Origin of the sequence: Pararhizobium mangrovi, from assembly GCF_006516965.1 — a bacterium.
GTDB lineage: Bacteria > Pseudomonadota > Alphaproteobacteria > Rhizobiales > Rhizobiaceae > Pararhizobium_B > Pararhizobium_B mangrovi.
Window position 1 is genome coordinate 1 of record NZ_VHLH01000008.1, and the last position, 55,910, is coordinate 55,910.

At 65.6% G+C, this 55,910-nt stretch carries 55 protein-coding genes (1 of these 55 running past the window's edge); 24 read left to right on the top strand and 31 right to left on the bottom strand.

What is annotated here, in order from left to right; all coding sequences use genetic code 11:
- Positions 1-190 precede the first annotated feature (190 nt).
- Complete coding sequence (locus FJU11_RS06170) at positions 191-970, bottom strand: sulfate transporter family protein (protein ID WP_141166165.1); 780 nt, start codon at positions 968-970, stop codon at positions 191-193.
- Positions 971-1,078: 108 nt separating this feature from the next.
- On the opposite strand from FJU11_RS06170, the gene FJU11_RS06175 reads away from it, so the two are divergent.
- The gene (locus tag FJU11_RS06175) at positions 1,079-2,071 is read left to right on the top strand and encodes an adenosine kinase (protein ID WP_141166166.1); all 993 of its coding nucleotides are present in this window, start codon (positions 1,079-1,081) and stop codon (positions 2,069-2,071) included.
- A 339-nt stretch (positions 2,072-2,410) separates the two neighbouring features.
- Here FJU11_RS06175 and pepN read toward each other — a convergent pair whose 3' ends face one another.
- A complete protein-coding gene (pepN, locus tag FJU11_RS06180) occupies positions 2,411-5,059 on the bottom strand; it encodes an aminopeptidase N (protein ID WP_141166167.1) in 2,649 nt (882 codons plus the stop codon).
- A 92-nt stretch (positions 5,060-5,151) separates the two neighbouring features.
- A complete protein-coding gene (locus tag FJU11_RS06185) occupies positions 5,152-6,066 on the bottom strand; it encodes a DMT family transporter (protein ID WP_141166168.1) in 915 nt (304 codons plus the stop codon).
- 88 nt (positions 6,067-6,154) lie between these two features.
- Between FJU11_RS06185 and FJU11_RS06190 the strand changes: the two genes are divergently transcribed.
- The gene (locus FJU11_RS06190) at positions 6,155-8,452 is read left to right on the top strand and encodes a xanthine dehydrogenase family protein molybdopterin-binding subunit (RefSeq protein WP_141166169.1); all 2,298 of its coding nucleotides are present in this window, start codon (positions 6,155-6,157) and stop codon (positions 8,450-8,452) included.
- 160 nt (positions 8,453-8,612) lie between these two features.
- Positions 8,613-9,518, top strand: coding sequence for a DMT family transporter (locus FJU11_RS06195; protein WP_268935189.1), 906 nt, complete (start codon positions 8,613-8,615; stop codon positions 9,516-9,518).
- An 80-nt stretch (positions 9,519-9,598) separates the two neighbouring features.
- Here the strand turns inward: FJU11_RS06195 and FJU11_RS06200 are convergent, their stop codons facing one another.
- Entirely contained in the window at positions 9,599-10,861 is a 1,263-nt protein-coding gene (locus tag FJU11_RS06200; RefSeq protein WP_141166170.1) for an MFS transporter, read from the bottom strand.
- 237 nt (positions 10,862-11,098) lie between these two features.
- Entirely contained in the window at positions 11,099-12,007 is a 909-nt protein-coding gene (locus tag FJU11_RS06205; protein WP_141166171.1) for a uracil-DNA glycosylase, read from the bottom strand.
- A 168-nt stretch (positions 12,008-12,175) separates the two neighbouring features.
- Between FJU11_RS06205 and FJU11_RS06210 the strand changes: the two genes are divergently transcribed.
- A complete protein-coding gene (locus FJU11_RS06210) occupies positions 12,176-13,843 on the top strand; it encodes an electron transfer flavoprotein-ubiquinone oxidoreductase (protein ID WP_141166172.1) in 1,668 nt (555 codons plus the stop codon).
- 112 nt (positions 13,844-13,955) lie between these two features.
- Positions 13,956-14,939, top strand: a complete 984-nt coding sequence (locus FJU11_RS06215) for a diacylglycerol/lipid kinase family protein (protein WP_141166173.1) — start codon at positions 13,956-13,958, stop codon at positions 14,937-14,939.
- Here the strand turns inward: FJU11_RS06215 and FJU11_RS06220 are convergent.
- The 3 genes from FJU11_RS06220 to FJU11_RS18730 all read right to left on the bottom strand — a co-directional run bounded on the left by FJU11_RS06220 (position 14,908) and on the right by FJU11_RS18730 (position 19,105).
- Positions 14,908-16,407 (bottom strand): AMP nucleosidase, encoded by a 1,500-nt coding sequence (locus FJU11_RS06220; RefSeq protein ID WP_141166174.1) that lies wholly within the window; start codon positions 16,405-16,407, stop codon positions 14,908-14,910. The genes FJU11_RS06215 and FJU11_RS06220 overlap by 32 nt on opposite strands.
- Positions 16,408-16,515: 108 nt before the next feature.
- Positions 16,516-18,837, bottom strand: a complete 2,322-nt coding sequence (locus FJU11_RS06225; RefSeq protein WP_141166175.1) for an FdhF/YdeP family oxidoreductase — start codon at positions 18,835-18,837, stop codon at positions 16,516-16,518.
- 136 nt (positions 18,838-18,973) lie between these two features.
- Entirely contained in the window at positions 18,974-19,105 is a 132-nt protein-coding gene (locus tag FJU11_RS18730) for a hypothetical protein (protein ID WP_268935188.1), read from the bottom strand.
- Between the two features lie 209 nt (positions 19,106-19,314).
- On the opposite strand from FJU11_RS18730, the gene FJU11_RS06230 reads away from it, so the two are divergent.
- The gene (locus tag FJU11_RS06230) at positions 19,315-20,010 is read left to right on the top strand and encodes a glutathione S-transferase N-terminal domain-containing protein (RefSeq protein WP_407946667.1); all 696 of its coding nucleotides are present in this window, start codon (positions 19,315-19,317) and stop codon (positions 20,008-20,010) included.
- A gap of 440 nt (positions 20,011-20,450) precedes the next feature.
- Complete coding sequence (locus FJU11_RS06235; protein WP_141166177.1) at positions 20,451-20,717, top strand: sel1 repeat family protein; 267 nt, start codon at positions 20,451-20,453, stop codon at positions 20,715-20,717.
- A gap of 19 nt (positions 20,718-20,736) precedes the next feature.
- Here FJU11_RS06235 and FJU11_RS06240 read toward each other — a convergent pair whose 3' ends face one another.
- Positions 20,737-21,867, bottom strand: coding sequence for a pyridoxal phosphate-dependent aminotransferase (locus FJU11_RS06240; RefSeq protein WP_141166178.1), 1,131 nt, complete (start codon positions 21,865-21,867; stop codon positions 20,737-20,739).
- 140 nt (positions 21,868-22,007) lie between these two features.
- Here FJU11_RS06240 and FJU11_RS06245 point away from each other — a divergent pair, with 140 nt between their 5' ends.
- Complete coding sequence (locus FJU11_RS06245; RefSeq protein WP_235890846.1) at positions 22,008-22,994, top strand: AEC family transporter; 987 nt, start codon at positions 22,008-22,010, stop codon at positions 22,992-22,994.
- A gap of 90 nt (positions 22,995-23,084) precedes the next feature.
- Positions 23,085-24,251 (top strand): Mrp/NBP35 family ATP-binding protein, encoded by a 1,167-nt coding sequence (locus FJU11_RS06250; RefSeq protein ID WP_141166179.1) that lies wholly within the window; start codon positions 23,085-23,087, stop codon positions 24,249-24,251.
- A 15-nt stretch (positions 24,252-24,266) separates the two neighbouring features.
- Here the strand turns inward: FJU11_RS06250 and FJU11_RS06255 are convergent, their stop codons facing one another.
- A complete protein-coding gene (locus FJU11_RS06255; RefSeq protein ID WP_181408067.1) occupies positions 24,267-25,124 on the bottom strand; it encodes a fumarylacetoacetate hydrolase family protein in 858 nt (285 codons plus the stop codon).
- Between the two features lie 205 nt (positions 25,125-25,329).
- Between FJU11_RS06255 and xylB the strand changes: the two genes are divergently transcribed.
- Positions 25,330-26,784, top strand: a complete 1,455-nt coding sequence (gene xylB / locus FJU11_RS06260) for a xylulokinase (RefSeq protein ID WP_141166181.1) — start codon at positions 25,330-25,332, stop codon at positions 26,782-26,784.
- Between the two features lie 56 nt (positions 26,785-26,840).
- On the opposite strand, the gene FJU11_RS06265 is transcribed toward xylB, so the two are convergent.
- The 8 genes from FJU11_RS06265 to FJU11_RS06300 form a co-directional block, all read right to left on the bottom strand.
- Positions 26,841-27,506, bottom strand: a complete 666-nt coding sequence (locus FJU11_RS06265) for a hypothetical protein (RefSeq protein WP_141166182.1) — start codon at positions 27,504-27,506, stop codon at positions 26,841-26,843.
- A gap of 506 nt (positions 27,507-28,012) precedes the next feature.
- Positions 28,013-29,686, bottom strand: coding sequence for an ArnT family glycosyltransferase (locus FJU11_RS06270; RefSeq protein ID WP_141166183.1), 1,674 nt, complete (start codon positions 29,684-29,686; stop codon positions 28,013-28,015).
- Positions 29,687-29,710: 24 nt separating this feature from the next.
- Positions 29,711-30,040, bottom strand: coding sequence for a lipid-A-disaccharide synthase N-terminal domain-containing protein (locus FJU11_RS06275; protein WP_141166184.1), 330 nt, complete (start codon positions 30,038-30,040; stop codon positions 29,711-29,713).
- Complete coding sequence (locus tag FJU11_RS06280) at positions 30,033-30,752, bottom strand: glycosyltransferase (RefSeq protein ID WP_141166185.1); 720 nt, start codon at positions 30,750-30,752, stop codon at positions 30,033-30,035. Before FJU11_RS06280 ends, FJU11_RS06275 begins: the two co-directional genes overlap by 8 nt.
- Positions 30,753-30,879: 127 nt before the next feature.
- Entirely contained in the window at positions 30,880-31,683 is an 804-nt protein-coding gene (locus FJU11_RS06285; protein ID WP_141166186.1) for an NAD-dependent epimerase/dehydratase family protein, read from the bottom strand.
- A 9-nt stretch (positions 31,684-31,692) separates the two neighbouring features.
- Complete coding sequence (locus tag FJU11_RS06290; RefSeq protein ID WP_141166187.1) at positions 31,693-32,973, bottom strand: TRAP transporter large permease; 1,281 nt, start codon at positions 32,971-32,973, stop codon at positions 31,693-31,695.
- 15 nt (positions 32,974-32,988) lie between these two features.
- Positions 32,989-33,510 carry a TRAP transporter small permease gene (locus FJU11_RS06295; protein ID WP_235890847.1) on the bottom strand — a complete coding sequence of 174 codons (522 nt, stop codon included), beginning with the start codon at positions 33,508-33,510 and terminating at the stop codon, positions 32,989-32,991.
- 70 nt (positions 33,511-33,580) lie between these two features.
- Complete coding sequence (locus FJU11_RS06300; RefSeq protein WP_141166188.1) at positions 33,581-34,573, bottom strand: TRAP transporter substrate-binding protein; 993 nt, start codon at positions 34,571-34,573, stop codon at positions 33,581-33,583.
- 201 nt (positions 34,574-34,774) lie between these two features.
- Between FJU11_RS06300 and FJU11_RS06305 the strand changes: the two genes are divergently transcribed.
- The 4 genes from FJU11_RS06305 (at position 34,775) to FJU11_RS06320 (ending at position 38,517) form a co-directional block, all read left to right on the top strand.
- Positions 34,775-35,521 carry a FadR/GntR family transcriptional regulator gene (locus FJU11_RS06305; protein WP_235890858.1) on the top strand — a complete coding sequence of 249 codons (747 nt, stop codon included), beginning with the start codon at positions 34,775-34,777 and terminating at the stop codon, positions 35,519-35,521.
- 90 nt (positions 35,522-35,611) lie between these two features.
- Positions 35,612-36,514 (top strand): 5-dehydro-4-deoxyglucarate dehydratase, encoded by a 903-nt coding sequence (kdgD, locus tag FJU11_RS06310; protein ID WP_141166189.1) that lies wholly within the window; start codon positions 35,612-35,614, stop codon positions 36,512-36,514.
- Positions 36,514-37,650 carry a mandelate racemase/muconate lactonizing enzyme family protein gene (locus FJU11_RS06315; RefSeq protein WP_141166190.1) on the top strand — a complete coding sequence of 379 codons (1,137 nt, stop codon included), beginning with the start codon at positions 36,514-36,516 and terminating at the stop codon, positions 37,648-37,650. The genes kdgD and FJU11_RS06315 overlap by 1 nt, the downstream gene beginning before the upstream one ends.
- A 3-nt stretch (positions 37,651-37,653) precedes the next feature.
- The gene (locus tag FJU11_RS06320; RefSeq protein WP_141166191.1) at positions 37,654-38,517 is read left to right on the top strand and encodes an amidohydrolase family protein; all 864 of its coding nucleotides are present in this window, start codon (positions 37,654-37,656) and stop codon (positions 38,515-38,517) included.
- A gap of 38 nt (positions 38,518-38,555) precedes the next feature.
- On the opposite strand, the gene rbsK is transcribed toward FJU11_RS06320, so the two are convergent.
- From rbsK to FJU11_RS06340, 4 genes are all read right to left on the bottom strand, one after another.
- Positions 38,556-39,482, bottom strand: a complete 927-nt coding sequence (rbsK, locus tag FJU11_RS06325; protein ID WP_141166192.1) for a ribokinase — start codon at positions 39,480-39,482, stop codon at positions 38,556-38,558.
- Positions 39,479-39,943, bottom strand: coding sequence for an RbsD/FucU family protein (locus tag FJU11_RS06330; protein ID WP_141166193.1), 465 nt, complete (start codon positions 39,941-39,943; stop codon positions 39,479-39,481). Before FJU11_RS06330 ends, rbsK begins: the two co-directional genes overlap by 4 nt.
- A gap of 83 nt (positions 39,944-40,026) precedes the next feature.
- Positions 40,027-40,218 carry a hypothetical protein gene (locus FJU11_RS06335; RefSeq protein WP_141166194.1) on the bottom strand — a complete coding sequence of 64 codons (192 nt, stop codon included), beginning with the start codon at positions 40,216-40,218 and terminating at the stop codon, positions 40,027-40,029.
- Between the two features lie 153 nt (positions 40,219-40,371).
- On the bottom strand, positions 40,372-41,151 hold the full coding sequence (locus tag FJU11_RS06340) for an SDR family NAD(P)-dependent oxidoreductase (protein WP_141166195.1): 780 nt from the start codon (positions 41,149-41,151) through the stop codon (positions 40,372-40,374).
- A 233-nt stretch (positions 41,152-41,384) separates the two neighbouring features.
- On the opposite strand from FJU11_RS06340, the gene minC reads away from it, so the two are divergent.
- The 4 genes from minC to FJU11_RS18250 all read left to right on the top strand — a co-directional run bounded on the left by minC (position 41,385) and on the right by FJU11_RS18250 (position 43,494).
- Positions 41,385-42,140, top strand: a complete 756-nt coding sequence (minC, locus tag FJU11_RS06345) for a septum site-determining protein MinC (protein WP_141166196.1) — start codon at positions 41,385-41,387, stop codon at positions 42,138-42,140.
- 32 nt (positions 42,141-42,172) lie between these two features.
- On the top strand, positions 42,173-42,988 hold the full coding sequence (gene minD, locus FJU11_RS06350) for a septum site-determining protein MinD (protein ID WP_141166197.1): 816 nt from the start codon (positions 42,173-42,175) through the stop codon (positions 42,986-42,988).
- Positions 42,985-43,248, top strand: coding sequence for a cell division topological specificity factor MinE (minE, locus tag FJU11_RS06355; RefSeq protein WP_141166198.1), 264 nt, complete (start codon positions 42,985-42,987; stop codon positions 43,246-43,248). Before minD ends, minE begins: the two co-directional genes overlap by 4 nt.
- A gap of 75 nt (positions 43,249-43,323) precedes the next feature.
- Positions 43,324-43,494 (top strand): hypothetical protein, encoded by a 171-nt coding sequence (locus tag FJU11_RS18250; protein WP_181408068.1) that lies wholly within the window; start codon positions 43,324-43,326, stop codon positions 43,492-43,494.
- A 52-nt stretch (positions 43,495-43,546) separates the two neighbouring features.
- Here FJU11_RS18250 and FJU11_RS06360 read toward each other — a convergent pair whose 3' ends face one another.
- Both FJU11_RS06360 and FJU11_RS06365 read right to left on the bottom strand, forming a co-directional pair.
- On the bottom strand, positions 43,547-43,984 hold the full coding sequence (locus FJU11_RS06360; RefSeq protein WP_141166199.1) for a MucR family transcriptional regulator: 438 nt from the start codon (positions 43,982-43,984) through the stop codon (positions 43,547-43,549).
- 300 nt (positions 43,985-44,284) lie between these two features.
- A complete protein-coding gene (locus FJU11_RS06365) occupies positions 44,285-44,872 on the bottom strand; it encodes a TetR/AcrR family transcriptional regulator (protein ID WP_328591719.1) in 588 nt (195 codons plus the stop codon).
- 156 nt (positions 44,873-45,028) lie between these two features.
- Here FJU11_RS06365 and FJU11_RS06370 point away from each other — a divergent pair, with 156 nt between their 5' ends.
- Genes FJU11_RS06370 through FJU11_RS06380 form a run of 3 tightly spaced genes read left to right on the top strand, consistent with a single transcriptional unit; the run spans position 45,029 to position 48,826 of the window.
- Positions 45,029-45,526, top strand: coding sequence for a (2Fe-2S)-binding protein (locus tag FJU11_RS06370; RefSeq protein ID WP_141166201.1), 498 nt, complete (start codon positions 45,029-45,031; stop codon positions 45,524-45,526).
- On the top strand, positions 45,523-46,578 hold the full coding sequence (locus tag FJU11_RS06375; protein WP_141166202.1) for an FAD binding domain-containing protein: 1,056 nt from the start codon (positions 45,523-45,525) through the stop codon (positions 46,576-46,578). The genes FJU11_RS06370 and FJU11_RS06375 overlap by 4 nt, the downstream gene beginning before the upstream one ends.
- The gene (locus FJU11_RS06380) at positions 46,571-48,826 is read left to right on the top strand and encodes a xanthine dehydrogenase family protein molybdopterin-binding subunit (RefSeq protein WP_141166203.1); all 2,256 of its coding nucleotides are present in this window, start codon (positions 46,571-46,573) and stop codon (positions 48,824-48,826) included. The genes FJU11_RS06375 and FJU11_RS06380 overlap by 8 nt, the downstream gene beginning before the upstream one ends.
- A 63-nt stretch (positions 48,827-48,889) precedes the next feature.
- On the opposite strand, the gene FJU11_RS06385 is transcribed toward FJU11_RS06380, so the two are convergent.
- From FJU11_RS06385 to FJU11_RS06405, 5 genes are read right to left on the bottom strand one after another with little or no spacing between them, the layout of a single operon-like run.
- Entirely contained in the window at positions 48,890-49,915 is a 1,026-nt protein-coding gene (locus FJU11_RS06385) for a TonB family protein (RefSeq protein ID WP_141166204.1), read from the bottom strand.
- The gene (locus tag FJU11_RS06390) at positions 49,915-50,319 is read right to left on the bottom strand and encodes an ExbD/TolR family protein (protein ID WP_141166205.1); all 405 of its coding nucleotides are present in this window, start codon (positions 50,317-50,319) and stop codon (positions 49,915-49,917) included. The genes FJU11_RS06385 and FJU11_RS06390 overlap by 1 nt, the downstream gene beginning before the upstream one ends.
- Positions 50,316-50,723 (bottom strand): biopolymer transporter ExbD, encoded by a 408-nt coding sequence (locus FJU11_RS06395; RefSeq protein ID WP_141166206.1) that lies wholly within the window; start codon positions 50,721-50,723, stop codon positions 50,316-50,318. Before FJU11_RS06395 ends, FJU11_RS06390 begins: the two co-directional genes overlap by 4 nt.
- Positions 50,713-51,450 carry a MotA/TolQ/ExbB proton channel family protein gene (locus tag FJU11_RS06400; protein WP_235890848.1) on the bottom strand — a complete coding sequence of 246 codons (738 nt, stop codon included), beginning with the start codon at positions 51,448-51,450 and terminating at the stop codon, positions 50,713-50,715. Before FJU11_RS06400 ends, FJU11_RS06395 begins: the two co-directional genes overlap by 11 nt.
- Positions 51,447-51,887, bottom strand: a complete 441-nt coding sequence (locus FJU11_RS06405; RefSeq protein WP_141166207.1) for a hypothetical protein — start codon at positions 51,885-51,887, stop codon at positions 51,447-51,449. Before FJU11_RS06405 ends, FJU11_RS06400 begins: the two co-directional genes overlap by 4 nt.
- A 276-nt stretch (positions 51,888-52,163) precedes the next feature.
- Here FJU11_RS06405 and hemP point away from each other — a divergent pair, with 276 nt between their 5' ends.
- The 3 genes from hemP to FJU11_RS06420 all read left to right on the top strand — a co-directional run bounded on the left by hemP (position 52,164) and on the right by FJU11_RS06420 (position 54,207).
- Positions 52,164-52,361, top strand: coding sequence for a hemin uptake protein HemP (gene hemP, locus FJU11_RS18830; protein ID WP_407946669.1), 198 nt, complete (start codon positions 52,164-52,166; stop codon positions 52,359-52,361).
- A 58-nt stretch (positions 52,362-52,419) separates the two neighbouring features.
- Positions 52,420-52,938, top strand: a complete 519-nt coding sequence (locus tag FJU11_RS06415; RefSeq protein ID WP_141166208.1) for a hypothetical protein — start codon at positions 52,420-52,422, stop codon at positions 52,936-52,938.
- Between the two features lie 105 nt (positions 52,939-53,043).
- Positions 53,044-54,207, top strand: a complete 1,164-nt coding sequence (locus FJU11_RS06420) for a fumarylacetoacetate hydrolase family protein (protein WP_141166209.1) — start codon at positions 53,044-53,046, stop codon at positions 54,205-54,207.
- Between the two features lie 15 nt (positions 54,208-54,222).
- Here the strand turns inward: FJU11_RS06420 and FJU11_RS06425 are convergent, their stop codons facing one another.
- On the bottom strand, positions 54,223-55,485 hold the full coding sequence (locus tag FJU11_RS06425) for a glycerate kinase type-2 family protein (protein WP_141166210.1): 1,263 nt from the start codon (positions 55,483-55,485) through the stop codon (positions 54,223-54,225).
- A gap of 43 nt (positions 55,486-55,528) precedes the next feature.
- Positions 55,529-55,910, bottom strand: partial view of a ribonuclease activity regulator RraA gene (locus tag FJU11_RS06430; RefSeq protein WP_141166211.1) — the 3' portion only. It continues 320 nt past the right edge of the window; only the last 382 of its 702 coding nucleotides appear in the window; its start codon lies beyond the right edge, outside the window; the stop codon is at positions 55,529-55,531.

A 55,910-nucleotide genomic window follows, 5' to 3' on the forward strand; every position in this document is an offset into this window, starting at 1 on the left:
TCCGGTCCCTCCCTGGACTCTGAAGTCTCACAACCTCAGCATCCCCGGTCCGGACCGGATGGACAACCTAATGAAAGCTCACACCTAGAGCGCGTTCGTACGGGCCGGAAACGCTGCTGTTGAAGCTTCGGCGCTCTTTGCGAGCCATGGGTATGTCACGCGGCGCCTTGCCGACCGGCTCCGCAAATCGTTAGCCCGTGCGGGAAGGAGGCGCCTCGACGGAAATCTCTCTGTCCCCTGGTGAAGCCATCCGGTTCGGCAAGGCGAACGTCCCATCGCGGGCGGAAAGTTTCTGATGGAGGTGGACCATCAGGCTCGCCGCGAAGAGAGGCGTCAATAGGTTGAGGATCGGCACGGCAAGGAAACCCGCGATGACGAGGCCGGCGAGGAAGATCGTCGCCGAATGGGTGCGCCGCATCGCCTTCACCTCGTCCTCGGGACGGTAGCGCATGGCGGCGAATTCGAAGAATGCGCGGCCGAGCAGATAGCCGTTGACGAGGAAGAAGGCGAGGACGTTGATGCCTGGTACGAGAAGCAGGAGCAGCGCGACGAGGTTGCCGGCGACGACGACGCCGAAGAACCGGATCGTGTAGCCGATGGCGGCGACGATCGGCAGCGCCTTGCCGACCGGCCCTTCGGGATAGTCCTCGCGCTCGATCACCTCCGCGACATCGTCGAGGAAGAGCCCGGCGACGATCGAGGTTATCGGCGCGATCAGCAGCGCGAGCCCGAGCGCCAGGCCGATGCTCGCCACGATGCCGACGATCAGCCCGATCCAGCCGGTCCAGTCCGGAAGGTCCGGCAGCAGCGAGCGGAGCGGCGGCAGCGCGAAATGGGTGAAGGCCGCCTCGAGGCCGAACCAGGCGCCGATCAACAGCAAGATCGTCAGGCCGAGCGTCTTCCACAGGGCCGCGCGGGTTTCTTCGGCGAACAGATCGCGGCCGGCGAGCCGGATGGCGTCGAGGATCATTCGACCTTCCCGAACGTTGACAGATCGATCCTATCTGGTGAGGAAGAGCAGGGTCCGCAAGCCGCGACCTTCCCATCCGCCGCGTGTTCCACCAATACGGAATCCCTCATGAAGACATACGACGTCCTTTGCATCGGCAACGCCATCGTCGACGTCATCGCGAGCTGCGACGACGCCTTCCTTTCCGACAACGACATCATCAAGGGCGCGATGAACCTCGTCGATGCCGAGCGGGCCGAAGAACTCTACGGTCGCATGGGTCAGGCGGTCGAAAGTTCCGGCGGCTCGGCCGGCAACACCGCGGCCGGCCTTGCGAGCTTCGGCGCCAGGACCGCCTATTTCGGCAAGATCGCCAAGGACCAGCTCGGCGACATCTACGCCCACGACATCCAGAGCCTCGGCGTCACCTTCAATTCCGCCCGGCTCGACGGTCCGCCGCCGACAGCGCGCTCGATGATCTTCGTCACGCCGGACGGCGAGCGTTCGATGAACACCTATCTCGGCGCCTGCGCGGAATTCGGCATGGAAGACATCGACGAGACCATCGCCGCCGACAGCAAGGTCACGTATTTCGAAGGCTATCTCTGGGATCCGCCGCGCGCCAAGGACGCCATCCGCGCATGCGCGCGCATGACCCACGAGGCCAAGGGCGAAATGGCGATGACGCTTTCCGATCCCTTCTGCGTGGGGCGCTACCGTGAGGAGTTCCTCGAACTCATGCGCTCGGGCACGGTCGATATCGTCTTCGCCAACGAGGAAGAAGTCTGCTCGCTCTACGAGACCGGCGATTTCGACGACGCCGTCGCTCGGATCTCCGAGGATACGCGCGTCGCGGCCATCACCCGAAGCGAAAAGGGTTCGGTGATCGTCGGCGAGGGGCGCAAGGTCGAGGTTGCGGCGCACCCGATCGAAAAGCTCGTCGACACGACGGGAGCGGGCGACCTCTACGCCGCGGGCTTCCTCTACGGCTACACGCACGGCAAGGATTTCGAGACCTGCGGCAAGCTCGGCAGCCTGGCGGCCGGCCTCGTCATCCAGAAGATCGGCCCGCGCCTCGACAAGGCACTCTCGGACTCCGCCCGGGAGGCGGGAATTCTCTAGCGCGGTTTATTGTTTTCCCGGAAACGCCTTCGATGTCGCGCCCGCGCTGCATCGAAGGCGAGATCCTCCAAAGAAAGCCTCTCTTTCTCGGGCTCGACCCGAGGATCACGCGGGAGAGGGCGGCCGGTCTTTCGACAGGCTTTGCCTTCGATGCCGTGCGGCAGCGACATCGCCGACATTTCCATTCAAGAATGAACCGCCCGCGAACCGGTTCGCATGCCGAACTCCGACTGCGTTGGCGATATCGGCGCACTTCGCTGCTGTAGGGCTGCTGTAGGTACGCGAATGAAGAAAGACCCGACGCCGGAAAGGCGGCGGGTCAAACGACTGCCGGCGGCGCTATCCGGCAAGCGTGCGATCGACGATGTCGCGCACGTCGCTCGAAAGCTTGTCGGCCGCGGCGATGCGTTCGAGAGCCGCGCGGGCATGCCGGCGCCGGCCTTCCTCGAGCGAGCGCCAGGAGCGCATGGTCGTCAGGAGCCGTGCCGCGACCTGCGGGTTGCGACCGTCGATCGCCAGCACCTCGTCCGCGAGGAAGGCGAAGCCTGCTCCGTCCGCCCGGTTGAAGCCGGTCGGATTGCCGGCGGCAAAGGCGCCGATCAGCGCACGCACGCGGTTGGGATTGGACCGCGAGAAGTGCTCGCCTTCCATCAGCATGCGCACCCGCTCGAGCGTCGCCGCACCCGGCGCCGTCGCCTGCGCGGAAAGCCACTTGTCGATGACGAGCGGGGTATCGTGGAAGCGCTCCTCGAAGGTCGCCAGTGCCGCATTCGCCCCTTCGCTCTCCGGGAAGAAATGGGCAAGAAGCAGAAGCGGCTGGCTGAGGTCCGTCATGTTGTCGGCCGCCGCGAAAGCTTCGTTCGCGCGTGCCGGCGAAGCGTCCGCGAGCGAAAGATAGGTCATCAGCGCGTGCCGGAACGCGCGCTTGCCCGCACTCGCGGCATCGGGGCTGTAGGCGCCGGGCGTCTCCATGGTGTCGGCAAGGCGTGCGAAGATTTCCGCGCCCGTCTTGCCGATCACCGTCTGGACTGCCCGTCGCGCGGCGAAGATCGCATCGGGGTCGATGTCGTTGCCGATCTCGCGGGCGATGTCGTTTTCGCCGGGCAGCGCCAGTGCTTGCGCGCGGAACGCGGGTTCGAGCGTCTCGTCCTCGGCCGTCGCGATCATCGTCTCGGCGAGCGCCGGATCGACGTCGACCGTGCCGCCCGCGCGTTCCTTCGCCACGGCCTCGACGAGGACGCGCATGGCGTAGGCGTTAAGCGCCTGCCAGCGGGCGAAGGGGTCGCTCTCGTGGCGGGCAAGATGGGCAAGGTCGGCCGGCGCCTGTTCGAAATGCACGTTGATCGGCGCGCAGAAGCCGCGGTTGAGCGAAAGCACCGGCCGTGCGGAAACGCCGTCGAACTGGACGGTCTGGCTGCGCTGGGTGAGATGCAGGACGTCGTCGGTGACGCGGGCGCCGGTGACGGACGTCGGCTCGGCTTCGCTGCCGTCGGGCAGCACGAGGCCGAAGCGCAGCGGAATGTGCATCACGTCCTTCTTCGCCTGGCCGGGCGTTGCAGGCACGCTCTGCTCGAAGCTTGCGGTGAAGCGACGGCTGCCCGGATCCCAGACGGTCGAGACGCTGACGACGGGTGTGCCGGCCTGGTCGTACCAGAGGCGGAACTGTCCGAGATCGAACCCGGTCGCGTCCTCGAAGCAGGCGAGGAAGTCCTCGATGGTCGCCGCCTCGCCGTCGTGGCGGTCGAAATAAAGGTCCATGCCCTTGCGGAAACCGTCTTCGCCGAGGAGCGTCGCGATCATGCGCACGACCTCCGAACCCTTCTCGTAGACCGTGGCCGTGTAGAAGTTCGAAATTTCGCGGTAGCGGTCGGGCCGCACTGGATGGGCGAGCGGGCCGGCGTCCTCGGGAAACTGATGGGCCTTGAGAAGCCGCACCTCGGCAATGCGCTTGACGGGCCGGGAACGCTGGTCCGCGGAGAATTCGTGGTCGCGATAGACCGTCAGCCCTTCCTTGAGGCAGAGCTGGAACCAGTCCCGGCAGGTGATGCGGTTGCCCGTCCAGTTGTGGAAGTATTCGTGGGCGATGATCGCCTCGATGTTGGCGTAGTCCGCATCGGTCGCGATCTCGGGATCGGCGAGCACGTACTTGTCGTTGAAGACGTTGAGTCCCTTGTTCTCCATCGCGCCCATGTTGAAGTCCGAGACGGCGACGATCATGAAGATGTCGAGGTCGTATTCGCGTCCGAAGCGCTCCTCGTCCCAGCGCATGGAGCGCTTGAGCGAATCCATCGCGTAGGCCGCGCGTGCCTCCTTGCCGTGCTCGACATAGATCTTCAGCGCCACTTCGCGGCCCGAAGCCGTGGTGAAATCGTCTTCGAGAACGCCGAGATCGCCGGCGACAAGGGCGAAGAGGTAGCTCGGCTTGGGGTGCGGGTCGTGCCACACCGCATAGTGGCGACCTTCGCCGAGATCGCCCGTCTCGATGCAGTTGCCGTTGGCAAGCAACAGCGGCGCGCTTTCGCGATCGGCCTCGATGCGCGTCGTATAGACGGCGAGCACGTCCGGCCGGTCGGGAAAGAAGGTGATCCGCCGGAAGCCTTCCGCCTCGCATTGGGTCGTATAGACGCCGGACGAGCGGTAGAGACCCATCAACTGCGTATTGCGTTCCGGTGCGATCTCGCTCGTGATGGTGAGCGAGAAGGCCGCCTGGCCCGGAAGGTTGGAAAGGCGCAGCCCGTTCCCGGTCTCCGCGACGTCTTCCTCCGCCATCGTCTGGCCGTCGACGGATACGCTCTTCAGCTCCACCTCGTCCCCGTCGAGGACGAAGGGCGCGTCCGGCGAGACGCCGGGGCGACGGCGCACGGTCAGCGTCGAAACCACCTCGGTGCGTTCGGGATCGAGGCGGAAGGTGAGGTCCACCGCGTCGACGATGAAATCGCTCTCGCGATAGTCGGAGAGTTGGAACGTCGTGCCGGTTTCGGTGCGCATGGTACCTCGTTTTCTAAGGCGGTTGTTGTCGTTTCGGTCCGCTTCAGGCCGGTCGTGGTGTAAACTCCCTGACAGGCGATGCAACCCGGCCTTCAGGCTTTCGCTTCGCCGGCGATGGCCGCCTTGCGTCGCGTATCGCGATGGACGGTGTATAGCGCCGAACCCACGACGATGACCGCGCCGATACCGGTAAAGAGATCTGGAACCTCGCCGAAGGCATAGAAGCCGAGAAGGACGGCGAAAATCAGTCTGAGATAGTCGAAGATCGCCATCACCGATGCTTCGCCTTCCTTGTACGCCATGATGTTGGCCATCTGGCTGACATAGCCGACCGCGCCGACGCCGACGAGGGCGAACCATTCGGATGGCGTCGGCGGCTGCCAGTAATAGATCGCGGGTCCGGCGACCGCGAGACCGAGAAAGATCGCCTGATAGGTCAGGATCGTCAGCGGCGTATCCGTGCGCGCCATATACCGGATGATGACCATGACGAAGCCGGCCGCGAGCGCTCCGACGACGGCGAGAACGCTGTAGACCGAAAACTCGCCGGTGCCGGGATGGGCCATGACGATGACGCCGGCGAAGCCGACGACGACCGCCATCCAGCGACGCCAGCCGACGACTTCGCCGAGCAGCACGATAGCGAAGATCGTCGTGAAGAAGCTCTTCGAAAAGGCGATCGCCGTCGCGTTGGCGAGCGGCAGGTGAACCAGCGCGCCGAAGCCGCAGACCATCGCGACGATGGCTGCGACGACGCGCAGGAACTGCAGTCCGGGATTGCGCGTGGCGAGCGAGCCGGGAAAGCTGCGCACGACGGCGGGCGCGACGATGATGGTCATGACGACCTGGCGCACGAGAAGGATCTGGATGACCGGCAGTCCCTGGCCGGCGAACTTGATGAGCGCCGCCATGACCGAATAGAGGCTCGCTGCCACGACCATGAAAAGCGCGCCGCGCGCATTGCCGGAAAGGCTGCGAAACCAGACTTGCGTACTCGCTCTCGACATTTCGCCCCGCGGGTTTAAGCTCGGGTATCGAACCATGGCCGCTTGCTGCGGCCACGACCTCATCCGACGACAACCTACAGGCTTGGGAATGAATATCGCTACACCGAAGTTCGGCGTTGGTGCCTCCGCACTGCGCAAGGAGGATATGCCGCTCGTCACCGGTCGTGGCCGATACACCGACGATGTCCATCCCGAAGGCACGCTTTCGGCCTACGTGGTGCGTTCGCCGTATTCCGCCGCCCGTTTCACGATCACCTCGACCGAGGCAGCGAAGGCGGCCGACGGTGTGCATCTGGTGCTGACGGCGGCTGACATTCCCCATATCGGCCCGATGAAGTGCCAGGGTGTCGCCACGCAGCCGGACGGCAGCAAGCATGCCGTGCGCGAGATGCCCGTTCTTTGCGAAAGCGCGGTGCGCCTCGTCGGAGACGCCGTCGCCTTCGTCGTCGCCGATACGCAGGCGCTGGCGCGCGACGCCTCCGAACTGATCGAGATCGAATGGGAAATGGGCGAGGGCATCGCCGAAACCGCGGGCGCCCTGGCCGAGGACGCACCGCTCGTCTGGCCGGAGCTCGGCACCAACCGTGCCTATACCTACAAGATCGGCGACGAACGCGCGACCGAGCAGGCCTTCGCCGACGCCGCGCATGTGAGCCGGATCGCCTTTACCAACCAGCGGCTGATCTCGAACTACATGGAAACGCGCGCCTCGCTCGGCGAGTACGACGCCGAGCGCGACCGCTTCACGCTGACGACCGGGACGCAAGGGGTGCACGGCGTGCGCGATACGCTCGCCAAGGACAATTTCTCCATCGACGCGGAAAAGGTACGCGTCGTCACCAACGACGTCGGCGGCGGCTTCGGCACGAAGGCCTTCAACTACCGCGAAAATCCGCTGGTCCTCGAAGCGGCCAAGCGTCTCGGCCGGCCGGTGAAGTGGGTCGGCGACCGTACGGAGCACTTCCTCGTCGACGCGCATGGGCGCGACAACGTCGTCGTCGCGGAAATGGCGATGGACGCCGAAGGGCGCTTTCTCGGCCTGAAGATCGACCTCAAGGCCAATCTCGGCGCCTATTGCGGCCAGTTCGGCCCGATGATCCCGGTTATCGGCACCTCGATGACGACGGGCCTCTACGATATCGCCAACATCGACGTGACGGTGACCGGCGTCTATACGAACACGACACCGGTGGACGCCTATCGCGGCGCCGGACGCCCGGAAGCCGCCTTCCTGATCGAACGCCTCGCCGACACCTGCGCGCGCGATCTCGGCTTGCCGGTGGAGGAAATCCGCCGCAAGAACTTCATCCGGCCGGACCAGTTTCCCTACAAGACGGCGACGGGTCGCACCTACGACGTCGGCGAGTTCGACGGCCACATGACGCGCGCCATGGAATGTGCCGATTGGGCGGGCTTCGAAGAGCGCGCCGAGGAAGCGAAGGGCCGAGGCAGGCTGCGCGGCATCGGCATGGCGACCTATATCGAGGCCTGCGCCTTCGCCGGCTCCGAGGCCGCCAATCTCGAGCTCAACGAGGACGGCACGGTCACGCTCTATATCGGCACGCAGACGAACGGGCAGGGCCATTCCACCGCCTACAGCCAGTTCATCGCCGACAAGATCGGCATCGATTTCGACCGGATCATCGTCCACCAGGGCGACACCGACCGCCTCGCGAAGGGCGGCGGCACGGGCGGCTCGCGCTCGATCCCGCTTGGCGGCGTCTCCGTCGCCAAGGCCAGCGACAGCCTGGCGGAAAAGATGCGCAAGGTCGCAGCCGACGAACTGGAGGCTTCCGCGGCCGATATCGAACTGGTCGACGGCGAGGCCCGCATCGTCGGCACCGACCGCACCATGACCTATGCCGACCTCGCGAAGGCAGCCTCCATGGAGGACCGCAAGGCCGATGCCGAGATCGTACAAGACGAGGCGACCTATCCGAACGGCACGCATATCTGCGAGATCGAGATCGATCCGGAGACCGGCACCAGCGAGATCGTCGCCTACACGATCGTCGACGATTTCGGCGTGACCGTGAACCCGACCCTTCTCCTCGGCCAGGTTCACGGCGGCGCGGTTCAAGGAATCGGCCAGGCGCTGAGCGAGGAGGCCGTACACGCCGAGGACGGCCAGCTCGTGACCGCGTCCTTCCAGGACTACACGATGCCGCGTGCGGAAGGTCTGCCGAACTTTACCTTCGAGACCCGCAACGTGCCGTCAACGACGAACGCGCTCGGCATCAAGGGCGCAGGCGAGGCGGCAACGATCGGATCGACGCCGGCGACGCTGAACGCCGTCGTCGACGCTCTCTATCGCGCACGCGGACTGACCGACATCGCCATGCCGGCCACGCCGCAGCGCATCTGGAACGCGCTCAACGCCGTTTGAGCGGTCTTTTTCGTACCGGTTTCAACCGGCAGGGCGCTTGCGTCTAACCCCCGAAAGGCTCTGCCGGTTCTTCGTGCCCGCTTCCTTCGATAGTCCCGCTCGATCGGCCGACCGCGAACCGGACGCCGTTCCGGCGGCAGCGCCGAACCCCGTCACCGCGATCACGCTCAAGGTGTGTTCGGTCATGGCGTTCGTCGTGATGGCGACCTGCATCAAGGCGGGCGGCATCGGCGTTCCCCCCGGCCAGATCGTCTTCTTCCGCTCGGCCTTCGCCATTCTGCCGATCCTGATCTGGCTCGCCGTCCACCACGAACTCGGCGGTGTGCTTCGCACCCGCCGGTTCGGCCTGCATCTCGTGCGTGGCATCGTCGGCATGGCCTCGATGGGCTTCAACTTCTACGGCATCACGCTGCTGCCGCTGCCGGATGCGATCGCGATCGGTTATGCCAAGCCGCTGATCGCCGTGATCCTCGCCGTCGTTTTCCTGAGCGAGCGGGTGCGCATCCATCGCTGGACGGCGGTCGTGGCGGGGCTCACCGGCGTCATGATCATCTGCTGGCCGCGTCTGACGCTCTTCGACGAGGGCGGCCTCGGCAAAATGGAAGCGATCGGCGTCGTCTTCGTGCTCGCATCGGCGTCGTCGGCCGCCGTCACGATCATGCTCGTTCGCCGATTGATCGCGACGGAGCGCACACCGACCGTCGTGCTTTACCTATCCATCATCGCGATGATCGGCGGCTTGGCGACCATGCCGTTCGGATGGGCGGCGCTTGATGCGCGCGATGTCGCGCTGCTCGTCGCTGCGGGCCTCTTCGGCGGCGTCGGACAGATGCTGCTTACCCAGAGCTATCGCTTCGCCGACGTCTCGACGGTCGCGCCCTTCGAGTACGCCTCGATCCTATTCGCCGTCGCCATAGGCTACGGCATCTTCGGAACGGTGCCGCAGCCGACGATGCTCGTCGGCACGGGCATCGTCGTGTCGGCCGGCATCTATCTCATCTTCCGCGAGCGCAAGCTGAACGCGGCGCGCCTCGAGGCGCGCCGGGCGATCGGCCCGAGCGGATAGCGCTTCGGCATGATGCTGACGGACCCTTTATCGCGTTATCCTCGCAACGCCGGACCGGACCAGACCGGTTGCAGGATACGCTAGGCCGCTTCGCTTTCCTCGTCCGTTTCGGCCTCGCTTCGTGGATCGATTTCGTAGAACTGAGGCGTCTGCGAGCGGGCGAACGGGATCGCCAGAAAGTCCGATCGTTCGGCCTCCGCACCGAGCGGCCTTCTCCGGCTTCGATACAGCGCGTAGCCGGCGTAGGCCGTAAAGAAGACGGCAAGCGTCGCGAAGAGCCCGGAAGGGCCCATGCGATCCATCACGTAACCGGCAACGAGCGGACCGAGCATCGTCCCGCCGCCATAGATGATGAGCAGTCCGCTCGATACCTCCACGAAGTCGTCCGGTTCGGCATGGTCGTTCGCGTGCGCGACGTTCAGCGAATAGATCGGGAAGAGCACCGAACCGAGCAGGAAGACGGCCACGAAGAAGACGAGGACATGATGCGAATCCCACATGGTCGCGATGGTCGAGAGAACCAACCCGACGATGCCGGCGCCCGCCATGACATGGCGGCGATCGAGGCGATCGGAGATGCGTCCGAGCGGGATCTGGAAGATCGCGCCCCCGAGCATGGCGATGGCGAGCATGAACGCGCCTTCGACCGTGGTGAGCCCGGTGTTCTGGCTGTAGACGGGGCCGAGATTGCTCCACGCACCGGCAATCGCGCCGGCGAGGAACGAGCCGACGACAGCCGCCGGCGAATGCGTGAAGAGCCGGCCGAGGCGAAAGCGCGATTGGGTCAGCGGACGGGGCGACTGCGCTCCCGAAAGTGCCGTCGGGATCAGCGCCAGCGAATAAAGCACGGCGCAGACCATGAAGAGCGTCAGCGTCAGCGGATCGCCGAGCGGCACGATGAACTGGCCGGCCATGAGCGCCGTCATCGACACGACCATGTAGATCGAAAAGACCGCGCCGCGCGTCGCGTTCGTCACCTTTTCGTTCAGCCAGCTCTCGATCACCATGTAGCCGCCGGCGACGCAGAAACCGGCGATCGAACGAAAGACGATCCAGGCGACCGGTTCGAAGACCAGCGCATGCATCAGAAGCGAGATCGACATCAGCGCCGTCAACGCGCCGAAGACGCGCACATGGCCGACGCGCATGACGAGGCGCGGCGTGATCAGGCAACTTGCCGTGAAGGCGAGCGCATAGCCCGTCGCCATCATCGAGATGGTCAGCGTCGTCCAGCCTTCGGCGGCAGCGCGAAGCGGCAGCAGATAGCCCGAGAGGCCGCCCGCCACGAGCATGAAGAAGGTCGATACGAGCAGGCTCGCGACGGGAAGGATCGCAGCGAACATGAAGGCCTCCTGCTGGCGTGACGCGACGAAGGATTGGGACGACTGAAACTGAAGAGAGCGATCCGGCATCCGCAACCGGTGCGAGCCGGCGGATGCGCTGGATCATGGGCATTTTCAAGGCAATCGGGAACGGCAGTGAAAAGTGACGGATCGACTTTTCTGCCGTGCCTGCGCTCTATGCGTTCGCGCTCGCCGCGTCGCGCCTGATTGCGACACGCGATGCTGTTTTCAAGCCATTTACGGTAAGTCGGAAAGCTTCAGGCGGATTGCCAGCAGATCCTGCCAGGCAAGGCGCTTGTGGGCGGGATTGCGCAGCAGATACGCCGGATGCAGCGTCGGCATCGCGGGGATCGTCCGATCGCCGAGGTCGTATTCGCCCCACGTGCCGCGCATCGAAAGGATGCCCTTGTTCGTGTTCATCAGCGCCTTGTTGGCGATGTTGCCGAGAAAGACGATCATCCGCGGCGCCGCCAGCACGATGTGACGCTCGACGAAGGGGCGGCACAACTCGATCTCGTGGGCGGTCGGGTTGCGGTTGCCGGGCGGGCGCCAGGGCAGCATGTTGGTGATGTAGACGTTCGTCCGGTCGAGGTCGATCGCCGCCAGCATGCGGTCGAACAACTGTCCGGCGCGCCCGACGAAGGGCAGGCCCTGGATGTCCTCCTCGCGTCCCGGCGCCTCTCCGACGAACATGATGTCGGCCTTCGGGTTGCCATCGGCGAAGACCACGGATTTCGCGCTGTGGCGCAAATTGCAGCCCTCGAAGGCGGCGATCGCGCCACGCAGGTCCTCGAGCGTTTGAGCCTCGGCGGCGGCCGCGCGCGCATCGAGAACCGCGTTCTCGTCGGGGATGGCCGTAATGTCCATCCGGTCCGCGGTCGGTGTCGTCGCGCCCGCACGATCGATCTGGGTGCCGGGTTGGCGGGCGGCGGCCTGCGAAGGCCGGGCTTCGGTGCGAACTGGCTGTGCGCTCGCCGTGTCCGGCCCGCTCGCAGCCGAGATTCCGGGCCGGACCTCGCGCCGCGCCAAATGTTCGGCGAAGCGGTCGACCGGCGCATCGTCGAGCATGCAGTCGACGCCCGCATCGGCGTAGAAGCGCAGTACCGCTTCGAGCTCTGCGGCGGCAAGTTCGCGGACATCGGTCATGGGAGCGATCCTAGAATGTTTCCCGGCCGCGCGAAAGCAGTCTCGCCGGTCGCGATCCGCTCCTGTCCACTCGCGCAAAACCAGCTTGCACCTCGACATTGTGCGGACGGTTTGCCAAACAGGAGACCGGACTCCGACCGGCCGAACGATTGCGAAAGGACGATTTGCATGAACGATCACGATTCGCTGCCCGAACGCGAAAGCATGGACGTCGACGTCGTCATCGTGGGCGCAGGTCCGGCCGGCCTTTCGGCTGCGATCCGGCTGAAGCAGATCGACGAGAACCTTTCCGTCGTCGTCCTCGAAAAGGCCGGCGAGGTGGGTGCGCACATCCTTTCCGGCGCCGTCGTCGATCCCTTCGCCGTCGACCGTCTGCTGCCCGGCTGGCGTGACGAGGAGGACCATCCCTTCCGCACGCCGGTAACGCAGGACCGCTTCCACTTCCTGAGCGAAGGCGGCGGGGCGACGCTGCCGAACGCGCTGATGCCGAAGCTGATGAGCAACCACGGCAACTTCATCGTCTCGCTCGGCAATGTCTGCCGCTGGCTCGGCGAGAAGGCGGAAGCGCTCGGCGTCGAGATCTATCCGGGTTTCGCCGCAAGCGAGATCCTCTACGACGAAAGCGGTGCCGTCGCCGGCGTCGCGACGGGCGACATGGGTCTCGACGCGGCGGGCAAGCCCGGTCCGAACTTCCAGCGCGGCATGGCGCTCATGGCGAAATACGTCTTCCTCGGCGAGGGCGCACGCGGTTCGCTTTCGAAACGCGTCATTCACCGCTACGCGCTCGATCACGGCCGCGAACCGCAGAAATACGGCCTCGGCATCAAGGAACTGTGGGAGGTGCCGGCCGACAAGCACCAGCCGGGCCTCGTCCAGCACACCTTCGGCTGGCCGCTCGACCGTTCCACCGGCGGCGGGTCCTTCATCTACCATTTCGGCGAGAACCTCGTGGCGGTCGGCTTCGTCCTCCACCTGAACTACGCCAATCCCTATCTCTCGCCCTTCGAGGAATTCCAGCGCTTCAAGACCCATGCGCACATCGCGCCGACCTTCGAGGGCGGCAAGCGCATCGCCTACGGCGCGCGGGCGATCACCGAGGGCGGCTGGCAATCCGTGCCGCGGCTTGCCTTTCCCGGCGGCGCGCTCATCGGCTGCTCGGCCGGCTTCGTCAACGTGCCGCGCATCAAGGGCACGCACAACGCCGTGCTTTCCGGCATGCAGGCGGCGGAACACGCGGCGGCAGCGCTTGCCGAGGGTCGTTCCCGCGATACGCTCGAAGGCTACGAGGCCGGATGGCGCGACAGCGAGATCGGGCGCGATCTCAAGGCGGTGCGCAACGTCAAGCCGCTATGGTCGAAGTTCGGCACGTTCGGCGGCATCGCACTCGGCGCTCTCGACATGTGGGCGAACCAGCTTACCGGCCTGTCGCCCTTCGGCACGATGAAGCACGGCAAGCCCGATTACGCCACCCTCGATCCGAAGGTGATGCACCGGCCGATCGACTATCCCAAGCCCGACGGCAAGCTCACCTTCGACAAGCCGTCCTCCGTCTTCCTCTCGAACACGCATCACGAGGAAGGCCAGCCCGTCCATCTCGTCAACAAGGACGCCTATCTGCAGAAGCGCTCCGAACTGGAAGAGTATGGCGGGCCTTCGGAACGTTACTGCCCGGCAGGCGTCTACGAATGGACGACCGACGAAAGGGGACGCCGGCGGTTCGTGATCAACGCGCAGAACTGCGTGCACTGCAAGACGTGCGACATCAAGGATCCGAACCAGAACCTCGAATGGGTGCCGCCGCAGGGCGGCGAAGGCCCGGTTTACGAAAACATGTAGCAGCGCCGCGTAAGAACGGCGCGGCGAACGCGTCGCGACGGCAAGAGCGCGGCGCAGAAGGAGACTGGGACATGGCCGACGCGGTCGCGACACCCCGGGCGTGGAGCATATCTTGAAGATCCACGCCGTTTTCAACCGTGACGGCGGAACCTTCCGTACGACCGACATGGAAGCCTATGCCGGTAACGCCGAGCGCATCTTTTCCGAGCGAGGCAACACCTTCAGCTACGACATCGTCGGCGGCGACGAGATCGAGGAAACGTTGAAACGCGCCTCGGGCCGCGATGATCTCGGCGCCATGCTCGCCGGCGGCGGAGACGGCACGATCTCGCTTGCCGCAGGGCTTTGCTGGAAGAACGGCATGCCCCTCGGCGTCATTCCCGCCGGCACGATGAACCTCTTCGCCCGCGCGCTCGGCATGCCGCTCGACATCGAAGCGGCCCTGCCGGTGCTCGCCAGCGGCAAGGTGCGCGACTGCGATATTGCCAGCGCCAACGGCAAGAGCTTCATCCATCAGTATTCCGTCGGTCTGCACAGCCGCATGGTGCGCGTGCGCAATTCGTACCAGTTCCGCTCGAAGTTCGGGAAGATGCGCGCCAGCATGCGCGCGGTCTTCCAGACGATCATCGACCCGCCGGCTTTCGATTCTGTCTATCGCATCGAAGGCGCGGAAGAGGAGCGCCGCGTTTCGGCGATCTCGGTGTCGAACAACCTCTTCAGCGACGATCCGCTTCTCTATCCGAGCACGCTTTCGGGCGGAGAACTCGGCGTCTACATCGCCGACGCCATGCGACCTGCCGGCGTCGCCAAGCTCGTCTTCGACATCCTGCGCGGCAAGCTGCGGCTCAACGAGGAAGTCCAGGCGCGCGGTGCGGACAGCGTCGAATTGTCCTTTCCGAAGCTTCCCAAGCGAGCCAGCGCCGTCATGGACGGCGAACTGACCCCGCTCGAGCGCGACGTGACGGTGCGCATGCACGCCGGGGAACTGAAGATCCTGGCGCCGGACGAAAACGCCAGCGAAGAAGAACCGTCGTGGTTTTCCAGCGTTGCCGGCGGACAGACCGCTACTGAAACGCCGTCTCGAAGAAGCTCCTGAGCTTGCGCGAGTGCAACCGTTCGAGCGGCATCTGCGCCATCTTCTCGAGCGCCAGAAGGCCGATCTTGAGGTGCTGGTTCACTTGCGTGCGGTAGAACGAGGTCGCCATGCCCGGCAGCTTCAGTTCGCCGTGCAGCGGCTTGTCCGATACGCATAGCAGCGTGCCGTAGGGAACGCGGAAGCGGAAACCGTTCGCCGCGATCGTCGCCGATTCCATGTCGAGGGCGATGGCGCGCGACTGCGACAGGCGCTGCACCGGCCCTCGCCGGTCGCGAAGCTCCCAGTTGCGATTGTCGATGGTCGCCACCGTGCCGGTACGCATGACCCGTTTGAGATCGTAGCCTTCGTAGCCGGTCGTTTCCGCAACGGCCTCCTGCAGGGCAAGCTGCACTTCGGCAAGCGCCGGGATCGGCACCCAGACCGGCAGGTCGTCGTCGAGCACGTGGTCCTCGCGCGCATAGGCATGGGCGAGAACGTAGTCGCCGAGCTGCTGGCTGTTGCGAAGCCCGGCGCAGTGGCCGAGCATGATCCAGGCGTGCGGGCGAAGCACCGCTACGTGATCGGTGATCGTCTTGGCGTTGGAGGGGCCGACTCCGATATTGACCATGGTGATGCCGCTGTGGTCGCCTTTCTTCAGGTGATAGGCCGGCATCTGCGGCAGCCGTCCCGTCGGCGCGGCGGAATCGGCGGGCGTGCCCGGAAGCGTCTCGATATTGCCCGCCTCGACGAACGAATCGTAGCCATGGCCGCCCTCGGCCATGATGCGGCGCGCCATCGTGCAGAACTCGTCGATATAGAACTGGTAGTTCGTGAAAAGCACGAAGTTCTGGAAATGGTGCGCGTTCGTCGCGGTGTAGTGCGACAGGCGGGCGAGCGAATAGTCGATGCGCTGCGCGGTGAAGGGAGCGAGCGGGAAGGGGTCGCCCGGACCCGGCTCGTAAGTGCCGTTGGCGATCTCGTCGTCGGTGTTGGAAAGGTCCGGCGTGTCGAAGAGGTCGCGCAGGGGCACGGTGATCGAATCGGCGAGTGCGGCTTCCACATGCGCGCCTTCGCCGAAGGCGAAGTGCAGCGGGATCGGCGTATGCGAATCGCCGATCGTCACCGGCACGTCGTGGTTCTTGAGGATCAGCGCGATCTGCTCTTCGAGATATTCGCGGAAGAGTTCCGGCCGCGTGATCGTCGTCGAATAGGTGCCCGGCGCCGAAACGTGTCCGTAGGAAAGGCGTGAATCGACATGGCCATAGGTCGCCGTCGTCAGGCCGAGCGCGGGATAATAGGCCCGGTAGCGCGTTCCCGCCGGCACGTGTTCCTTCAGGTTCGAAAAGCGATCGATAAGGAAGGTCGTATTGCGTTCGTAGAGACGAACCAGTTCGTCCACGGCCTGCCGGGCGTCCGTGAAATATTTAGGCTCGGCCCGGTCCGGGGAAGCGATCGTTACTGCGTCTGTATTCGAAAAATCTTTATGCATGCAGCATTATAAACATGCCAAAGCATGACGCAAATGACAGTTTCCGCCGGTTTCCGTCCCGATGACGGCACCATCGGCGAAAGCGGCGAAACGTCTGCCTTCGTGCCCTCAGGCGGAAGCCGACTTGACGATCTTGACCGGAACGGACTTGCCCGCCGGCACGTGCGACTCGAGCGCATGGTGGGAAAGAGCGATCAGGCTGTTCAACTCCGGGAAGTAGCCCGCGCAGTCGCCGGCGGGCAGCGCGTAGGGTACCACCCTCAGCCGCTCGACCGGCTTGCGCTCGATCCCGTCGTCGGCGGCCGCGTGCAGGTCCACTTCATCGCCGGCCGAAACGCCCATGCGCGCCATGTCGCCCGTGTTCATCATGACGATCATGCGCGTGCCGTTGATGCCGCGCAGCCGGTCGTTGTAGCCGTAGACCGTCGTGTTGAACTGGTCGTTCGAGCGCAGCGTGATCAGCGTGAAGACGTTCTTGCGATCGGTGTTCACGTTCGGGTCGGCATCGAGGCCGCCCGGTGCGATGAAGTTCGCCTTGCCGTTTTCCGTACGCCATTCGCGCCGGCATGCGGCGATGTCGCGGTGGAAGCCGCCGGCCTTGCGGAAACGCTCGTTGAACTGAGCGAAATCGCGCGGATAGGCCCGCTCGATCGCATCGCGCACCTTGGCGTAATCGCCGACCCATTCGTCCCACGGCACCTTCGCCTTGCCGCCGACCGTCGCCTTGGCGATCTCGGCGACGATCTTCGGTTCCGAAAGGAGCATGTCGCTGACCGGCGGATGGGAACCGAAGGAACCGTGGATGTTGGCCGTCGAATCCTCGATCGAGACCCATTGGTCGCCGCTTTCCTGCGTGTCCCGGTCCATGCGGCCGAGGCAGGGCAGGAGATACGTCGCCTTGGAGGCGAGCAGGTGGTTGCGGTTGAGCTTGGTGGCGATCTGCACATGCAGGTCGAGCTCGCGCCAGGCCGTCTCGACGCGCTCCGTCTCCGGCACGGCGCGCGAGAAATTGCCGCCGAGCCCGATGAACGCCTTCACCGAACCGTCGATGATGCCTTCGCAGCTTTCCACCGTGTCGCGGCCCTTTTCCCGCGGCGGCTCGAACTCGTAAAGCTCCTTGAGCTTGTCGAGGGGCACCAGTTCCGGCTTTTCCGAAATGCCGACGGTGCGCTGGCCCTGCACGTTGGAATGGCCGCGCACCGGCGAGATGCCGGCGCCCGTCTTGCCGATGTTGCCGCGCATGAGGAGCAGGTTGCACAGCATCTGCACCGTCGCCACACCGCGTCGGTGCTGGGTGATGCCCATGCCGTAATTGGCGATCACGCGTTCCTTGCTGGCGTAGAGCTTGGCGACGTGGACGAGATCGTCCCGGTGGAGACCGGACTGCTTCTCGATCTCTTCCCAGCCCGTCTCGCGCAGATAGGCGCAGAAAGCCTCGAAGCCGCTCGTATGCTCTTCGACGAAGGCGTAGTCGATGACGCGTCTGCCGCCTTCGGCGGAAGCCTTGTCGTCCATTTCGAGGACGTGCTTCGCGATGCCGGTCAGGGCCGCGAGGTCGCCGCCCGAACGCACCTGGTAATAGTCGCTCGACATCTCCGTGCCTTCGCCCGGAGACAGCATTTCCATCGGATTCTGCGGGCTCTTGAAGCGCATCAGCCCGCGTTCCTTCAACGGATTGAAGGTGACGAGCGGAACGCCGCGCTTGCGAGCGGCCTGGAGCGGATGGAGCATGCGGGGCGCATTGGTGCCGACATTGTGCCCGATGAAGAAGATCATGTCGGTCTCTTCGAAGTCCTCGAGCTGGACCGTGCCGACGGGCGAGCCGATCGACTTCGGAAGGCCGACGGACGTCGATTCGTGGCACATGTTCGAGGAATCGGGCAGGTTCTGCGAGCCGTAGATGCGCGCGAGCAACTGGTACATATGCGACGTCTCGAGCGAAGCACGGCCCGAGGCGTAGAAGATCACCGAAGTCGGCTCGAGCGTGTTCAGCGTCTCGCCGATCTCCCTGAAGGCCTGGCTCCAGCTGATCGGCTCGTAATGGTCACTCGCGGGATTGTACTTCATCGGCTCGGTGAGGCGGCCGGTGCGCTCGAGGTCGTAATCGTTCCACTCGAGAAGTTCAGTGACGGTGTGCTCGACGAAGAAACCGGCGTCGCAGCGGTGGCGCGTCTGCTCCCAAAGGGTCGCCTTGGCGCCGTTCTCGCAGAACTCGAACTCGTGCGGCTTCTTCGGCTTCGCCCAAGAGCATGAAACGCACATCACACCTTCCGGCTTGTTCTGCCGGCGAAGCTGGTTCCATACGGTCGAGCGGATCATGCCTTCGGCTTCGGCCTTGCCGATGATGGATCGCAGCGATCCCCAGCCGCCGGTGGGGTGCTTGTAGGGTTCGATCCGGATCGAGCCCTCGTCCAGTTCGGCTCTCTTCATGGCATGCCTCGCTCACGCAGACGTCATGCATGCCAAGGTAGCGCGACAGGCCCCATACGCAAGCGTTCATTCACGGAAAAGGGCAATTCCGTCCGATATTTGCGAAGGCTGCGTGAAGCAGCGCCCGCAACCCTTCTCAGCGGAAATGGACGCCGGACTGATAGGGCAGGACGGCGCGGTTTTCCTTGAGCACGGCAAAGCTCATGCCGGCCGCAAGCGCGCAGATGATCAGCGTGAAGATCGTGAAGCGAAAAGCCAGCGTGTTCATGCGACGTCTCCAGTACCGGTAGAACCGGGCGGTCGAATTGCGCCGTTTAATCATTCCATCCCTGAACCACCACTGAGTACCCGCTTCACATACCATTCAAATGCGTTGATTTTCAGGATCGCGGCAGCATCGCGGCAGGTTTTCGGCAACGGGACTTGCGCGAGAAGGACGCCGGATTAAGTGACCCGTAACTCCAAAGGAGGTGCATTGTGGCAACAACCGATCCCATCGAACTTCATTACTGGCCGACGCCGAACGGCTGGAAAGTCTCCATCATGCTCGAGGAGACCGGCGTTCCCTACGAGGTCCATTACGTCAACATCGGCAAGGGCGAGCAGTTCGACCCGGAATTCCTAAAGATCGCGCCGAACAACCGCATGCCGGCGATCGTCGATCCGGACGGGCCGGGCGGCGAACCGATCTCGGTCTTCGAGTCCGGCGCGATCCTTCAATATCTCGGCCGCAAGACGGGGCAGTTCTATCCTGCCGACGAACGCGCCCGCACGAAGGTCGAGGAGTGGTTGTTCTGGCAGATGGGCGGCCTCGGCCCGATGGCGGGACAGGCGCACCATTTCCGCAATTACGCGCCGGAGACCATTCCCTACGGCATCGAGCGTTACACCAACGAGGTCCATCGCCTCTACGGCGTGCTGAACCGGCAGCTTGCCGATCGCGAATATATCGCCGGCGACTATTCGATCGCCGACATGGCGAGCGTCGGTTGGGTGCGTCCGGAATCGCAGGGTCAGGACATCGAGGAATTTCCACACCTCAAGCGTTGGCTGGAGACGGTGAAGGCGCGCCCCGCCGTCAAGCGCGGCATGGAACTCGGCCAGGAGCACCGAAACAACCTCGCCGACGACAAGGACGCGCAGAAGGTGCTTTTCGGCCAGCGCGCCCGCTGACCGGACATCCGGCATCGTCGGAACATTCGAGAATGCCGGCCTTCGGGCCGCCATTTTTCGTTCCGGCGCCGGCATTCCTTGCTGCTCGTAAAAAGTCGAGCTTCGGGCAGGGTTAGCGAAGCGTTGAAATCGAGGCGTGAATCCTTCGTAAAAATCGGTCGAAAAGGCCGCTTCCGCCGGCACTTGCATCCTTAACGAAGAGACAAGTTTACAAAGCATTTTAGCTTTGTTTTCCGCAAATTAAGGATGCAATTTAACGGCCGTTTCAAGCCTTTGCGGCATTCTCTCAATCATCGAACGGACCCCGGAAAACGGGGCGGACGGGCCCGGAAAAGGGCCTCGAAAGAAGAGCGGAAGCTCTCGCGAGTTGAACAGGCGAAGGCGCCCGCGCCGAAGACCGGCCGGGCACGAACGAAACGAAACCGACAGGGACGAAGACAATGGCACGCTTTGAACTTTTCGACGAGAACCGGGCAATGATCGGCGGCAAGGCGGAGGCCGACGCGCTGTGCGAGATGGGCCTTTGCTATGCCACCGGCCGCAGCGTCGCGGTCGACCTCGTGGCCGCGCACAAATGGTTCAACATCGCCGCCGTGAAGGGCTCCGACCGTGCGAGCGAACTGCGCACCGATATTGCTGCGATGATGACGAAGAGCGATCTCGCCCGCGCCCTACGCGCCGCCCGCGAATGGATGACGGTGCACTGAGCACCGTCTCGCCCTTCGCTCAGGCTGGCCGGGAAACCGCCGCGGCAGCCGAAAGCGCGGCCGGAAGCTCCGCCTCGAAAACGGCGAGTTCGGCCTCCGGCGCGGCACTGACCCGGATGCATCGGTCGAGCGGGGCGACCGAAGGCATGCGCACGAAGACGTCGCGCGCGACAAGTTCGCCAAGCACGGCGCGCGCGTAATCGCCATCGCGGCCGCAGTCGATGGCCACGAAATTCGTCGCCGAGGGCAGGGGCGTCAGCCCGTTCTGTCGGGCGATGTCGGAAATGCGCCGGCGCGCCGTTTCGATCTCGCCGAGCACGGTATCAAGGTGCGCTTGATCCTTCAGCGCTTCGACGGCCGCGATCTGGCTGAGCTTCGTCATTCCGAAATGGTTGCGCACCTTGTCGAAGGCGGCGATCGTCTCCTTCGCACCGAACGCGTAGCCGATGCGCATGCCGGCCAGGCCGTAGGCTTTGGAGAAGGTACGCATGCGCACCACGTTCGGCCGGTCGATGAGTGCCTCGACCGGCGGAAGGGTGCCGGGCGGGGCCATCTCGCCATAGGCCTCGTCGAGCAGCAGCATGGTCATGTCCGGCAGGCCGCGCGCGAAGGCGGTGACCGTCTCGGCATCCCACCAACTGCCCATCGGATTGTCGGGGTTGGAGAAATAGACGAGCGGCGCGCCGCTTTCCCGCACCGCCCGGGACAGCGCTTCCGGATCCTCCCGGTCGTCGCGGTAGTCCACCCGCACGAAGCGGCCGCCGAAACCCGCGACGTGATAGTCGAAGGTCGGATAGGCGCCCTTCGAGGTGACGACCGGCGTACCGGGCTCGACGATCATGCGCACGAGCAGGCCGAGCAACCCGTCCACGCCTTCGCCGGGCATGATGGTGTCGGCTTCCGTTCCGAGATGACGGGCAAGGGCCGTGCGCAACTCGATGTTGCGGGCATCGCCGTATTTCCAGGCTTCCGGCGCGGCGTTCGTCATCGCCTCGACCACGGCAGGCGAGGGGCCGAACGCGCTTTCGTTGGCGCCGAGGCGGGCGCGGAACGGCCGTCCACGCTCGTGCTCCTGCGTTTCCGGGCCGACGAAGGGAACCGTGGCCGGGAGCGAGCGAACCAGATCGGTGAAACGCGCGAATTCGGGCATGGAGGCCTCGCTGTCTTCCTGCGGTCGGGCCTTTTGGGTAGACGCTGGCGCCACTGCTTTCAAGCGACAGCCGCCGCATGCCGCCTTGCCGGGGTCGCGTGGCGGCGATAAGCAGGCCGGGCCCTTGACGCTTCCTTCCCTTGAGAACCGTTCTTCTTCAGGTTGCCATGCCGCCCTTTGCCGAAGCGATCCTCTATGTCTTCCTGCTGATCGCCTTCGGTTATGCCGTCGCGCTTTTCGGCTTGCTGCGGGAAGGGACGGCGGAAGGGGTCGCGGACTTCGTGTTCAAGATCGGCGTTCCCGTCCTCCTCTTCCGCACCATCGCCACGGCCGATTTCGAGGGCATATCCCCGTGGCCGCTATGGGCGACGTATTTCTGCACCATCACGCTTACCTGGATGCTATCGCATCAGATGGTCCGGCGTGCCTTCGACCGGGACGTTCGGGGCGGGGTGGTGGCCGGCGTCGGCGGGTCGTTCTCGAACCTCGCGCTGCTCGGACTGCCGTTCATCGACGGCGTCTACGGCCATCGCGGGCTCGCCATGCTTTCGCTGATCCTGTCGATCCACCTGCCGCTGATGATGGTCGCGACCATCGTGCTCTTTCGCTGGGCGGCACGCGCCGACGGGATGGCGCTTCGAACCGAGCGCCCGCGTGACGTCGCGATCGACTTCCTGCGCCAGCTTTCGCGCAATCCGCTCGTCATCGGCATTCTGGCCGGCGGTGCCTACCGTCTGACCGGACTGCCGCTCGATGGCCTTGCCGGCCGGCTCGTCGGCGCGCTCGCCGGGGTCGCGGGCCCACTCGCGCTCTTTTCGCTCGGCATGGGCCTTCGTGATTTCGGACTGCGCGGGCACCTCTTCGCCGGAAGCGCGCTCGCCGGGATCAAACTCGTGGCGATGCCGGCGATCGCTCTCGTGCTGGCCTGGGCGTTCGCGCTGCCGCCGCTCAGCGCCAAGGTGGCGGTGGCAAGCGCCTCGCTGCCGGCCGGCGTCAACGCCTGGTTGATCGCCCGCCAGTTCAACACCGGTTTTCGTCTCGCCTCGACGAGCGTTACGCTCGGCACCGCCGCCGGCGTCGTGACGACGGGCTTCTGGCTTTTCGTCGCTCAGGCCGCGTTCGGATAGACGATCGCGAACCCGCATGCGAGCCGCGTCGTTGGACGTGAGGCCGATCTCCACCTATCTGCCGGGCATCGAACACTGAAAGTGAAGCGCATGGCCGAACCGACAAAGCAAGCCGTCCTCGATCGCCTCAAGCAGGTGAAGGGTCCGGATCTTCAGGGCAACATCGTCGATCTCGGGATCGTCTCGGAAATCTTCATCGCCGACGGAAAGGTCTATTTCTCGATCACCGTTCCGTCCGAACGCGCGCGGGAACTGGAACCGTTGCGCGAGGAGGCAGAAAAGATCATCGGCGACATGGAGGGCGTGCGCGCGGCCATGGTGACGCTGACGGCAGCCCACACGTCCGACGGGCCGCGCGCTTCGGCGCCGCCCGAAGCTTCCCGCACGCCCGCTCAGGCTGCCGGTAAAGGCGGACCGGCGCAGGCTCCGTCCCGGCCCGCCGACAAGCCGTCCGTGCCGGGGGTCAAGCACATCCTGGCGGTCGCCTCCGGCAAGGGTGGCGTCGGCAAGTCGACGACGGCGGTCAATCTCGCGCTTGCTCTGAAGCTGAACGGGCTTTCCGTCGGCATTCTCGACGCGGATATCTACGGGCCGTCGATGCCGCGCCTCCTCGGCGTTTCGGGAAGGCCGCAGCAGGCGGAAGGCCGCGTGCTCATCCCCATGGAAGGGCACGGCCTGAAGGTCATGTCGATGGGCTTCCTCGTCGAGGAAGAGACGCCGATGATCTGGCGCGGGCCGATGGTGATTTCCGCACTCACGCAGATGCTGCGCGAGGTGCAATGGGGCGAGCTCGACGTGCTCGTCGTCGACATGCCGCCCGGCACCGGCGATGCGCAGCTGACCATGGCCCAGCAGGTGCCGCTCGCCGGCGCCGTCATCGTCTCTACGCCGCAGGATCTCGCGCTCATCGACGCGCGCAAGGGGCTGAACATGTTCCGCAAGGTCTCCGTGCCGGTGCTCGGCATCGTCGAGAACATGAGCTACTTCATCGCGCCCGATACCGGAAAGCGCTACGACATCTTCGGCAATGGCGGTGCGCGGCGCGAGGCCGAACGCCTCGGCGTGCCCTTCCTCGGCGAGGTGCCGCTGACAATGGAGATCCGCGAGACCTCCGACGCCGGTGCGCCGGTCGTCGCCGGAGCACCGGATGGCGATGCCGCCGCGGCCTATCGGCAGATCGGCGAACGCGTATGGGCAGGCATCGAAAGTGCCGCCGGCGACGAAGGCCGCAAGGCGCCGACGATCACCTTCGAATAGCCCGATACGCGCGACCTATTCGGCCTCGATATCCTGTTCGATCGCGCCGAAGACCGAGAGGTCGCCGGCCTTGCGCACTTCGATGCGAACCCGGTTGCCGGCATGGAATTCGGAGGACGAGGCGGAGCCTTGCGCGTTTGCGGGGCCAACGCTCACGATCGAACCGGCCGCAAGCCTGCGGTAGCGCGCGGCCTGCGCGACGAGGTCGGCAAAACCGAGCGGCATCGCCTCGTCGCCTTCGATCTTTCCCGCCGGTTCGCCGTCGATATCGACCGATAGCGGCAAACGGACCCGACTATCGTCCCACGCACCATTGAGAACGTCCGGCGTGACAGCGACCGGAGAAAAGGAGGCGAGCACACAGCGATCGCGATCGTTGCGAACGTCGGGGCCTTCGCTTTGAAACGAGATCGCGCCGAGAAGCATCACGAGACGGATCGCTTCGCCGGCCGTCGTGGCGTCCGCACCTTTCGGGACGTCGTCGACGATGACCGCGAAGCCGGGCTGCGCATCGATGCCGCCGGACGTGTCGGCAAGTCTGATCGCTTCCCGCGGGCCGTGGAAGAAGTCGCTCGCACGCTGCGAAATAGCGGCCTCGCCAGTCCCGTCCCGGGAGAAATCGGCGTGGATCCACTGGTATGCGCGCGGCAGCGGCGAACATGCGGCATGCTCGTGAAAGCGCTCCGTCGGCTGCGAGCCGTGCTCCATGCTTTCGGCGACCTCGCGCAGGCGCGAGCCCGTGTGCACCCAGGAATCGAGTGCGGTCTGCAGCGTCGGCGCCACGTTCGGCACGACGGTGTAGCGCGTCAGATCCTTCGAGACGACGACGAGTTGGCCGTCGCGGCTGCCGTCGTGAAGCGTTGCCAGTTTCATTGCGGTATGCTCTCCCGTTCGGCGGAGCGCCGGTTTCGGCGTCGCACCGTTTCCTCCATTGGCGCCTGCGGGGGCTTTGCCCGGGCGCGTCGGCATGCTTCATAGCGTCTTTTGCGATTTACCTGCGCGGAAAGTTTCGCTACCCCGGCGGCGAAACACAAGCCGTCTTCGTGTTTCGGGCGGCCAAATCGGGAGGAAAAACCGCATGTTTCTCGGGCTCGATCTTGGAACCTCTGGCGTCAAGGCTCTGCTCGTCGACGCGGATCAACGCATCGTCGGCTCCGGCAACGCCGCGCTGACGGTCTCGCGCCCGCATCCGGGCTGGTCCGAACAGGACCCCGCCGACTGGGTTTCGGCCGCACGCGAAGCGATTGCCGCGCTCGGCAGCCGGCCGGGCATCGATCTCGAGACGATACGCGGTATCGGCCTTTCCGGGCACATGCACGGCGCGACCCTCCTCGATGCCGGCGATACGGTGCTGCGACCCTGCATCCTTTGGAACGACGTGCGCAGTCACGTCGAGGCGAAGGAACTCGACGACGAGCCGGCCTTTCGCGAGATCACGGGAAACATCGTCTTTCCGGGCTTTACCGCACCGAAGCTTCGCTGGGTAGCGAAGAACGAGCCGCAGATCTTCGAAAAGGTGGCGAAGGTGCTCCTTCCGAAGGACTACCTTCGGCTCTGGCTGACGGGCGAGCATATCTCGGACATGTCGGATTCGTCCGGCACCGCATGGCTCGACATGGGCGCGCGCGCCTGGTCGGACACGCTGCTTGGCGCCTGCGACATGCGCCGCGACCAGATGCCGGCACTCGTCGAAGGATCGGAAGTCGGCGGCAAGCTGCGCGCCGATCTCGCATCCGAACTCGGCCTTTCACCCGGTATTCCTGTCGCCGGCGGTGCGGGCGACAACGCGGCCTCGGCATGCGGCATGGGCACCGTCGCCCCCGGCACGGCCTTCGTCTCGCTCGGCACGTCGGGCGTTCTCTTCGCGGCGAACGCCAGCTATCTTCCGAACCCGGACAGCGCGGTGCACGCCTTCTGCCATGCCATGCCGCAGACATGGCACCAGATGGGCGTCATCCTCTCGGCCACCGACGCGCTCAACTGGTATGCCGGCATTGCCGGCGCCAAGCCGGGCGACCTGACCGGCGAACTCGGCGAAAACCTCAAGGCGCCGGGTTCCGTCACCTTCCTGCCCTACCTTTCCGGCGAGCGGACCCCGCACAACGATGCGGCCATTCGAGGAAGTTTCGTCGGTCTCGCCCACGAATCGGACCGGAGCGCATTGACCCGTGCCGTGCTCGAAGGGGTGAGTTTCGCCTTCCGCGACTGCATGGAGGCGCTGCGGGCAGCCGGTACCGAGCTGGACCGCGTCACGGCCATCGGCGGCGGTTCGCGGTCGCATTACTGGCTGAAGGTCATGGCGACGGTGCTCGACGTACCGGTCGACGTGCCCGCCGACGGCGATTTCGGTGCCGCCTTCGGTGCTGCGCGTCTGGCGCTTTGCGCGGCAGAAAATGCCGATGCGCACGAAATCTGCACGCCGCCCGCGACCGAAAGTACGATCGAGCCGGAGGTCGGAATGCGCGACGCGTTCGCCTCCGCCTATGAGCGCTACCGCGCTGCCTATCCCGCCGTTCGCGGGCTCATGAACTGAGCATCGGCGATTGACAGGTCGCGGCCGCCGTTTCGTCGGCGTCGGCCGCCAGCCGCTCAGCCGCTTTGTGCTTCGGCTTCGATCGTCTCGTAGTCCTTCGAAAGGTCCGTGCGGACCAGGGCGGCGACGAGGCGCGGGAAATCCGTGCGGTCGACGAGGCGGGCAAGCCCCTTGGTCGAGGCCGGAAGCCCGAGGCGGCCGGCCGCCTTCAGCGCCTTCTTGTCGGCGAAGGGATAGAGCTCGTCCCAACTGATCTGCGCCTCGCGGAAGAAGATGTCGACGCCGACATCGCCGAGCCCCTTGAACGCCTTCAAGCGCTCGCGTTCGGCCTGCGGATCGTAGCCGGCATCGTCGCGCAGGACGCGCAGGTCGCCGCGATAGTCGTCGAGCAGCGTCGACGTCGCGTCGTGGAGCATGGAGGCGGTGCGCTCGTCGAAGCGGGCGTAGCCGGCATGGTTCAGCGTACGAACGCGATCTTCCCAATGGCTGTCGACGAGCTTCTCGGGCGTCGTCCAACCCTGATCGGCCAGCGCGCGGGCGGCCGAAACGGCGATGTCGCTCTTGATGCGCGTGCTCATCAGAATGGATGCGCAGAGCCAGCGGAAAAGCGGCGAGGGTGTATTCTTCTCGATATCGATCCCGAGTTCGTCGCAATAGGTGAGCCCGTGATCGTCGAGCAGATGATGGATGATGGCCTTCTGTGGATTGCTGTGCGCGGTCATCGGTCTTCCTCCCACGGCAACAAGTTCACGAAATTCCGGATATCGGCAGAATTCGTGATCGTACGGAAGCGTTCCGCGAAAAGGCGCTGCCTGCGAAAAAAATATTAACGATGGCGCACGGCGGCTCCGGTCTCCGATCCTCCGAGCACGGGTGAGGCGAGCGGCAAGTACGCCATCCCGTGGCGAGAATCTCTTACGCAAGAACGGGTTGGGGAGAGATGCAGCCAGCGCGTCAAACGCTAGAGCCTTTCAGGTTTATACGGAAACGCTCTGTTCGATCGTGCCGGTTTCCCACGCGAAGGCGATCGCAGCGCGATGTGGTTCATCGGGCAAGATCGCCGAACAAAGTGGGAGAGCGGCACGGTCGAACCCTTCGGGCCGGCCCTGTTTGCGCCATGACGCTTCGACGGATGGCTCGACCGTACCACCAGTACGCTCGTCGACATCCGTCTCGGTCCTGACGCAAACAGGGTCGGCAGAGTGTTTCCGTATAAACCTGAAAGGCTCTAACGACCGCTCGCGGAAAAGAGCGTGACGGTCAGCCAGTCGCCCTTGCTGTAGTCGAAACCCTTGATGGTCGCGAGGGGCTCGGCTTTCGTTTCCGTACGCGCGAGCGTGTCGTCGAAGCGTTTGCGTTTTCCGGCGGTTACGGCCGCGATCGCGCAACGCGGATCGGCCGCGAGTGCGCGCGCCGCCCCTTCGCCGTCGGTCAGCATCGTATGCGTGCCGGCAAGGAAGATCAGGCTCGGTTCCTCGAAGCCGGCGACGGTCAGCCGGCTTTTGGCGCAGGGGCGGTTCGCCTCGTAGGCGTTTGCGATGTCGCGCCCGAGCCAGACCGGCTTCAACGATGGAAGGACGATCGCGATCACGAGGGCGAAGGTGACGAGCGCCGAACCGGCGGCACCGGCGATCGCCATGCCCGGTCGTCGCTTCAGCACGAAACCGCTCGAAAGCGCGCCGGCGGCGAGCGCGAAGAGGGCGGCGCCAAGGCCCGCGAGCGAGAAGGTGCCCGTCGCCCACAGCGGCAGGGCGATCGCGGCGGCAGCCAGGGCGATCGTCGCGAATACGTGGCCGGCACGTGTCGCCCAGTCCAGCCAGCGTTGCCAGCGCCGCTCGAACGGATGCGCGAGCAGGCCTTCGCCGAGCGCCCATGCCAGCGCCAGCACGACGGCGGGATAAGCGGGCAGGATATATTGCGGCAGCTTGGTGGGGACGGCTTCGACCACCAGCCAGTAGGGAACGTACCAGGCAAGCAGGAAGGCGAGCCGCGGATCGGTGCGGAAGCGGGTGATCGCGAAGAGGCCGGCACGCAACGCCATCGAGCCGAACGGCCACATGAAGACGACGAAGATCGCCGCGAAGAAGCCGGGCGGGGCGCCGTGGCTCTCCTGTGCGCCGGCGACCTTGCCCATGAGGTCGTGGCCGACCGATTCGCGCCAGAACGCGCCGCCGCTGTGCACGCTGATCAAAAGCAGCCACGGCGCGACGATGAGGACGACGATGGCGAGGCCCGCCAGTGGTCGAAGCCGCCTCAGCCACTTGAACTCGCGATAACCGAGGGAAAGGGCGGCGCCGGTGAGCAGGCTGACCAGCGGGCCGACCGGCCCCTTGACGAGGGCGCCGGCGCCGATCGCGCACCAGAAGACGATCGCCGTCGCTCGCCCCGTCGGCTGCCCCGTCCGGCTTTCGAGCCAGATCCTGGCCAGCGCCGCCTGCGCGAAGACGACCGTCGCCAGCAGGAAGGCGTCCGTCTTGGCGATGTGCCCTTCGACCACCAGGCCGAGGATCGACGCTTGAACGATACCGGCGAAAAGTCCCGCGCTTCCACCGAAAAACAGCGCCGCGAGCCAGCCGGTCGCAAGCACGGCGAGTGCCGCGCCGAGGACGGAAACGAGACGGTAGACCCAGATCGGCGCGTCGGCGCCGTGTCCGGTCAGCGCAAGGGAAGCCGATTGCAGCCAGTAGATGCCGACCGGCTTCTTGTAGCGCGGCTCGTCCTGGAAGCGGATGTCCACGTAATCGCCGCTTTCGACCATCTGCCGCGTGGCCTGAACGTAGCGCGCTTCGTCACGATCGGTCGGCGGCAGGTTGGCGATCCCCGGCAGGAACGCGGCGAGCGAGACAAGTACGAGAACGAGCGCGTGAAGCGGCGGCAGGACCCGGGCGGAGCGTGCTGGCATGGGCAAAGCGGGATCCATCGGATGTCAGTCGGTCTTCGCCATCGCCCGGCGCTCGTTGGCGATCAGCCAGAGATTGCGGCTGTAGATGACCAGCCCCATCGCCTGACCGGCGATGAAGACCGGATCCTTGCGGCTGATCGCGTAGATGAGCAGCAGCATCCCGCCGAAGAGCGAAAAGAACCAGAATGCCACCGGTACGACGCTGCGCTTGGCCCGTTCCGAGGCGAGCCACTGAATGACGAAGCGCATGGAGAACGAGGTCTGCGCCAGGAAGCCGAGCGCCACCCACCAGTCGAACTGGGCGACGAAGACGGCGTGAAGCCAGTGCGCGAACGCGGCCGGGATTTCAGCCATGCGCCACCTCCTCGACCTTCGGGCGCACGCGCATGCGCCGGCGCAGCCACCACACGCCGAAAAGATCGAGAACGCCTCTCAATCCGCGATCGAGGATACCGTAGTTCGAGCGGCCGTAGCGACGCTCTCGGTCGATCACGTCGACATGCGCCACCCGATAGCCTTCGCGCAGCACGAGGGCGGGCAGGTAGCGATGCCAACCGTCGAAATAGGGCAGTCTGCGAAAGACTTCGGTCGGCAGCGCCTTCAGGCCGCAGCCCGAATCGTGCGTGTCGTCGGCAAGCAGCCGGCTGCGGATGCCGTTCGCGAAACGCGAGGAAATCTGTTTCATGCGCGTATCGGTTCGCCCGATCCGGTGGCCGGCGACGAGGCCGGTCGCGGGGCGGCCCTCTTCGAGCCTGGCCACGAGCAGCGGCAGATAGGCTGGATCGTTCTGGCCGTCGCCATCGAGCGTGGCGACGATCGCGCCGCGCGCTGCGATCATGCCCGTTCGAAGTGCCGCGCTCTGGCCCGCGGAGCGGTCGTGGCGAAGGTGGCGCACCGGCGCATCGTTCGATGCCCGGTCGGCGAGCACCGTCGCGGTGGCATCGGTCGATCCGTCGTCGACGACGATGACCTCGTGTTCCATGGCGGCCATGGCGCGGGCGATCTCGTCGAGCAGGAAGGCGAGATTGTCCGCTTCATTCCGACAGGGAATGACGATGGAGATCATGCAAGGACCCGCGTTTCATACCTCGACCCGGACGAGGCGCGCGCTTCATTAGCACCGATGCCGGCAGGAGGCTACGGGGCCGTTCCAGCGCCTTCGGGATCGCAAGCGCGCGGCGGACGACCGAGGCTCAGCCGTCGTCTTCGGGATGGCCGGCCGCAGCGAAGCCGCCGCCCTGGTAGACGACCGCCGGATCGTTCGGATCCTCGGGCGCGGCCTCGGCAAGGACGCTTTCGCGCCATTTCGCGGCGGTATGCTTCGGTTTCCAGCCGAGGAAGCTCGAGCCCGAATTGTCCCACCAGCTCTCCTCGTTGTCGGAGGCGCCGTAGACGATCGTATTGGCGAGGCGGGGCGAGGCGAAGGCACGCGCGCACAGGTCTGCCAGGTCCTCGACGGCGAGCCACGTCGCCAGCATGCGCGGGTTTTTCGGCTTTTCGAAGCACGAGCCGATGCGCACCGACAGGCATTCCTGGCCAAACTTGTGAAAATAGAGGCTCGCCAGATTCTCGCCGAAGGCCTTGGAGACGCCGTAGAAGGAGTCCGGCTGCGGCACGACGTCGATATGGAGCCTTTCGTCGCGGCGATAATAGCCGATCACGTGGTTGGAACTGGCGAAGACGATGCGCGGCCGGCCGTGCCCGCGCGCGGCCTCGAAGAGGTTGTAGGCGCCGACGATGTTGCCCTCGAGGATGGTATCGAAGGGCTTTTCCACCGATATGCCGCCGAGATGGATGATGCCGTCGCAGCCGAACACGAGATCCGAAACGGCCTGCCGGTCGGAAAGCTCGCAGGCGGTGAAGCTCTCATGGCCCGCCAGATCCGAAATCGGCTCGCGGTCGGAAAGCACGACGCTTTCGGCGAAGTCCGGCAGGAAGGGGCGCAGCGCCTTGCCGACGCCGCCGGCGGCACCCGTCATCAGAAGCTTCTTCAGCATGGTCGTTCCTCAGTTCATCAGGTTGGGCAGGGCCATGGAGATGGGCGCGAAATAGGTCGTCAGCATCAGGGCGACGAGGATTGCCAGGTAGAAGGGCCAGATCGTCTTCACCGCCTGCTCGATGCGCACGTCGCCGATCACGCAGCCGACGAAGAGGCAGGCGCCGACCGGCGGGGTGCACAGTCCAAGCCCGAGATTCATCATCATGACGATGCCGAACTGGATCGGATCCATGCCGATGTCGGTGACGACCGGCAGGAAGATCGGCGTGCAGATGAGGATGAGCGCCGCCATGTCCATGATCATGCCGAGCACGAGCAGCATGACGTTCAGCATCAGCAGGATGATGATCGGGTCGCTCGAGATCGACGTCAGCAGGTTCGCGAGGTTGTCCGGCACGCGGTAGAGCGCCAGCATGTAGGCGAAGGCCGACGCGCAGCCGACGAGGATCATGACGAGCGCCGTCGTGCGCACCGCGCTGGCGACGGCCGTCTTGAAGGCGGTCCATGTCAGCTCGCGATAGACTAAGAGCGTCACCACCACCGCGTAGATCGCTCCGAAGGCGCCGGACTCTGTGACCGTCAGGATGCCCGAAAGCACGCCGCCGACGATGATGACGGCCGTCAGCAGGCCGGGCAGCGAGACGATGAAGCTCGTCAGCAGCGTTCGCCAGCCAGGAAAGGGCTCGGCGGGATAGCCGCGGCGCACTGCCACGAAATAGGCCGCGACGGCAAGGCACATGCACATGACGACGCCCGGAACGATGCCGGCGATGAAGAGCTTGCCAACGGATATGCCGCCGCCCGCCGCGACGACGTAGAGCAACATGTTGTGGCTCGGCGGGATGACGACGCCGGCGATCGACGAGGTGACCGTGACGTTCACCGCATAGTCCGCGTCGTAGCCCTTTTCCTTCATGACCGGCATCAGGATCGAGCCGAGCGCGGAGGTGTCGGCGACCGCCGAGCCGGAGATGCCGCCAAAGAGCATGGAGGAGACGACGTCGACCATGCCGAGGCCGCCGCGCATGCGCCCGACGGCGGCGGCGGCGAAGCGTACGAGCCGGTTGGCGATGCCGCCATGCAGCATCAGCTCGCCGGCGAAGATGAAGAAGGGGATGGCCAGAAGCGAGAAGGTCGAAATTCCCGAAAGGATGCGCTGGAAAGCGACGAAGAGCGGCAGCCCCTCGTAGACGAAGGCGGCAAGCGAGGCGAGGCCGAGCGCGAAGGCGACAGGAGCGCCGACGACGAGGCCGAGCAGGAAGAGGCCGAAAAGGATGGTGAGGCCCATGAAGCCGTTCCGCTTCTAGCGTTTGAAATTGCGCTCGACGACGTCGAAGGCGGCGAAGGCCACCATGAGCACGCCGCAGATGAAGAGCGGCACGGCACGCCATGTCGCCGTGACCCCCAGCATGGGGAGCACGCGGTCGGCATTCGTCAGCATCAGCTCGTACCCCTGCCAGCCCATCAGAATGCCGAAGGCGATCACCACGACATCGGAAAGGAAGCGCATGATCGCCCGCGGTACGGCCGGCATGCCCTCGCGCACGAAGTCGATGCTGAGATGGGTATGGCGTCGCACGCCGACGGCCGCGCCGAGGCATGTGATGTAGATGATGAGAAGGAGCGAGAGCTGCTCCACCCAGGTCGGCGTGTCGTTGAGGACGTAGCGCCCCCAGACCAGCCAGCCGAAGGTTGCGATGATGACGACGAGGGCGATACCGGCGACGAGCATGCACAGCCATGCGATGCCGTCGAGGACGCGGGCGACGGCGACGATCGCCGGCGGCGGGGACGAACCCTCGGTTTCATGGTCGTTTGGCGCCACGGGAAGGATGCCGTTCTTGCCGGAGGAAAGGCCGGGCGCAGGGTGCGCCCGGCGGTGGAAGCGGGGCGACCTACTTGGTCGACCGGATTTCCTGAACCAGCGACTTCATGTCGGGATGGTTCTTGTAGAACTTGTCGTAGACCGGCTTCATGGCGTTCTGGAACGGCGTCAGGTCCTTGATCTGGTTGACGGTCGCGCCATGGCTCTCGACGAACTTCTCCGCGTCCTCGGAGTCCTTCGCCCAAAGCTTGCGCTGCTCCTTGGCCGCGTCGACCGCCGCCTGTCGCACGATCTTCTTGTCCTTGTCGGAAAGGGCGTTCCAGCTCTTCGTCGCGACGCACAGGCATTCGGGAATGATCAGGTGGTCGGTGGTCGAGTAGTACTTGGCGACCTCGTAGTGGTTGGTCTCCTTATAGGAGGGGTAGTTGTTCTCCGCACCGTCGATGACGCCGGACTTCAGCGACTGGTAGACGTCGCCGAAGGGCATCGGCGTGGCGTTGCCGCCCATCGCGTCGATCATGTCGACGTAGAGGTCGTTGTCCATCACGCGCACCTTGAGGCCCTTCACGTCGGAGGGCTTCGTGATCGGATGCTCGTTGTTGTACATGCTGCGGGCGCCCGAATCGAACCAGGAAAGCGCCACGAGACCCTTCTTGGAGAGCGCGTCGGAGAACTTCTGGCCGATCTTGCCGTCCATCACGTGGTGCATCTGGTCGACGCTGGAGAAGAGGAACGGCAGGGAGAGGACGTTGGTCATGGGCACGTACTGGCCCATCGGTCCCATGTTGAAGTTGGCGAAGTCGATGGCGCCGTTGCGCACCTGTTCGATCGCGTCGGTCTGATCGCCGAGCACGGCGTTGTTATAGACCTGGGCGGTGATGTCGCCGTCGGTCTTCTTGCCGACGTTCTTGGCGAAGTCTTCCAGCGCGACGGTGTTCGGGTAGCCGGGGGCGTGGATGTTCCAGCCGCGCCAGTTCGTGGCGGCGGAAGCCGGGCCGGCGGCAAGAACGCCGAAGGCGGCGCTGGCGAGGATGGCCCCGCGCAGGACGGACGAGAATTTCATGGACGTTTCCTCCCTGGTGTAATGGCGAAACTGGTGCCTTGTAATATAACAAGAGATAAGTGATCATACGAGTGATGCGGTGGCCGTCAACCTCTTTCTCGTCTTAAGGTGGCCGGCTTCGATGTCGCAGCTCATGCGTTCGCCTAGGCCGGCGTGGCGTGTCTGCGAGCGACTGGATATGAAGGGAAGGGCGAAGTGGCGTTGCAGAATACCGGGCGATCCGGTGGCGAACCCCTGCAAAGGGCCGGTGGTCCCGGTCGAAAGAGCCTCGTGGCGCGGGTGAGTGCGGAATTGCGCGACGCCGTGCGCAGCGGTGCGCTCGCGCCGGGCGACCGGTTGCCGAGCGAGGCGGGGCTGACGCAGCAATACGCCGTCAGCCGGACGGTGGTCCGAGAGGCGATCGCCTCGCTGCGCGCCGACGGTCTGGTCGAGCCACGTCACGGCGTCGGGGTCTTCGTTCTCGAGCCGAAAGAGGTGGAAACGGGCTTCAAACCGGTCGATCGGGCGCGCATCTCGTCGATGATCGAGCTCCTCGAACTCAGGGCAGCCGTCGAGATCGAGGCTGCCGGGCTGGCAGCGGAGCGTCGCTCCCCGGCGCAGGAGGAGGCGGTCTTCGAGTGCTTCGACGATCTTGAGCGCCTGATCGCGGCGGGAGAGCCGACGGTTTCCGCCGATCTCGCCTTCCATCTCGCCATTGCCGACGCAACGAGCAATCCGCGCTTTCGCGAGTTCCTCTCGATGATGGGCGAACACCTCATTCCCCGCTCGACGATTGCCGATGCCGGACGGCGCGAGGGGCCGGACGGCTATCTGGAGCAGATCCAGCAGGAGCATCGCAAGATCGCGCTGACGATTTCCGAACGCGATGCCGATGCGGCCCGACAGGCCGTGCGAATTCATCTGAAGGGCAGCCAGGATCGCTATCGCCGCATGATCCGCTCGGACTGATCGCGAAGTCATCATATCTCATTGACACTGATATGACCTTGCTTATGCTGCGGTGGAAACAAACGCCACAGCGAGGGATTGGCACGTCTCATGGAGCCGAATGAAATCAAGGCTGCGCTCGGATCCGGGTTGCTTTCCTTCCCCGTTACCCCTTTCGACGCCGAAGGCGCCTTCGCGCCGGCACGCTATGCCGAGCATATCGGCTGGCTTTCCGGGTTCGATGCGAGCGCGCTGTTCGCCGCGGGCGGGACGGGCGAATTCTTCTCGCTGACGCCGTCGGAAATTCCCGGGATCGTCAGGGCTGCGAAGGCCGCCGCCGGCGACACGCCCATCGTTTCGGGCTGCGGCTACGGCACGCGCATGGCGATCGACATCGCGCAGGCTGCCGAAGAGGCGGGTGCCGACGGCGTTCTTCTCCTGCCGCACTATCTCATCGGCGCCAGCCAGGAAGGCCTCGCCGCCCATGTCGAGGCGGTGTGCCGATCCGTGAAGATCGGCGTCACCGTCTACAATCGCGACAATTCGATCCTGCGCGCCGATACGCTGGCGCGACTGTGCGAACGGTGCGAAAACCTGATCGGCTTCAAGGACGGGTCCGGCAAGATCGGCCTCGTTCGCGAGATCACCACGAAGCTCGGCGACCGGCTGACCTATCTCGGCGGCATGCCGACGGCCGAGCTTTTCGCCGAGGCCTATCTCGCCGCCGGTGTGACGACCTATTCCTCCGCGGTCTTCAACTTCGTGCCCGAACTCGCCCAGCGGTTCTATTCGGCGCTACGCGCGGGTGATCGGGCCGGCGTCGAACGCATCCTCACGGATTTCTTCTATCCGTTCATGGCGATTCGCGACCGCAATACCGGCTATGCCGTATCGGCGATCAAGGCGGGCGTTCGGCTCGCAGGCTTCGAAGCCGGTCCTGTCCGCCCGCCGCTCACCGACCTGAGCGAGGAGGAAAGCGCCATGCTCGCCGACCTCGTGGAGCGCAATCGGTGATGCGCATCGACGCCGTTCGGACCTATCTCCTCGATACGGAGGTCGCCGAACCGTTCGAAAGCGCGTCCGGTCGTTTCGAGCGGCGCCAGCATTGCCTCGTGGAGATCGTCTGTGCCGACGGCACCGTCGGATGGGGCGAAAGCCTCGGTCCGGCGCGGCCGAACGCGGCGATGGTCGAAGCCTATGCCGCGGGGCTCGTCGGGCGCGATCCGCTCGGGACGGAAGTGCTGTGGCTCGATCTCTACCACGCCTTTCGCGATCAGGGGCAGCGCGGGCTGACGATGACCGCGCTTTCGGCGATCGACATCGCGCTGTGGGACATCAAGGGCAAGCATTTCGGCGTGCCGGTTTCCACACTCCTCGGCGGGCGGTTTCGCGATACGATCCGCGCCTATGCGACGGGCGGGTTCCGACCGATGAAGGGGGATCGGGTCGCGGCCACGGCGCAGGAGACGGCGGCCTACGCGCGCGAAGGCTTCCATGCCGTCAAGATCAAGATCGGCTTCGGTTTCGACGAGGACGTTGCCGCGGTCGCGGCGGTGCGCGAGGCGATCGGCCCGGACCTGCGGCTCATGGTGGACGCCAACCACGGCTACGATCCGATCGAGGCGATCGCCTTCGGAAAACGCATCGCCGAATACGATATCGACTGGCTGGAAGAGCCGGTCCTGCCCGAGCAGCTCGATTCGTACCTCGCGGTGCGCGCCGGCCAGCCGATCCCGCTTGCCGCCGGCGAGACCTGGCACGGGCGCTACGCCATGAAGCCGGCGCTCGACCGGCGCGCGGTCGATATCCTGCAGCCGGACATCTGCGGCACCGGCGGCTTCACCGAGATGCGCCGGGTCGCCGACATGGCGACGATGGCCGGCGTTCGCCTCGTTCCGCATGTTTGGGGAACCGGCGTTGCGCTCGCGGCGAGCCTTCAGTTCATGGCGACGCTCGCGCCGAACCCACCACGTCCGCAACCGATCGACCCCATCCTCGAATTCGACCGCACGCCGAACGCGTTCCGCCAGGCGGTGCTGAAGACGCCGATCGAACACGAACGCGGCGTGGTCGCGGTCCCCGACGGGCCGGGGCTCGGCATCGAGATCGAGCGTTCGGCCCTTACCGAATTCGCGATGAAGGCGCGCTGAGCGATGGCGACGATCCCAGCGAACACGCGACCGCTCGAAGGCGATGCGCCACGGCTGAAGGCGCCGCCCGGCGTCACCGATTGCCACATGCACCTCTATCTCGAAGGCTTCGAGGCGCAGCCGGGCGGGCCGCCTATCGCCGAACTCGCCACGCCCGAGGACTATGCGCGCGTGCAGCGCCGGCTCGGCCTCGATCGCGTGGTGATTACCCAGTCGAACGCCTACCAGCTCGATAATGGCGCCACTATCGAGGGCCTGAAGCGGATCGGCTCCGACACCGCGCGCGCCGTCATTGCCGTATCGCCGGACATGGCGGAAGAAACGCTTGCCGAATACGACCGCCTCGGCGTGCGCGGCGCGCGGATCATGCAGCTTCCAGGCGGCGCGCTCGGCATTTCGGCGATCCCCGCCGTCGAGGCGCGGATCCGCGATTTCGACTGGCATCTGATGGTGCAGTTCGACGGGCGCGAGATCGACGAGCATCGCCCCGCCCTCGAAGCGATCAAGACACGCTACGTCATCGATCATATCGGCAAGTTCCTGGAACCGGTGGCGGCCGACGATCCGCGTGTCGACACGCTCTTGCGCCTGATCGATCGCGGCAATGCCTGGTTCAAGATCGCCGGCGCCTACGAGACGAGCTGGACCGGCGCGCCGGAATTCGCCGATGTCGCGGCGATCGCGAAGCGCGTGATCGCCCATGCGCCCGAACGGATCGTGTGGGGGTCGAACTGGCCCCATGTCGGCGTGCCACGCACGGCCTATCCGGACGACGCGGTGCTTCTCGACAACCTGCTCGACTGGGCCGACGCGACGCAGCGCCAGCGCATCCTCGTCGACAATCCGGCCGAACTTTACGGGTTCTGACGGCGTCGGCCTTTAGCGGCGGGCGGTCAGCCCGGCGCTCAGCCTCGCAGCAGGGCCTCGACCTCTTCGAGCCGCGGCATGGATGAGGCGGCTCCGGCACGGGTGACCGAGATGCCCGCCACCGCGCAGCCGAAGCGGACCGCGGCCACCGGATCTTCGCCGCGGGCAAGCGCCGTCGCGAAGCCGGCATTGAACGCATCGCCCGCACCCGTCGTCTCGACCACGTCTCCGGCCGGCATCGCAGGTATCCGTTCCGTGCGTTCGCGCGAGACGTAGAGGCAGCCGGCTGCGCCGAGCGTGACGATCGCAGCACCCACGCCCTTGGCAAGAAAGACCCGGGCCGCTTTTTCCGCTTCCTCCGGCGAATGGACAGGCAAGCCGGTCAGCGCCTCGGCCTCGGACTCGTTCGGGGTGACGTAGTCGCAAAGCGCGAGCATCGCATCGTCGAGCGGTGTCGCGGGGGCGGGGTTGAGGATCGTCGTCACCCGGGCTTCGCGCGCGATTTCCAGCGCCCGCGTTGCAGCTGGCAGGGGCTGTTCGAGCTGCGTGACGAAAATGCCGGCCGAGCGGATGCGTTCGGCGTTCGCCTCGACGTCTTCCGGCGAGATGCGGCCTGCCGCACCGGGGCTGATGATGATCGCGTTGTCGCCCGAACCCTTCTCGACGAAGATGAACGCAGCACCCGTGTAGCTTTCGGGGTCCGGCGTGACGAACGGCTTCACACGCGCATCGCGCCACGTCGTTTTCGCCAGTTCCGCGAAAGCGTCCTCACCGAGGCGTGTGATCAGCGAGACGTCGGCGCCGAGCCGGCCGGCCGCGACCGCCTGGTTCGAGCCCTTGCCGCCCGGTCCGAGCGTGAAGGCGTTGCCGAGGATGGTTTCGCCGATCTTCGGCTGGCGTTCGGCATGGTAGGTCGTATCGGCGACGAAGACGCCGAGAACGACGATCGGTTTTCCGTCGCTCATGATGCGGCTGCATCCTCCGGCCCGATCACGCCTTTCGTCAGCGAGAAGCATCCGTAGAAGCGCCGTTCACCGGTCTGGATGACGCAGTAGGCGGCGGCGGCGTGTTCGTAGAAGGCGAACCGCTCGATGGCGCTCATCGGCGAGCCCGTCCCGCGGGCCTCGTCGACGACGGTTTGAACTTCCTGCTGAACCGCCGGCAGCGAAGCGGCGTCGCCGACGACTTCCATGCGAGCCACGGCATCGTCGATGAAGGTGTCGAGCGGCAGGAGGCTGAGGATAGCAGCGATCGCTTCGCCCGAGGTTACGTTGTCGATGTGAAGCGGGCGGCCGAGCGTCGTTCGCCGCGCGATCGCGTCTACCGGAAAGTTTGCGTCGGCGACGATCAGATGGTCGCCATGGCCCATTGCCGCCAATGCGTGCAGCACGTCGGCGTTCAGCCGCGGATCGATACCCTTGAGCATCGTCGTATCCCCTCTCGTTTATATCCGGACGATGATTGCCTGCCGGCTGGCCCGGCGCAAGCCTGCGTCAGACCCCCGTCGATCTAACCGTCGAGGCGGTCGAGCAGTGCCTTTTCGTCCGAAACGCCTTCGCGCAACAGAGAAAGGATGCGATAGGCGAGGTCGGTCTCCTCGTCGGCACCGACGGCACGCTTGTTCAAGATGGAGCGGAGCACCGTCAGTTCGCGGCCCGAAAGCACGCCCAGACGCTCCGGTGCGCCAAAGGAAAATTCCATTATTATCTCTTGAGCGCACCCGACATGCGCTTGATCCGCTGGCTATGAGCCAATCCCTACAAAGCGGAATCATAGATGATTCAGTGCTTGACACAAGAAGATTTTACCGGGCCGCTTTTTTCGGGAGCCGCGTAAGCGCGTTACGGCGCGTGCTCAGGCACCCTGGCCGACCACCAGAGACAGCCCGCCGTCGATGACGATTGTCGAGCCCGTCATGTATTCGGCTGCCGGCGAAACGAGGAAGGCGACGAGGTCGGCGACCTCTTCCGGACGGCCGCCCCGGCCCCACGGAATGTTCTTCTCCAGGCTCTCGCGATGCTCGTCGTCCTTAAGTGCCTTTTCGTTCATCGGGGTCAGGATCATGCCCGGATCGACGGAGTTGACGCGGATCTTCAGCGGGGCGCATTCGAGCGCCATGGTGCGCGTCAGGTTGCGCACGCCGCCCTTCGCCGCGTCGTAGGCCGGCGCGCCGGCTACCATGACAGCGGCGTGGATCGAGGAGATGTTGACGATCGATCCGCCGCGGCCCGCCTTGCGCAGGTTCTGCACGAAGCGGCGGGAGGCGAAGAACGGACCGTCGAGATCGGTGGAAAGCAGCGTGCGCCACGTGTCGGTTTCCATGTCGGCGACCTCCGTGCCGGTCATGTTCATCCCGGCGGAATTGACGAGCACGCTCGGCACGCCCAGTTCGTCCGCGGTCCGGTCGAAGGCCGATTCGACGTCCGATTCGGTACCGACATCCGCCTGGATCGCGATCGCCTTGCGGCCTTCGCCGCGAACCTTGTCGCGAACCTCTTCCGCGCCGTCTTCGTCGCTGTGGTACAGGAGGGCGACGTCGTATCCCGCTCTGGCGAGCGCCAGCGAACATGCCGCGCCCACGCCCGAATCACCGCCCGTGATCAGGGCAACGCCAGGATGGTCCGTGTCGGGCATGCGAGAACTCCCTCAAATCCGGGAAACGAAGGCTGCTTGCGGCATGGATCGCAGGTTCTGCCAAACCGGCCACAAGCGCAGAACCCGCAACACCGTTTCCGGTTGCACGTGCGCTCGCGAAAAATTCGCCGGTGAAAACTGATTCTCGACGTCGTTCGCAGATCCGGGCATGGCCGATTAACTCCCGATTAACCATCCGCGCGATACATCTCGACAACGGAAAATTAAGGCAGATGACCAAAGTGCTAACCAAGACCGATCAACGCCCCATCCGCCTCAAGGGCCGCTCCTTCCTGGCGCTGGTCCTCGCGCCGGAAATGCCGTTCGAGGAATGGCTCGGCCGTCTGGACGATCTCGCGTCGCGGTCGGCGGGCTTTTTCCTTGGCCGTCCGGTGGTGCTCGACGTCGAAGGGCTGCAGGTCTCGCGCGCCGAACTCCAGGCGATGATCGAACAGCTGGCCGAGCGCAACGTGCGCATTATGGGCATCGAGAACGCCAAGCCTTCGCAGATCGGGCCCGGCATGCCGCCGGCCATGCGCGGCGGGCGCCCGGCGGACGATTTCGCCGCACCTGCCGAGGACGCCGAACCTGCCGGTCAGGCATCGCAGTCCGGCGAGGCGAAAGCTTCTCCGTCCGCCGATGCGCCGCAGGTACGCGCCACTTCATCGATGATCATCGACACGCCCGTGCGTTCGGGCCAGTCGATCATCTTTCCCGAGGGCGATATCACGGTGGTCGGTTCGGTCGCTTCCGGCGCCGAGCTCGTCGCCGGTGGTTCCATCCATGTCTACGGCACGCTGCGCGGTCGCGCTCTCGCCGGATCGGTCGGCAACGCCTCGGCACGCATCTTCTGCCACAAGCTCGAGGCCGAGCTTCTGGCGATCGATGGCCTCTACAAGACGGCCGAGGACATGGAACCGAAACTCAAGGGCAAGTCTGTGCAGCTCTGGCTCGACGGCGATGCGATCCGGGCAGAAACGTTCAACTGAGCCGGCGCGCGGCTGGTGATGAGGAGAGGACAATGGCGAAAGTAATCGTGGTAACCTCAGGCAAGGGCGGCGTCGGCAAGACGACGTCCACGGCCGCGCTCGGCGCTGCGCTCGCGCAGCGGGGCGAAAAGACGGTGGTCGTCGACTTCGACGTCGGCCTGCGCAATCTCGACCTCGTCATGGGGGCGGAGCGCCGGGTCGTCTACGACCTGATCAACGTGATCCAGGGCGACGCGAAGCTGCCGCAGGCGCTGATCCGCGACAAGCGGCTCGAGACGCTGCACCTGCTGCCGGCCTCGCAGACGCGCGACAAGGAAAACTTGACGGAAGACGGCGTCGAGCGCGTCATGGACGAGCTGCGCAAGTCCTTCGACTGGATCATCTGCGACAGCCCGGCCGGGATCGAGCGCGGGGCGACGCTCGCCATGCGCCACGCCGACACCGCAGTCGTCGTGACCAACCCGGAAGTCTCGTCGGTGCGCGACTCCGACCGCATCATCGGTCTTCTCGACTCCAAGACGGCGAAGGCCGAACGCGGCGACAAGATCGACAAGCACCTGCTGCTCACCCGCTACGACGGGGCACGCGCCGAACGCGGCGACATGCTGAAGGTCGACGACGTTCTCGAGATCCTGTCGATCCCGCTGATCGGCATCATCCCGGAAAGCATGGACGTGCTGCGCGCTTCCAATGTCGGCTCGCCGGTGACCATCGCCGACGAACGCTCCGAGGCCGCGATCGCCTACAGGCAGGCGGCGCAGCGTCTGGCCGGCGAGAACCTTCCCGTTGCGCTGCCGGGTGAACGGCGCGGCTTCTTCGGCAAGATCTTCGGGCGGAGGGCGGCATGAACATCTTCCGCTTCTTCGCCAAGGAATCGTCCGCGCCGGCGGCGCGGGACCGTCTGCAGGTGCTTCTCGCGCACGAGCGCGCCTCGGTCGGCGACAACGACCTCGTCTCGAAGCTGCGCGAGGAGATCCTTGCCGTCATCGCCAAGCACGTGAAGGTCGGCGACGACCAGGTCAACGTGAAGATGGACCGTGGCGATCAGGTGTCGACGCTTGCCGTCGACATCGAGATCCCCCTCGAAAAGGATGCCCGCGCGGCCTGAGTGCCGCGCGAGCGTCGTTCGCGTTCCCGTACCGGCAGAGGCGCCGGGCGGATCCGGTAGAAAAGGAGTTGAGCCATGAGCAGAGCAGCCCTTCTCGAACGCCTCAAGGAACTTCAGGAAACGCCGAAGTTCCGCAATCGCGACATCAGAACGATCAGCGCGATTCTCTCGAACGAAGCTCTCGCCCGGCATATCGCCGTGTGCGAGGAACAGGCCGCCGCCTACGGCGAACGCCAGAGCGCCTGAAAATCCCGACCGTCCATGACGGCCGCTGCGGAGGCGGCCGTCATGGTCCAGCCTATTCCTTCGCGTTCTGCCGCTTCTGGCCGAGGCCCGTCTGCTTGGCAAGCTTCGAGCGACGCTCGGCATAGGCCGGCGCGACCATTGGATAGTCGTTCGGCAGGCCCCACTTCTCACGGTACTCCTGCGGTTCCAGGTCGTGCTGCGAGGCAAGGTGGCGCTTCAGCGACTTGTGCGGCTTGCCGCACTCGAGGCAATAGATTTCCTCGTTCTTCAACGCCTTCTTGAGCGGAACGGCCGGCTTCTGCGGCTCTTCCGCGGGCGCTTCCGTCCTGGCTTCGCCGGTCCGCGCGAGGGCGTCGTGAACCTGGTGGATCAGGTCCGGCAGTTCGCCAGCCGGTACGATGTTCTTGCTGACATAGGCAGAGACGATGCTGGCGGTCAGCTCGATCATCGTTTCGGGGTCTTTTTCGTATTGCTCGGGGTTGTCCAGCATCGTTTTCCAGTCTTTTTCAGTTTTGATTTGCAATCGGTCTCGACGGCTCCAATAGCCGCGGGGATGAACGCGACATATCAGCGGAAGTTCATCAGATCGAGAGCTTAACGGCAAAGAAAAGCTGGTCAGCGGAAATAATCGACACACGGTGCTTTGTACTGAGAGCCCGAACCTGTTCTTCATCCATCGGACGCGACGGCGTGACGCTATACTTCCGGTGGCTCGATCACGAATGTTTGTTCGCCACTGGCTGCATGAGGCACGTTTTTTCTCTCCACTTGGAGCGATCCGGGGTGGCCGTCAGGCGGCGCGCACGCGCAGGCCGTCGAGAAAGACGTCCATCAGCCGCATGACGTCGGCGCGCCATGTCCGTCCATCCGGAGTCATGTGGCAGGTGCCGACGAGCGAGCGCAACAGTTCCTCCGCCTCGATGTCGGACCGGATGAGCCCATCGTCCCGTGCCCGTTCCATGAGCAGGTCCGCGGCCGTGCTCAGCCGGGCGAGCGAATCGGCGTAGAGTTGCGCACGGCCATCCGCCGCAAGCGCAAGGGCGGCGAGCATGCCCTTCTTGGTGGCGACCAGATCGACATTGGCGCGAAGCCACGCGGCGAGGGCGGCCATCGGTTCGTCGGTTCGCGAAAGGCGTTCGGCGAGCGCGACGACATCGTCCACCTCGCTGCGGTAGACGGTTTCGAAAAGCACGTCCCGGGTCGGAAAATGCCGATAGAGCGTACCGATCCCGACGTCCGCGCGACGGGCGACCGCTTCGAGGCTGGCATCGGGCCCGCCCGTCGCGAAGATCACCCGCGCCGCATCGACGAGACGCTGGCGATTGCGCAGCGCATCGCTGCGCGGCCGTCGCGTTGCCTTCGTTTTTCCCTGCTCCACTTTCTTTTCCATCGATTGGCCACTTGAAACCGGAGGCCCCCTCCGTATAGTTTTTCGTCAGGTCGCACGACCGTCTTTCACCGCCCTGGCGACGTGTTTGTCCCGTCGGGCCGTGAAAGTCCATCGATCGAAACCATCACTACGATCGGAACCACGATGACGCTTTCCATTCATCTCACCGTGAACGGGGCCGCGCAGGACGTCGCGCTCGACGATCCCCGGGTCACGCTCCTCGATCTGCTGCGCGAGCGGCTCCATCTGACCGGCACCAAGAAAGGCTGCGACCGCGGCCAGTGCGGCGCATGCACCGTCCTCGTCGACGGCCGGCGCGTCAATTCCTGCCTGACGCTCGCCGCCAGCCTCGAAGGCGCCGAGGTGCTGACGATCGAGGGTGTCGCCAGGGGCGACGAACTTCACCCGGTCCAGGCCGCCTTCATCGCCAATGACGGCTTCCAGTGCGGTTACTGCACGCCGGGCCAGATCATGAGCGCGATCGGCCTCATCAGCGAAGGCCGGCTCGACGGCGATCCCGAGCGTGTGCGCGAGGGAATGAGCGGCAATCTGTGCCGCTGCGGCGCTTATGCCGGCATCACGAACGCCGTGCTCGAAGCCGAAGCGACCATGAGCGAGACCGCGAAGGAGGCCGCCGAATGAAACCCTTCGATTATGTTCGTCCGGCAACCATCGAAGAGGCGGTCCAGGCCGGCTCCATGGAAGGCTCGGCCTTTCTCGCCGGCGGCACCAACCTTCTCGACCTGATGAAGGGCGGTGTCGTCGAGCCGCAGCGCATCGTCGATGTCACGCACCTGCCGGATCTTTCCGCCATCGACGCCACGTCGGACGGCGGCGTTCGCATCGGCGCGCTGGTGCGCAACGCCGACCTTGCGAACGACGCCGATTTCGCCGGGCGCTTTCCGGCCGTCGCCGAGGCGCTGCTTTCCGGCGCGTCCGGCCAGCTCCGCAATGCCGCGACGGTCGGCGGCAACCTGCTTCAACGCACGCGCTGCCGCTATTTCTACGACGTCGCGAGCGCCTGCAACAAGCGCGAGCCGGGTTCGGGCTGCGACGCGCGCGAGGGCGAGAACGACGGCCTTGCGGTTCTTGGATGGAGCGATCGCTGCATCGCCACGCATCCGTCCGACTTCTGCGTGCCGCTCGTCGCCTTCGATGCCGTGGTCGAGATCGCCGGCCCGTCCAGACGCCGGGAGATCGCGCTCGAGGAGTTCCATCGGCTTCCAGGGGAAACGCCGGAAAAGGAGAGCGTGCTCGAACCCGGCGAGCTGATCGTCGCCGTTCGGCTGCATGCCGAATCGATCGCGTTCTGCGCCAACCAGCGATACCTCAAGGTGCGCGAGCGCACGTCCTACGCCTTCGCCGTCGTTTCCGCGGCGGCCGGCCTCATCGTCGAGGACGGCAGGATCACGCAGGCCCGCCTGGCACTCGGCAGCGTTGCACCGAAGCCGTGGCGTGCACGTGCCGGCGAGAACCTGCTTGCCGGCCAGAAGCCGGAACGCGCCGCCTTCGAACGGGCGGCCGAAGCAGCACTCGCCGAAGCGAAGCCTTCCGGTGACAACGCCTACAAGATCGACCTCGCACGCCGCCTGATCGTGCGCGCCTTCGAGCGCGCGGCGGCGGGCACGCCGAACCCGCTGCCGGCACTGCCGGCTTCCCCCTTCGCCCATTCCCCGGAGGCCGCTCATGTCTGACCTGCCGCTTGCTTCCTCGCCGGCCCATCGCCGGCACGGCTCGAACATGGGCCAGCCCATGACGCGCCGCGACGGCATCCTGAAGGTGACGGGTAGCGCCACCTATGCTGCCGACAACCATCCCGAAGGCATGCTGCACGCCGTCATGGCTGTCAGCGCCATCGCCAGCGGTCGCGTGAGCGCGCTCGACGTCGCGGCGGCGAAGGCCCATCCCGGCGTCGTCGAGGTCATGACGCCGGAAAACCGGCCTGCGCTCGCCAAGGATCCCGAGGATCGCGACAACCCGTTCATGTTCCGCCTGGACGTGCTGCAGAACGATCGCGTGCGCTACGCCAACCAACCGATCGCCGTCGTCATCGGCGAGACGCTCGAAGCCGCGCAGGAAGGCGTCCGGTTGCTTTCGCCGAAATACGAGAGCGAAACGCCGAACGTCGGCCTGGACGGGGCGGAAAGCTTCGTGCCGGAAGCCGTCGGGCCGGGCGCGCCGCCCGCTGCGAGCATCGGCGATTTTGATGCCGGCTACGCGGACGCGCCGACGCGTGTGGAGGCGACCTACGAGACGCCGCCGCAGTACCACAACGCGATGGAACCGCATGCCATCGTCGCGCACTGGACGGCGAAGGACCGACTGTCCATCGATACGCCGAGCCAGGGCATTTCCGCGGCTCTCGGGCGGCTTTCCGGCCTCTTCGGCATACCCGTCGAAAACATCGAGATCCGCACGCCCTTCCTCGGTGGCGGCTTCGGTTCCAAGGGTGCCGTCGTCAGCCCGCAGGTCCTCGGCGTGCTCGCCGCGAAGCTCGTCGGCAAGCCGGTCAAGCTAGTTACCCGGCGCGACCAGATGTTCGGCCCTGTCGGCCATCGCGCGCCGACGCGCCAGACCCTGAAGCTCGGTATCGGCGAGGGTGGACTGCTCGGTGCCATCTCGCACCATACGAAGACGCTTTCGAGTGCGTTCGACGAGTTCTTCGAGGGGTCGTCGGCGGCTTCGCACACGCTCTATGCGAGCCCGGCGATCGCCACCTCGCACGAGGCAGTGCGTGCGAATACCGGTACGCCGATGTTCATGCGCGCGCCCGGCGAAGCCTCGGGTTCCATCGCGCTCGAAGGCGCGATCGACGAGGCGGCGGAAGCCTGCGGCATGGACCCGCTGGCCTTCCGCCTCGCCAACTATGCCGAGAAGGAGCCGATCTCCGGCAAGCCGTTCTCTTCCAAGCGCCTGCGCGAATGCTACGAACAGGCGGCCGCACGCTTCGGCTGGGAAGAGCGCACGCTCGCTCCCCGCTCGATGCGCGACGAGGATGGGCTGCTCGTCGGCTGGGGCGTCGGCACCGCAACCTTCCCGGCGGTGATGTTCGCCGCCGAGGCGCGTGCCGTCATCAAGGCCGACGGCAGCGGCGTCATGGAATCGAGCATCGAGGACATGGGGCAGGGTGCCTGGACGGCACTGGCGCAGATCGCCGCCGACGGTCTCGGCATCGACATCGAGGAACTGACCTTCCGCGGTGGCGAATCCGGTCTGCCGGATGCCGGCGTGGCCGGTGGTTCTGGACATACCGCGACGGCTGGCAACGCCATCCACGCCGCCGGCGTCGACGTCGTCCGCAAGCTCGCCGAACTGGCGACGAACGACGAGCAGTCGCCGCTCTTCGGCGCGGGCAATGCCGGTGTCGACGCGCGTGACGGACGGCTCTACCGTCGCGACGACGAAACGCGCAGCGAAAGCTATGCGGACATCCTCGCGCGCGCCGGGCTTTCCGAGATCGAGGGCAGCGGCACCGGTGCTGCCGATTCGGCGGCGCAGGAGCATTACGCCCTTCACGCGCACGGCGTGGTGTTCGCGGAGGTGAAGGTCGATCCGGACCTTTGCCAGATGCGTGTCAGCCGGCTGGTCGGCGCCTTCGCCGCCGGGCGCATCATCAATCCGCGACTGGTCGAAAGCCAGCTCTTCGGCGGCATGATCTGGGGCGTCTCGTTCGCCCTTCACGAGGGTGCGAAGGTCGACCGGCGTTCCGGCAAGGTGATGAACGGCGATCTCGCCGAGTATCACGTTCCGGTCAATGCCGACGTTCCCTCGCTGGAGGCGATCCTTGTCGACGAGGAGGATCCGCACGTCAATCCGCTCGGCATCAAGGGCGTCGGCGAGATCGGCATCACCGGCTCCGCCGGCGCCATCGCCAACGCCATCTGGCACGCGACCGGAACGCGGGTACGCCGTTTCCCGGTCCGGATCGCCGACCTCGTCTGACATGGACGGTTGAGAACGATCGCCGCCCTGCATGTAGGCGCGGGGCGGCGATTTTCATGGGCGCTACGGCCGGAAGGCGAGCGGGACCGTGAAGGTCCAGGACGAGCGTCCCGCCGCTTGCGGAATGTCGGGAAAGGGCGCGGCCCGGCGCACGGTCGCGGCTGCGGCGCGGTCGAGGATCGACGACCCGGAACTGCGCACGACCCGGACATTGGTGACGGACCCGGAGGCCAGCACGGTGAAGCGCACATGTGCCTCGCCGCGAAGGCGCCGACTGCGCGCGGATGACGGGTAGCGCAACGCGCGGCGCAGTCCGCTCACGATCTTTCCCGGATAGTTCGAGACCGCGGCGTTGCCGGCTGCGGTGTTCCGTCTTTCGGAGCGCGTGGTCGACCGGCGCGACGAAGCGCTCGATGAAGACGATCGGCCGCTGTCGGCACGGCTTTTCCGCGTCGTGCGCGCGGGTTCGGATGTTTCCTTTCGCTCCGCACGACGCTGCGGTTCGGGATCCCGTTTTGGCGGGGTGTATTCCGGGCGGGCGACGGGGAGGGGAACCTCGTCGATATGCGGGCCGGGCTCGGGTTCGGGCTGGATCGCCTGTTCCCGCTCGGCCGCGTTCGAAACCGGCGACGAAGGCAAAGCCGCTTCGGGTGCGAGTGGCTGCTCGGACGGTTCGAGAGCTTCGTTCACCGGTTCGTCGGAGGCGACCGCCACGTCCGCGGCTTCCGAGCGCACCGGTCGCGCTGTGCGATCGGCTGGCTCGGCTTGCTGCGCATCGGGGGTCGAGGCTTCCACGGCTCGCGCATCCGCCGGTTCGTTCACCGTTTCATCCCGGCGATCGGGAACGACGGCGTCTTCGTCCGGCGCGCGTTCGGCCGGTCGCGTCGTTTCCACCGGCTCCGCCGTCGCCGTCGCGATGCTCGCCAATGCGTCGTCCATCACGCGCAGTTCGCCCGGCTGCCCACCTGCGATGCGCACCGGCTCGGGCGGAGAAATGAAGGCGGCGACTATGGCCGCATGGATGACGAGCGAGCCGGCGACCGCCATCGTGGCGACCAGAACGCGCGAACCGGTCGGCCGCACGCCCATCACGAATTCGCCCTGCGGGTGATCAGCGTGATGCCGGCGACGCCATGCTCGCGCAGCCTCGAGATCAGGTCGACGAGTGTGGTCGCAGGTAACGCCTCGTCGACAACGAGCTTCAGCTTCTCGCCCTGTCGCGCCCCTTCGCCATCGGCATCCCGCACCGAAAGGTAAGCATCGATTGACGTTTCGTTGCCGCGGAAGCGAAGTGTTCCATCCTTCATGACGACGAGGGCGTCCGGCGGCTGCGTTCGGGTGGCCTGCGTCGTCTCGATCATCGTCAGGGCCGGATCGAGCGGCGAGGCGAGCGTTCCGGCGACCATGAAGAAGATCAGCATCAGGAAGACGATATTGATCAGCGGGATCGTGTTCTCCCGTTCGGGCTTGGGGCGGGGTCGCGCTAGCTTCATCGGCGCGTCTCTTCCCCGGCACGCCCGGCGATGGAAAGATCGAGGTCGGTTCGGGCGCGAACGGCTTCGACGGCGGTGACGAGACGCTGCGAATCGACGCCACCGCCGACGAGGAGAACGGCGGCCTTTCCACCGACACGCGACAGACGGTTCATCTCGTCGATGGCGGCATCGGCATCGGCAAATTGCTGGCCGTTGACGCTCCAGTCTTCGGCACCGAGGCGCGCGATGATCCGAGGGGCCGTTCCGCCGCCACTGCCGGCGCGGCCGCCGGCAATATCGACCGAGGCGAAACGGGTGAATGTCGAGCTCAGCATGAAAAAAAGAAGCAGCAGGAAGATGATGTCGATCAGGGAAGTCAGCGAGGGGCGCCGCGTACGGCGTGCCGATCGTTCAATGCGCATGACCGGCCATCGCGTTCGGGGCGGCGCGTTCGGCGACGGCCGCGCCCCGGGTACCCGTCGGCTCGCTCCGTGCATTCACCCGGTCGCTTGAAACGAGGGCGCCGGTGATCGTTTCGACGGCGACCCGTTCGTTCTCGACGCGTGATTCGAACCAGGTCAGAAGCAGCGATACCGGCATCGCGACCGCGAGCCCGACGGCCGTCGTCAGCAACGCCACCCAAATGCCGCCCGCAAGAATCGACGGATCGACGGAGTTCGCGGCCTGTTGCAGCTTCTGGAAGGCCTCGATCATACCGAGCACGGTGCCGAAAAGACCGAGCAGCGGTGCGATCTGCGCGATCGCTTCGAGAGCACGGAAGCCGCGCTGGAGATCGTGCAGGCTTTCGGCTGCCATGCGCGTAACCTCTTCTTCCACCGCGACGGACGGCACGCCGCGTGCCCGCATGGTGAGCGCCGTGTCCATCGTGCGCGAGACGAGCGAGCGATCACGCGCGACGAGGCGTTCGGCCTCGCTGGTGCGCGCGCGGGCGACGAGATCCACGGCACGGCGTGCGTTCTGGTGGCGACCGACACGCTGTCGGAAGAACTGCACCATCTTGGCGAGCACGAGCGCAATCGCCGCGACCGAAAGCACCAGAAGCAGCGCAACGACCGCACCGCCGAGGGCGACGAGCGAGGAGACGGCTTCGAAAAGCGGCATCGCGAAGGCCGGTACCACGGCGTTCATCGGGTCAACTCCGTATCGGTGCGCGAAGCGGTGGATAGGTGGGCGAGGCAGGCTCCGGGCTCCGGCCCCTCGCATTCCGGCGCGTCGTTGACGAGGATGCGCGAGACGTTCGCACAGTCCGTTCCGGGAACGTCGAAGCGGCGAACGCGCATACGTCCGGCGGGCAGGCCCTGGAAATCGAGGGAGGTCATCCGGTCGACCAGCCCCTTTCCGTCGAAGAGCACGACCTGAACGGTGAGGCCGGCGATATCCCGCTTCATGGCGTTCTTCGCCACGAAGGTGAAGCGACAGCCCTTGTCCGAGCTTTCGAGCCTGTTGAGTTCGATCGAGAGCGCGCCGTCGTCACCTTCGGCTGCACGGGTGCCGGTGGATACGGAAAGGCTTGCGGCAAGGACGATGGCCGCGAGAGCGCCGGACGAAAGCCCCTGTATGCTCATGCCGCCCTCGAAGAAACGGCTACGCGACCGATGGCTGGATGCACCGTCTCCGTGGGTGAGCAGGGGGCAAGAACGAGCGGCATGGCTTTCCTCTCATGGAAGACACGCTGGCTGGCTCGCGGCTGGCTGGCGGAAGATGGATCGACGATTTCGACCGGCGCGGTGAAGCGGGATCTTGCGATCGCTATAAAACATGATATTTGGAGTCAAGATATATCGACGCATCACGACTGCCGAGCCAGTGAAAGCGAGCCAGGCGCAGCGAAGGGCATAGCGATCGTGACGAGACACACGCCAACTCCCGAATTATCGACGCCACCCGAGGAGCCGGGGCAGGGAACCGGCGAGGCCGGTCGATCCTCTTGGACGAGCCGCGAACTCTTCGGACCTCGCACCGAGATCGGCATCGAGCATGGCGGGGCGCTCTACCGCCTGAAGATCACGCGCCAGGGAAAACTGATCCTCAACAAGTAAGGAACAGCGCCGGCGCGATGAGCGCGCCCGACGATTTTCACGTCATGGAGAGACGGGCATGGTTTCGATGGGGTGTCCCTACGATCTGGACCCGCAGGCCTATCTGGCGCGCTCGCCGGAGCGACTGACGCTTCAGGGGTATCGCGGCTGGACCTGGGCGATCGCCAGCCGTTCGCCGAAGCCCTGGCGCGAAGTGCGCCGGCTGTATGCGGACGAACTGCCGGAGTGCGCGCCGGCGACGCTCGAAGCGCTTAGCCATTTCGTGGAAACGCTCGGCCTTTGCGCCAGCTGCCCGCTGCGCATGCGCCGCTGCGAAGCCAAAGGCGTATGCCGGGACGAGGCGCTGGTGCTCGCGCTCGTCGCCGCCATCCAGCATGCGGACTCGCAGGCGATCGAACGCAGCCTTTCGGCCATGTGCCCGGTGCAGGTCGAACGGGTCGGCGAGGCGGCGGCCAGTTTCGCCATCATCATGAAGATGCAGGATCGCGTGCTCCTGCCGATCCCGGCCTCGGTGATCGAGCATATTCTCGAACGTGCTGGAGATCCGTTCGAGCCGGCATCGAAAACGCTGCACTGATCGCACGAAGCCGCATGGGCGGGATCGAAGGGCGGTTCGCGGTCCGGCGACCCTATGCCTGGCGCGACGGAACGCCTATGACGGTGGTGCGAAGAGGAGGCCATCATGCGTGAACCCGTCATTCTTTCCGAAACCGCGATGAAGGGCACGTTCGTCGGGCGCGTTTGGCGCGACGATGTCGGCGGCCCATCCCTCGTCGTGCTGCGCGAGGGACGCCTGATCGACGTTACCTGCCGCGCGTTCCCGACCATGCGCGACCTTCTGGAAACGGACGACCCGGCGGCCGCGGTCAAGGCTGCCGAAGGCGACGATCTCGGCCCCCTTGACGCGTTCTCGAACGCCGGCGGCGAACCATGTGCAGAAGGCATGCACCTTCTGGCGCCCTCGGACCTACAGGCGGTGAAGGCCTGCGGCGTGACCTTCGCCCGCTCGATGATCGAACGCGTCATCGAGGAAAAGGCTGCCGGCGATCCGGCGCTCGCGCTCAGCATCCGCGAACGCGTGAGCGGTATCATCGGCGATAGCCTGCGCGACCTGAAGGCTGGATCCGATGATGCGTCGAAGGTAAAGGCGGCTCTCATCGAAGAAGGCGTGTGGTCGCAATATCTGGAGGTCGGCATCGGCCCGGATGCGGAGGTGTTCTCCAAATGCCAGCCCATGGCCTCGGTCGGCTGGGGCGCGGAGATCGGCCTTCACCCCAAATCGAAATGGAACAATCCGGAGCCGGAAGTGGTGCTTGCCGTCGACAGTCGCGGGCGCACACTCGGCGCCACGCTCGGCAACGACGTCAATCTGCGTGATTTCGAAGGGCGCTCGGCGCTGCTTCTCTCCAAGGCCAAGGACAACAACGCCTCATCGGCGATCGGACCGTTCGTCCGCCTCTTCGACGAAACCTTCGGCATCAACGACGTGCGCGCGGCCGAACTCGACCTCGTCGTCGAGGGTGAAGACGGCTACCGGCTCGAGGGGCATTCGTCGATGGCGGAGATCAGCCGGGATCCGCTCGACCTCGTCGCTCAGACCATTGGTCGCCATCACCAGTACCCCGACGGCTTCATGCTCTACCTCGGCACGCTCTTCGCGCCGGTGGAGGACCGCGACGTTGCAGGGCAGGGCTTCACCCACCATGCCGGCGACCGCGTTTCGATCTCGACGCCTGCCCTCGGCACGCTGACAAATACGGTGCGCCTTTCGACCGAATGCCCCGAATGGCACTTCGGCGCCGGTGCCCTGATGCGCAACCTCGCGGCACGCGGCCTGCTCGGCTGAAACGTATCGCCGTCGCTATTCGACGAGAATCGCGCGAAAGTCGTTGACGTTCGTGCCGGTCGGGCCGGGTGCGAAGAGGTCGCCGATGGCGTCGAAGGCGCTCCAGGCGTCGTTGTCGACGAGAAGCGCGGCTGCGTCGCAACCGGCCTTGCGCAGTCGTGCGATGCTCGTGCCGTCCGCGAACGCGCCGGCATTGTCCTCGCTGCCGTCGATCCCGTCGGTATCGGCCGCGAGCGCGTGGATCGTCTCGAAGCCGGCGATATCGAGTGCCAGGGACAGGGCGAACTCACTGTTGCGCCCGCCTTTTCCGGTGCCCGAAAGCGTCACGGTCGTCTCGCCGCCCGAAAGCAGGACGCAGGGTTTGGCGAACGGCCGTTCGCGACTCGCGATCTCGCAGGCGATCGCGGCATGAAGATGAGCGGCCTCCCGCGCTTCACCTTCGAGCGCATCCGACAGGATGTGCGCGGCCACGCCCATCCGTTCGGCTGCAGCCTGTGCGGCTTCGAGCGAACGCGCCGCCGAGGCGACGATCCGGACGGTATTGCCGGCAAAGCGCGGATCCGCGGGATGCGGCGCCTCGCAGGCCGGGCTTTCGATATGGCGCCGGATCGCTGGTGGCACGTCGATGCGATAACGGTCGATCGCTGCCAGCGCATCGGCCCGCGTGGCTGCGTCCGGTACCGTCGGTCCGGATGCGACGAAGGCCGGCACGTCGCCGGGAATGTCCGAAACGATCAGGCTCACCACCCGAGCGGGTGCGGCTGCCGCGGCGAGCCTGCCGCCCTTGATGCGCGAGGCATGCTTGCGGATGGTGTTCATCGCCGAGATCGGCGCGCCGGAGCCGAGCAACGCCTTAGTCAGCGCGATCTCGTCCTCGAGCGTGACGCCTTCCGGCGGTGCCGGCAACAGGGCCGATCCGCCGCCGCTGACGAGGGCGACGACCAGATCGTCCTCGCAAAGATCGGAAACGGCGCCGAAGAGCGCTTCGCTCGCCGAGAGCCCCGCTTCGTCGGGAACCGGATGGCCGGCCTCGATCACGCGGATGCGTTCGCACGGCGCGGCGTAGCCGTATCGCGTGACGACGACGCCTTCGAGCGGTCCGTTCCAGCGCCTTTCGAAGGCACGGGCAAGCTGGGCTGCACCCTTTCCGCACCCGACGACGACGAGCCGGCCTTTCGGAGGCTCTGGAATGAAGCCTTCCAGGCACGTCTCGGGATCGGCTGCGGCGACCGCTGCAAGAAACAGCGATTCGAGCAGGGCGCGTGGGGCAGGTGGCACGGGCGACCTTCCTTTCGGTGACGAGTGCCGAAGCGGGTGGACCTCAGCCCTTCTTCGACGCCTCGTAGCGCGCGCGGGTTTCCTCGTTCATGGGATAGAGACCGGGCAGTGCGGCACCGGCCCTGACCTCGTCCATGATCCAGCCCTCGGCCCGTTCCTGCTCTGCGGCTTCCGCGGCGACCTCTTCGACGAGCGCCTGCGGAACGAGGACCGCGCCGTCATTGTCGGCGACGACCAGATCGTCCGGGAAGACGGCGACACCGCCGCAGCCGACCGGCTCCTGCCAGTTGACGAAGGTGAGGCCCGCGACCGAAGGCGGGGCGGCGCGGCCGGCGGACCAGACCGGCAGGCCGGTTTCGAGAACACCGTCGAGATCGCGCACGACGCCGTCCGTGACGAGCGCGGCGACCTCTCGGCGAACCATG

Bases quoted from the DNA above. Each gene is read 5' to 3' on its own strand.
- xylB (WP_141166181.1), top strand. From the start codon at position 25,330: ATGTTTCTCGGGCTCGATCTTGGAACCTCTGGCGTCAAGGCTCTGCTC.
- FJU11_RS06320 (WP_141166191.1), top strand. From the start codon at position 37,654: ATGGCGACGATCCCAGCGAACACGCGACCGCTCGAAGGCGATGCGCCA.
- FJU11_RS18250 (WP_181408068.1), top strand. From the start codon at position 43,324: ATGAGCAGAGCAGCCCTTCTCGAACGCCTCAAGGAACTTCAGGAAACG.
- FJU11_RS06280 (WP_141166185.1), bottom strand. From the start codon at position 30,752: ATGATCTCCATCGTCATTCCCTGTCGGAATGAAGCGGACAATCTCGCC.
- FJU11_RS06250 (WP_141166179.1), top strand. From the start codon at position 23,085: ATGGCCGAACCGACAAAGCAAGCCGTCCTCGATCGCCTCAAGCAGGTG.
- FJU11_RS06405 (WP_141166207.1), bottom strand. From the start codon at position 51,887: ATGAGCATACAGGGGCTTTCGTCCGGCGCTCTCGCGGCCATCGTCCTT.
- FJU11_RS06220 (WP_141166174.1), bottom strand. From the start codon at position 16,407: ATGCATAAAGATTTTTCGAATACAGACGCAGTAACGATCGCTTCCCCG.
- FJU11_RS06400 (WP_235890848.1), bottom strand. From the start codon at position 51,450: ATGAACGCCGTGGTACCGGCCTTCGCGATGCCGCTTTTCGAAGCCGTC.
- FJU11_RS06175 (WP_141166166.1), top strand. From the start codon at position 1,079: ATGAAGACATACGACGTCCTTTGCATCGGCAACGCCATCGTCGACGTC.
- FJU11_RS06330 (WP_141166193.1), bottom strand. From the start codon at position 39,943: ATGCTCAAGGGTATCGATCCGCGGCTGAACGCCGACGTGCTGCACGCA.
- FJU11_RS06420 (WP_141166209.1), top strand. From the start codon at position 53,044: ATGCGTGAACCCGTCATTCTTTCCGAAACCGCGATGAAGGGCACGTTC.
- FJU11_RS06270 (WP_141166183.1), bottom strand. From the start codon at position 29,686: ATGCCAGCACGCTCCGCCCGGGTCCTGCCGCCGCTTCACGCGCTCGTT.
- FJU11_RS06285 (WP_141166186.1), bottom strand. From the start codon at position 31,683: ATGCTGAAGAAGCTTCTGATGACGGGTGCCGCCGGCGGCGTCGGCAAG.
- FJU11_RS06360 (WP_141166199.1), bottom strand. From the start codon at position 43,984: ATGCTGGACAACCCCGAGCAATACGAAAAAGACCCCGAAACGATGATC.
- FJU11_RS06190 (WP_141166169.1), top strand. From the start codon at position 6,155: ATGAATATCGCTACACCGAAGTTCGGCGTTGGTGCCTCCGCACTGCGC.
- FJU11_RS18730 (WP_268935188.1), bottom strand. From the start codon at position 19,105: ATGAACACGCTGGCTTTTCGCTTCACGATCTTCACGCTGATCATCTGC.
- FJU11_RS06225 (WP_141166175.1), bottom strand. From the start codon at position 18,837: ATGAAGAGAGCCGAACTGGACGAGGGCTCGATCCGGATCGAACCCTAC.
- FJU11_RS06240 (WP_141166178.1), bottom strand. From the start codon at position 21,867: ATGCCCGAATTCGCGCGTTTCACCGATCTGGTTCGCTCGCTCCCGGCC.
- kdgD (WP_141166189.1), top strand. From the start codon at position 35,612: ATGGAGCCGAATGAAATCAAGGCTGCGCTCGGATCCGGGTTGCTTTCC.
- FJU11_RS06370 (WP_141166201.1), top strand. From the start codon at position 45,029: ATGACGCTTTCCATTCATCTCACCGTGAACGGGGCCGCGCAGGACGTC.
- FJU11_RS06390 (WP_141166205.1), bottom strand. From the start codon at position 50,319: ATGAAGCTAGCGCGACCCCGCCCCAAGCCCGAACGGGAGAACACGATC.
- rbsK (WP_141166192.1), bottom strand. From the start codon at position 39,482: ATGAGCGACGGAAAACCGATCGTCGTTCTCGGCGTCTTCGTCGCCGAT.
- FJU11_RS06185 (WP_141166168.1), bottom strand. From the start codon at position 6,066: ATGTCGAGAGCGAGTACGCAAGTCTGGTTTCGCAGCCTTTCCGGCAAT.
- FJU11_RS06415 (WP_141166208.1), top strand. From the start codon at position 52,420: ATGGTTTCGATGGGGTGTCCCTACGATCTGGACCCGCAGGCCTATCTG.
- FJU11_RS06385 (WP_141166204.1), bottom strand. From the start codon at position 49,915: ATGGGCGTGCGGCCGACCGGTTCGCGCGTTCTGGTCGCCACGATGGCG.
- minE (WP_141166198.1), top strand. From the start codon at position 42,985: ATGAACATCTTCCGCTTCTTCGCCAAGGAATCGTCCGCGCCGGCGGCG.
- pepN (WP_141166167.1), bottom strand. From the start codon at position 5,059: ATGCGCACCGAAACCGGCACGACGTTCCAACTCTCCGACTATCGCGAG.
- minD (WP_141166197.1), top strand. From the start codon at position 42,173: ATGGCGAAAGTAATCGTGGTAACCTCAGGCAAGGGCGGCGTCGGCAAG.
- FJU11_RS06205 (WP_141166171.1), bottom strand. From the start codon at position 12,007: ATGACCGATGTCCGCGAACTTGCCGCCGCAGAGCTCGAAGCGGTACTG.
- FJU11_RS06275 (WP_141166184.1), bottom strand. From the start codon at position 30,040: ATGGCTGAAATCCCGGCCGCGTTCGCGCACTGGCTTCACGCCGTCTTC.
- FJU11_RS06170 (WP_141166165.1), bottom strand. From the start codon at position 970: ATGATCCTCGACGCCATCCGGCTCGCCGGCCGCGATCTGTTCGCCGAA.
- FJU11_RS06290 (WP_141166187.1), bottom strand. From the start codon at position 32,973: ATGGGCCTCACCATCCTTTTCGGCCTCTTCCTGCTCGGCCTCGTCGTC.
- FJU11_RS06380 (WP_141166203.1), top strand. From the start codon at position 46,571: ATGTCTGACCTGCCGCTTGCTTCCTCGCCGGCCCATCGCCGGCACGGC.
- FJU11_RS06200 (WP_141166170.1), bottom strand. From the start codon at position 10,861: ATGTTCGCTGCGATCCTTCCCGTCGCGAGCCTGCTCGTATCGACCTTC.
- FJU11_RS06265 (WP_141166182.1), bottom strand. From the start codon at position 27,506: ATGACCGCGCACAGCAATCCACAGAAGGCCATCATCCATCATCTGCTC.
- FJU11_RS06375 (WP_141166202.1), top strand. From the start codon at position 45,523: ATGAAACCCTTCGATTATGTTCGTCCGGCAACCATCGAAGAGGCGGTC.
- minC (WP_141166196.1), top strand. From the start codon at position 41,385: ATGACCAAAGTGCTAACCAAGACCGATCAACGCCCCATCCGCCTCAAG.
- FJU11_RS06235 (WP_141166177.1), top strand. From the start codon at position 20,451: ATGGCACGCTTTGAACTTTTCGACGAGAACCGGGCAATGATCGGCGGC.
- FJU11_RS06210 (WP_141166172.1), top strand. From the start codon at position 12,176: ATGAACGATCACGATTCGCTGCCCGAACGCGAAAGCATGGACGTCGAC.
- FJU11_RS06300 (WP_141166188.1), bottom strand. From the start codon at position 34,573: ATGAAATTCTCGTCCGTCCTGCGCGGGGCCATCCTCGCCAGCGCCGCC.
- FJU11_RS06255 (WP_181408067.1), bottom strand. From the start codon at position 25,124: ATGAAACTGGCAACGCTTCACGACGGCAGCCGCGACGGCCAACTCGTC.
- FJU11_RS06315 (WP_141166190.1), top strand. From the start codon at position 36,514: ATGCGCATCGACGCCGTTCGGACCTATCTCCTCGATACGGAGGTCGCC.
- FJU11_RS06335 (WP_141166194.1), bottom strand. From the start codon at position 40,218: ATGGAATTTTCCTTTGGCGCACCGGAGCGTCTGGGCGTGCTTTCGGGC.
- FJU11_RS06340 (WP_141166195.1), bottom strand. From the start codon at position 41,151: ATGCCCGACACGGACCATCCTGGCGTTGCCCTGATCACGGGCGGTGAT.
- FJU11_RS06395 (WP_141166206.1), bottom strand. From the start codon at position 50,723: ATGCGCATTGAACGATCGGCACGCCGTACGCGGCGCCCCTCGCTGACT.